The following is a 56,038-nucleotide window of genomic DNA, read 5'->3' as shown; positions in this document are numbered from 1 at the left end:
CCGCACATCGACACAGCCCCGCGCCCCTGACGGGGCGCTTCACCAAGGCCCGTTAGAGCCGCAAAGTACGCATAGCCACCCCGGCCCGGGGGTACTGCGGACGGCGCCATACGGCCCGGTCGCGGTGTTGCCGTCGGCCGGGGAACGGAGGAAAGGGCCACAGTGATGGCTGAGTTCGTGAGGGATGTCATGACGCCGGGCGTGGTCGCGGTCCGCCCGGACGCCTCGCTCGTCGAAGCGGCGCAGCTGATGCGCGCGCAGGACATCGGCGATGTGGTGGTGGCCGACGGTTCGCGGGTCGTCGGGATGCTCACCGACCGTGACATCGCGGTGCGCGCGGTCGCGGAGGGCGCCGATCCGCTGACGGTGAGCGCGCAGACCGTGTGCACTCCCGATCCGGTCATGGTCGCCCCCGACGACCCGGTGTCCGACGCGATCACCCTGATGCGTGAGCACGCGGTGCGCCGGCTGCCGGTCGTCGAGAGCGGTCTGCCGGTCGGCATCGTCACCCTCGGCGACCTGGCCGAGGAGGAGGACCCCGATTCGGCGCTGGCCGACATCAGCCGCGCCGCACCGGACCGCGAGGTATCCGGGTGAGCCGGGACCAGGCCGCCGAGATCCGCGCCACCGGCGTCTCCGTGGACGTCGGTGATGTCACCATCCGCTATCTGCTGTACGGACTCCTGCCGGGCTGGTTCGTGCCCGGTCTCGCCGACTGGGTGATGCACCGGCGCACCCGCATCGAGGACACCGCCGGCACCAAGGAGTCACTGATCCACTCCCTGATGATGGCCGAGGTCGGCATCCCCATCGCGCTGACCCTGCGCTACGAGGTCAACCCGCTGCTGCTGACCGTGCAGTCCGCCGGGGCCGCGGTGCACGAGGCGACCGCCCTGTGGGACGTACGCACGGCCGTACGCAGCGACCGTGAGGTCAAGCCGCTGGAGCAGCACATCCACAGCTTCCTGGAGTCGCTGCCGTTCGGTGCGCTGGCGTCGATGATGTGTCTGCACGCCGACCAGGTGAAGGCACTGCTGCGCGGCGGTCGCGGCGATCCGGACGCATGGCGTCTGGTGCGGCGCCGGCGGCCGCTGTCCGGCACCTATCTCGCGGGGATCGCCGCCGCCATCGGCACCTGTGTGGTGCTGCCGTACGCCGAGGAACTGCTGCGCTGCCGACGCGCGGCCCGACGGAACAAGAAGCGCGCCAAGGGTGACGAGGCCCGCTGGCGTGCCGAGAAAGGACGGTGAAGGACGATGCGCATCGCGTTTCTGACGGCGCCCGAGGGCGTGGAGCAGATCGAGCTGGCCGACCCGTGGCGGGCGGCGGTCGAGGCGGGGCACGAGCCGGTGCTGGTGTCGACGAAGCCCGGTCAGGTGCAGGCCTTCGACCACCTCGACAAGGCGGACACCTTCGCCGTGGACGAGGTGGTCGGCGAGGTGCCGGCCGAGTCGTTCGGCGCTCTGGTGCTGCCCGGTGGCGTGGCCAATCCGGACTTCCTGCGGATGGACGAGCGCGCGGTGACGTTCGTCCAGGCGTTCTTCGAGCGGGGAAAGCCGGTCGCCGCGATCTGCCACGCCCCGTGGACGCTGGTCGAGGCGGATGTCGTACGCGGCCGGACGCTCACGTCGTGGCCCAGCCTGCGGACGGACATCCGCAACGCGGGCGGCACCTGGGTCGACGAGCAGGTGCACATCGACGACCAGGGCCCGAACCCGCTGATCACCAGCCGCAAGCCGGACGACCTGAAGGCGTTCAACGAGGCCTTCCTGGAGGTGTTCGCCCGGCAGACGGTCTGACTGCGGTCTGACTGACCTGCGCGGGGGCCTACGAATCCGCGCAGCCCCGTTCCCGGGCCCCTTCGCGTGTGCGACCCGCGGCCACCGGACGCCGCGGGTTGCGGCGCAGATACTCGCCCTCCAGCTGCGCCATCCGGTCGTTATGGGCGCGCAGCGCGTCGTTCGAGCCGTGCAGCAGCGTGTCGTGGCGTGTGCGGTGGATGGTCTCCAGCTCCTTCATGAGCTGCTGATCGTCCAGCCGGTCCGGGTCGACTCCGGTCATGGTGGTGCCCCGCTCGTCGTGGTCGTCCATACGGTTCGAGTACCCGCCGGATCTCGCTTTCAGCATCCACTGTACGAACACTCCACGGGTCAGCGCGCCCGTTCCACCCGCCGTTCGTCCCACACCGGCTCCGCCGTCTCGCGGACCCGGCCGTCGCTGCCGAAGACCAGGTAGCGGTCGAAGGAGCGGGCGAACCAGCGGTCGTGGGTGACCGCGAGGACCGTGCCGTCGAAGGCCTCGAGGCCCTCCTGGAGCGCCTCGGCGGACTCCAGGTCGAGGTTGTCGGTCGGCTCGTCGAGCAGCAGGGCCGTCACACCTTCCAGTTCCAGCAGAAGGATCTGGAAGCGGGCCTGCTGGCCGCCGGAGAGCCGGTCGAAGCTCTGCTCGGCCTGGTTCGTCAGCTCGTAGCGGCGCAGCCGGGACATGGCGGCGCCGCGGTCCTGGGAGTGCTCGGTCCACAGGATGTCGAGCAGCTTGCGCCCGGTCAGCTCGGGGTGCGCGTGCGTCTGGGCGAAGTGGCCCGGGACGACCCTCGCGCCGAGCTTCCACTCCCCCGTGTGCGCGACGGTCTCCCCGGCCAGCAGCCGCAGGAAGTGCGACTTGCCGGAGCCGTTGGAGCCGAGGACGGCGACCCGTTCGCCGTAGAAGACCTCCAGGTCGAAGGGTTTCATCAGGCCGGACAGCTCAAGTTGCTTGCAGGTGACGGCCCTTACGCCGGTACGTCCGCCGTGCAGGCGCATCGTGATGTCCTGCTCGCGGGGCGGCTCCTGTGGTGGGCCGGCCTCCTCGAACTTGCGCAGTCGGGTCTGCGCGGCCTGATAACGGGAGGCCAGCCCGTCGTTGTACGCGGCCTTGTTCCTGAGCGTGTAGACGAGCTGCTTCAGCTGGACGTGCTTCTCGTCCCAGCGCCTGCGCAACTCCTCGAAGCGCGCGAAGCGTTCACGCCGCGCCTCGTGGTACGTCGCGAAACCGCCACCGTGCACCCACGCGTCCGCGCCCGCCGGTCCCGGATCCACGCTCACGATCTTCTCGGCGGCGCGGGCGAGCAGTTCCCGGTCGTGGGAGACGAAGAGGACAGTCTTGCGGGTCTCCTTCAGCCGCTCCTCCAGCCACCGCTTGCCGGGCACGTCGAGGTAGTTGTCGGGCTCGTCGAGCAGCAGCACCTCGTCCGTGCCGCGCAGCAGCGCCTCAAGGACCAGCCGCTTCTGCTCGCCGCCGGACAGGGTGCGCACCTCACGGAACTGCGCCTTGTCGTACGGCACGCCCAGCGCGGCCGTGGTGCACATGTCCCACAGCGTCTCGGCCTCGTACCCGTGGGCCTCGGCCCAGTCGGAGAGGGCCTGCGCGTACTGCATCTGCGCGGCCTCGTCGTCGACGGTCATGATCGCGTGCTCGGCCCTGTCGACGGCCTTCGCCGCCGCCTGGATACGGGGCGACGCGACCGACACCAGCAGATCCCGTACGGTCGTCTCGTCCCGTACGGAGCCCACGAACTGGCGCATCACGCCGAGGCCGCCGCTCACGGTGACCGTGCCGCCGTGCGGCTTCAGCTCGCCGGAGATCAGCCGCAGCAGGGTCGTCTTGCCCGCGCCGTTCGGGCCGACCAGGGCCACGACGGCGCCTTCGCCGACCCGGAAGGACACATCGCCGAGCAGCGCCCTCCCGTCGGGGAGGTAGTACTCGAGATGTGCGGCTTCCAGATGTCCCATGAGGACGCATTCTGCGGGCCGCCAAGGAGTCCGGGCAAACGCTTATCGGGCCGTGACCGGCCGCCTACAGGGGTTGACCGGTCGGGCCGCTCTCCGTGCCGGGTCCGGTGGCCTCCACGACGGCGCCCGCCCACGACAGCGCCTTCCAGCCGTCGGCCGGGGAGCCCTCCAGGACGACCACGCCGGTGTTGTCGAGCGGGTGGGCGGCGGCGAAGGGGACGTCGACGTTGTCCGCGCGGGCCGCGGTCCACATGCGGATCGCCGCGCCGTGGCTGACCATGGCGACGGTTCCGGCCCCGCTGTCCGCGGCCTCGGCGACCACGGCGTCGAACCGGGCGAGCGCCTCGGTGCCGCTCTCGCCGCCCGGCATCCGCAGCTCCACGTCGCCCGCCGCCCAGGCGAACACGGTCTCCATGTAGGTGCGGCCGTGCTCACCGTCGCCGGGCAGCATCTCCAGGTCGCCGGCCGTCAGCTCCCGGATGCCGTCGCGGACGATCATGTCCAGGCCGCGGGCGGCGGCGAGCGGGGCGGCGGTGAGGCGGGTGCGGATCAGGGTGGAGATGTACAGGGCCTCGATGTCCTCGTCGGCGAGTGCCTCGGGCAGCAGGGCCGCCTGCCGCTCGCCGAGCGCGGTCAGCCCCGGGCCGGGAACGGCCGTGTCCAGCAGAGTGTCCACGTTCGAGGGGGTCTGGCCGTGGCGTATGAGGAGCAGGCGCATGTACGGGGTCCTCCGGGTGTCGTTCGCGTCCCGCCGCACAAGAAACGGGCACTTCAGGGTACCCGTCACGCCATGAGCCCAGACGTCGATCTCACCGTCCCGAAACCCGGCCACCATGTGCTGCGTGACTGGCTGCTCGCGCTGGACAACCGGCTGTTCGAGTTCGCGGCCGAGCGCCACTGGCCCGGCGCCGAGCGCGTGCTGCCGAAGCTGAGCCGGAGCGCGAACCACGGTGTGCTGTGGTTCGCCACGGCGGCCGTCATCGCGGCGAGCCGGACGCCCCGGGGCCGCCGTGCCGCGGCCCGCGGTGTCGCCTCCCTGAGCCTGGCCTCGGCCACCATCAACACGTTCGGCAAGCGCAGTGTGCGCCGCCCGCGCCCCGTCCTCGACCCGGTGCCGCTGGTCCGGCAGCTGAAGCGGCAGCCGATCACCACGTCGTTCCCGTCCGGTCACTCCGCGTCCGCGGCGGCCTTCGCGACCGGTGTCGCGCTGGAGTCGCCCGCCTGGGGCGCGGCGGTGGCACCGGTGGCGTGGTCGGTCGCCCTGTCCCGCGTCTACACCGGCGTGCACTTCCCGAGCGATGTGTTCGCGGGCGCCGCCCTGGGCGTGGGTGCCGCGTACGCCGTGCAGGGTCTGGTGCCGACCCGCCCCCAGGGCACGCCGGCCCGGCCCCGTGCGGACGTCCCCGCCCTGCCGGACGGCGCGGGCCTGGTCGTCGTGGCCAACACGGCCGCGGGCACCGCCGAGCGTGTGCACGCGCTGGCCCAGACGCTGCCGCAGGCGGAGATCGTGCAGTGCTCCGCGACGGAGGTCCACGACGAGTTGGCGAAGGCGGCGGCCCGCGCCCGGGTGCTCGGCGTGTGCGGCGGTGACGGCACGGTGAACACCGCCGCCGGGATCGCGATGCGCCACGGCCTGCCGCTGGCGGTGCTGCCCGGCGGCACGCTGAACCACTTCGCCCACGACCTGGGCGTGGAGGATGTCCGCGATCTGAGCCGGGCCGTCCGCGGCGGCGAGGCCGTGCGGGTGGACGTGGGCCGGTTCGCCTGCGGCGAGCGCAACGGCATCTTCCTCAACACCTGCAGCCTGGGCGTCTACCCGGAGCTGGTGCGCGAGCGGGACCGCTGGTCGCACCGGATCGGCGACTGGCCGGCGGGCGTGCTCGCGGCCCTGCGGGTGCTGAACGCCGACCGGCATCCGCTGGAGGCCGAACTCGGTGGCCGGGCACGGCCGCTGTGGCTGCTGTTCGTCGGGAACGGCACTTACCACCGGATGGGCCTGGTGCCGGGCCGGCGCGCGGATCTGGCGGACGGACGGTTCGACGTACGGGTGGTGCACGGCGGCCGCAAACCGGCGCTGCGGCTGCTCGCGGCGGCCTTCGCGGGCCCGCTCACCCGCTCCCCGGCCCACGCGGCGGTCCAGGTGAGCCGGCTGCGGGTGGCAGGCGTCGCGCCGGGGACCCTGCTCGCCCACGACGGCGAAGTCACGGAGGTGGCGGGTGAGGTGACGGTGGAGAAGCTGCCGGAGGCGCTCACGGTGTACCGCCCGCTGAACGGGAAGCTCGTATAGCTGTCCATATAGTAAAACGCGGGTCTCAACATTCGACATGGCGACGTACGGTGTCGGCATGTCGAAACCGCAGGGGAAAGCCCGGGAAACCGCCGTCTACACCCACGGCCACCACGAGTCCGTGCTGCGCTCGCACACCTGGCGGACCGCCGCCAACTCCGCCGCCTACCTGCTCGGTTCACTCACACCGCGGATGAGGATCCTGGACATCGGCTGCGGCCCGGGCACCATCACCGCCGACCTGGCGGCGCTGGTCCCCGAGGGGCACGTCACCGGCGTCGACCGGGCGCCGGAGATCCTGGACCGGGCCCGGGACACCGCCGCCGAGCGGGGTCTGACGAACACCGACTTCGCGGCGGCCGACGTCCACGCCCTGGACTTCCCGGACGACATGTTCTGCGTGGTCCACGCCCACCAGGTGCTCCAGCACGTCGGCGATCCGGTGCGGGCGCTGCGGGAGATGGCCCGGGTGACGAAGCCGGGCGGGTTCATCGCGGTCCGCGACGCGGACTACGCGGCGATGACCTGGTACCCCGCGTCATCGGGCCTGGACGACTGGCTGGACCTGTACCGGCGGGTGGCCCGCGCCAACGGCGGCGAGCCGGACGCGGGACGCCGGCTGAAGTCCTGGGCGCTGGCGGCGGGCCTCACCGACATCACCGCCACCTCCGGCACCTGGACCTACGCGACGCCGGACGAGCGGGCCTGGTGGAGCGGCCTGTGGGCGGACCGCACCCTGGCGTCGGCGTACGCCGAGCGCGCCACGGCCGGCGGTCACGCCACCCCCGAGCGGCTGCGGGCCGTGGCGGACGCCTGGCGGGACTGGGGGGCGCGGGAGGACGGCTGGTTCAGCGTGCTGCACGGGGAGATCCTCTGCCGGAAGAAAGCCGAAGAAATCCTGAGCAGGAAAGCCTGAAATCCGGATTCTTGGAAACCCGGTCAGCAGGAGGTCGAATTATGGTTCCCATTCTGCTGGTACTACTTCTGGCGCTGGTTCTTTTCGGTGCCGGATTCGCCGTAAAGCTGCTGTGGTGGATCGCGCTGGCGGTGCTGGTGCTGTGGCTGCTGGGATTCTTCATGCGAGGCACGACGACAGCCGGGGGCAGGGGCCGCTGGTACAGGTGGTGAATCTGCTCCCCCGGTGAATTCCTGGCCCCAGGTCAGCAGGTCAGTCCCTGGGGAGCAACGGTCCGAGCGGCCCGAGGTCCAGATTGAGGTCCTCGGGCCGCAGTCCGTAGCGTTCACGGAGTTCGGTCATCCGGTCGTCGAGCAGCATCAGCGTGAGCCCGATCCGCTCCTCCTGCTCCTCGCTCAGATCGCCCTCGTCGAAGCGGCGCAGCGCCTGTCGCTCCATGAGCTGGCGCAGCAGCTCCACGACGGTCAGGACGAGCTTGACGAGGTCGCGTTCGACGGTGTCGGGCTCCAGGTCGAGCCGGTTGCGCGGGGTCATGTCAGCTCCTGAGAGTCCTGAAAGGGCGAGGGAACCTGTGCGTTCACGGAGCTGATCAGCGCGTTCAGGTCGATGCGAACGAGGTCGACGTCCGCGATGCGCAGGGTGATGTCCCCCGTGATGACGACGCCGCCGGCCAGCAGCCGGTCGAGCAGATCCACGAGGGCGACCTCACGGCGTTCGATGACGGTCACGGGCCCTCCTCCTCCCCGGCGAACCCGACGAAGGAATAGGCCGCCCAGGGCCCGGTGAGTTCGACGCGAATTCCCGCTTCCTCGTCCTTCGTGCGGTCCACGATTTCCACGAAGCTCTCGGAATGCTCACGCGGCACGAGATAGGCGGCGTTGAGCACATTCCGTCCGGAGGCCCCGGAAAGGGAGCTGTTCTGCGGGGCGTGCAGCCGGGAATCCTCGGCGCGGGCGGAAAGCGTCGCGTGCAGCCCGCTCGCGAACCTCTCCGCCTGCTGCCACCTGTCCTCGTGCGCACGGACCCGCGAACGCCGTTGCCGCAGATAGTCTCGGCCCGACGCGGCCGTCCCCGTCCCGGCGGGCGGGCCGGTCTGATCGGGCTCCACGTCGACGTACACCTTCACACCCCATTCCACCCGCCCCTCCAGCCGGTCCAGGGTGCGGCGGAACTCGTCCTCGCGCGCCTCCATCATGATCCGTACGCCGCTGTCGTCCCGGAAGACGGTGGCGAGCCGGAGCGGCAGGGGCGTGGTGACCGCGGTGAGCGCGTCGATCACGCTCTGGTGGGCGCGGGCGGTCTCGGTGAGCCAGTCCAGGTCCTCCAGATGGGCCCGGAGCGGCTCTTCGGCGAAGTCGCGCTCCGGCACCGTGCTGAGGACGGCGACCAGGCCGTGGTGCGTCAGCTGTTTCGGCGGCTCGCCCGCGACGCCCTTGAGCTGGGCCTGGAGCGCGGACCGGAAGGGACGGCACACGGCGTAGACGTAACGCAGGCCGGTCATGGGATCTCCTCCTGCCCTCGGCCGGGCTCCAGAGCGGCCAGCCGCTCCCGCAGCTCGGCGTTCTCACGGGCGAGCTCGTCGCGCCGGGCACGTGAGGACAGCGACGGGTCGTCCTCCCACCAGTCGATACCCATTTCCCGTGCCTTGTCGACGGAAGCGACGATCAGCCGGAGCTTGACGGTGAGCAGCTCGATGTCGAGCAGGTTGATCCGGATGTCGCCGGCGATCACGACACCCTTGTCGAGCACGCGCTCCAGGATGTCTGCGAGGTTGGCGCCGCCGTTCGAGCCATAGGGCTCGGGAACCCGGCTGGGCGTCGTCATCGGCGGCTCCCGCTGTCGGCGTACTCGTACTCTTCGGCCTCTGCCTCTTCGGGTTCTGCCTCGTCGGGTTCTGCCTCGTCGGCCTCTTCGTACTCGTCCTCGTACGCCTCCGGCTCGTTCTCCTCCGGCTCGTTCTCCTCCGCCAGCGCGTCCTCGTGGCCGCGGACGACCTCGCCGTCGCGGATCTCGCCGCGCCAGCCCTCCTCCGCCTCTCCCTTGAGGGTGATGTAGCGGACGTAGTTCTTGAGGTCGAGGCGGGCCCGGCGGCCCTGGGCACGCCAGAGGTTGCCGGTCTTCTCGAAGAGGCCCTTGGGGTAGTACTCGATCACCAGCAGGACGCGCGTGAGGTTGTCCGCGAGGGGGTGGAAGGAGACGACGCCCTTCGTCGTGCCCTTCGCGCCCTCCGACGTCCACGCGATGCGGTCGTCGGGGAGCTGCTCGGTCGTGTGGGCCTTCCAACTGCGGTTGGACCAGAAGACCTTGAGCTGCCAGTCGGAGTGGGTGTCGTCGGCGCGGCTCGCGTTCTTGACGCCCTTGGCGAAGGTGCTGAACTCCTGGTAGCGGGTCCACTGGTCGTAGGCGGTGCGCAGCGGTACGCCGACGTCGATGTACTCGATGATGACGGTGGGCTTCTTGCCCGCGCCGCCCTTGCGCTTGCCCTTGCTGCCGCCGAGGTTCTTCAGAGCGCCGACGACGTTGTCCTTCGCCCGGGAGGCGCCGAGCTCCAGGGCGCTGCGCAGCGGCCCCTTGCCCTCGGCGAGCTTGCGGCCACCGTCCAGGGCGAGCTTGGCGAAGCCGGGGCTCTTGCCCTCGGCGACGTCGTTCAGCTTGAGGGTGGTCTCGCCGAGTTTGCGGCCGAAGCCGACCAGCAGGCGCTGGGCCTGGGCGGCGAGGTACTCCTGCAGTTCGGCCTTGAGCCGGTCGGCGGCTTCGCTGTGGGCGACGTCGCCGAGCGGGCTCGGGGTCGCTCCGCGCGTGGCGGAACGTGCGGATCCGAGAGTCTCGGTCATCACTCACCGCCCCCCTTCGGCAGCCGGGACCGGGCACCGCGGGCGGCGCTCCTGGCTCCGGTGGTGCTCTTCCGCCCGGCGCCCGCGGTCTTCTTCGCCGCCGCCTTCTTCCCTGTCGTCTTCTTGGCCGGCGCGGTCTTCGTGCCGGCCTTCTTCCGGGCCGGGGCCTTCTCGGCCGCCGTCTTCTTCGCGGTGGCCTTCTTCGCGGGCCGCTTCTCGGCCGCCTTCTTGGCCGGTGCCTTCATCGCCGCTTCGTTCCGCCGCGGCTCCGGCTCTTCTTCGTCGTAGTCCTCAGCACCCTCGGAATCCCCGGCGCCCTCTACGTCCTCTTCATCGTCTACGTCGTCGAACTCCTCGTATCCCTCCGCCTCTTCGGCCTCCTCGGGCTCCCCACGGTCCTCGTCCTCCCCCTTCCTCCGGAAGCCGAGGTCGGGTGTGTCGGGTACCACGCCCGCGAGCTGGTCACGGACCTGTTCGGTACGTCCGTGCAGCCGGTCCGCGAAGGCGTCGAGCTGTCGCTCCACCATGGCGCCCGATGCCGCCTTGCCGACGCCTCGCAGGTCCTCGCGAAGCTGGTCCCCGATCTCCTTGAACTGCGGGTTGTCCGCCAGTTGCCGGGTCACCAGGTCCGCGAGCGCCCGCGGGCCGAGTTGCATCCGCTTGCCGGCCACCAAGGTGCCGACGGCGAACGCCAGTTTCATCTTCTTCGTACGTCCGAGGACGTATCCGGCCCCGATCGCGAGGCCCAGTCCCACTCGGTTCATCGTGCCGTCCCGTTGCCCGTGCCCGCGCTGCCGCGCATGCCTGTCTCCAGCCGGTCGAGGAGTTCGTCCTCCCGGCGGTCGAACTCCTCCTCGCTGATCTCACCTGCCTCCAACTGGTCTTCGAGGCGGGCCAGTTCGGCCCGGACGGTGGCCGGGTCGTAGTAGATCCGCTCCGCCTCGCTCAGTACCTGTCTCATGACCCACGCGCTGCCGCGCACCGGGGCGAACGGCAGCAGCAGGATCTCTCCGACCAGTCCCACGGCTCACTCCTCGGCGGCTTCGGCGCCGAGGACGCCGCCCGCCGGCTTGGCCGGGCCGGGCTCGACGAAGCTGTACGGCGGCAGCGGGCCGTTGAGCCGGAGTTCGAGGTGGGGGAAGGCCTTACGGGTCTCCTCCACCGCGGCCATGAACCTCTCGGCCGTCTCCCGCTCCACCAGGAACGACAGATTGGCCAGCCAGCCGGTGGACTCGGGGCCCACGCTCACGGCTGCCGCGACCGATTCCAGGGCGGCGCGCACCTCGGTCGCGTCCTCGGCCTCGCGGGCCTTGACCGCGGCGACCACCGACTCGCCGAGCCGCAGCCGCTCTTCGTAACTGCCGCCGCCCGCCTGCCGGTTGGCCTCGGTCATGGCCCGGATCTCCGGGTTCTCGGAGAGCAGCCGGTGCAGGACGGCCTCCTCGTCGTGCACCGCCTTGACGTTGTACTCGACCTTGCCGTCCAGCGCCGTCAGCCGCTCCTTGTAGTGATCGGCGCGCTCGGCGAGCACGCCGGTGACGGTGTCGTCGTCGGGGGCGACACTGCCGAAGCGCATGGGCAGCACACACCCGGCGGCGCCGGCCTCGGCGAGCACGGCCTGATGCGCCAGCAGGTCACGGCGCTTGGGGCGCAGCCCCTCGGGCGCGTCGCTGACGAGGGCCGCGAGGTCCCCCGCGGTCAGGACACGCACGGGGCGCGGCGGGTCGCCGACGCCGGACAGCTGCTTGGGCAGCGACGGATGGGAGGCGGCGGCGATGCCGTACACGTACGTGCTCACTCCTGTTCCTCCTTCCGGCGTGCGGCGGTCGACTTGCGGGCGCGCGGCCTGGGCTCGGCCTCTCCTTCATGGCGTTCCTGGCGTGCCTGCTTGAAGGCGTCGGAGACGGTCTCGGCGGCGCCGGACAGCGCCCCCTTTGACTTGCCGTGCGCGCCGGACTCGGTGATCTGGCCGACGACGTCGGGCAGGCCGGGGCTCTTGCGCGGCCCGGCCTCCAGGTCGAGCCGGTTGCACGCCTCGGCGAAGCGCAGATAGGTGTCGACGCTGGCGACGACCACGCGGACGTCGATCTTCAGGATCTCGATGCCGACGAGGGAGACCCGGACGAACGCGTCGATGACGAGCCCCCTGTCGAGGACGAGTTCCAGGACGTCGTAGAGGCCGCTGCTGCCGCCTCCTGAGCCGGCTTGCTGTGCCGGGACAACGGTCATGCCGACCGCTCCTCCTTGTCTGGGGATGTGGTGGGCGGGCGGCCTAGCGGCCGCCGGGCCTGTGTGCGTCGGACCGCCCGCGTTCATAACGGCGAACGCGCCGGTAGCCGGTGAGCTGTCCGTGCGGGTCGAGATCGACCTGGTAGCTCGCGAGCAGGCTCATCGTGTCGGGGACGCGGGCCAGTTCCAGGACCTCGATCTCCAACGTCCAGCCGTCCTCGGTCTGTTCGAAGGACGACACCGTCTCCGCGGTCATGCCGGTGAGTTCGGCGAGCTGGGTGCGTGCCTGGCGCAGCACTTCCATGGGGGTCGGCCGGTCGTCCGTCCCGCCCTGTTTTCTGGATGGTTTGGGTTCGTTCTGTGAATTAGTCATGGGCGCCTCGAACGGCGAGTGGCCAAAGACGCGTTCGCCAAACCCACGGCGTCGCCTCTTTCAGTTCCGCAGTGCGTCGAGCCTGCGCCGGGCCGGTCCCAGGGCGCGGCCCTTCTTCATCGCTCCGCTCCAGGGGTCGGTGCGGGCCTGCTCGATGGCGTCGGCGATCGTCCAGTGGCGGGCGTCGAGGTCCGGGTCGTCCAGCTGGGTCCAGGTGAGGGGCGTGGCGACGGGTGCGCCGGGTTTGGCGCGGACCGTGTAGGGCGCGGCGGCGGTCTGGGCGTAGGCGTTGCGCTGGACGTCCAGGTACAGCCGGTCGCCGCGGTCCTTCTTGCGGGCGGCGGTGGTGAGCCGGTCGGGGTGGGCGGCGGCGAGGGTGTCGGCGAGGTCGCGGGCGAACTCCCGTACCTCGTCGAAGTCGTGCTGTCCGTTCAGCGGCACGATCACATGGAGTCCGCGGGAGCCGGTGGTCATCAGGGCAGAGGGCAGCTTCAGTTCGTCGAGCAGTCCGCCGAGCAGCCGGGCGGCCTCCCGCACCTTCTCGAAGTCGTCCTCGGCCGGGTCGAGGTCGAAGACCATCCGGTCGGGCCGGTCGAGGCTGTCGGTGCGCGAGAGCCAGCGGTGCAGGGTGAGACAGGCCTGGTCGGCGAGGTACAGCAGGGTCGCGGTGTCGTCGCAGACGGTGTGGCGGACGGTGCCGCCTTCCTTGGGCACCTCGACCCGGGTGATCCACTCCGGGTAGTGGTCCGGGGTGTTCTTCTGCATGAACTGTGGACCGTCGAGCCCGTCCGGCTGCCGCTGGAGCATGAGCGGGCGCCCGCGCAGATGGGGCAGCATGAACGGGGCGATGTCCCGGTAGTAGTCGACGAGATCGCCCTTGGTGTACTCCTTCGCGTCCCCGCCGCCGGGGAAGAGCACCTTGCCGGGGCGGTGCACCTCGACCGTACGGCGGCCCGCGCGCACCGTCCGTACATCGCCGCCGCTCATCGCACGACCGCCTCCTCCACCAGCAGCCGCCCCGCCGCCGCGATCGACTCGGCGTCGATGCCCGCGGCGTGCAGCTGCTCCTCCGGCGACGCGGAGCCCGGCATCGACCGCACGGCGAGCCGCACCAGCCGCGGCACGGGCCGGCCGTCGAGGAACGCGGTGAGGACGGCGTCGCCGATGCCGCCCTCCTCGTGGTGGTCCTCCACGGTGAGCAGACAGCCGGTGTCCTCGGCAGCCTTGCGCAGGGTGGGCAGGTCGGCGGGCTTGACCGAGTAGAGGTCGATCACCCGGACGGCGATGCCCTCCCCCTTCAGCGCGTCGGCGGCGGCCAGCGCCTCGTGCACGGTGACACCGGCCGCGACGAGCGTCAGCCGGTCCTGGTCCGAGGAGCGCAGCACCTTGCTGCCGCCGACGGGGAACTCCTCGTCGGGACCGTAGATCACCGGGCTCTTGCCGCGTGAAGTGCGCAGATAGCGGATGCCGTCGCAGCCCGCCATGGCGGCGACGAGGTGGGCGGCCTGGTTGGCGTCGCAGGGGTACAGCACGGTCGAGTCGTGCACCGCCCGCATCATCGCCAGGTCCTCCAGGCCCATCTGCGAGGGCCCGTCCTGCCCGATCGCGACACCGGCGTGCGAGCCGACGAGGTTGATGCCGGCACCGCTGACGGAGGCCATGCGAACGAAGTCGTAGGCGCGGGTGAGGAACGCGGCGAACGTGGACGCGTACGGCACCCAGCCGCGCGCCGCGATCCCGACCGCGGCGGCGACCATCTGCTGCTCGGCGATGTAGCACTCGAAGAACCGGTCGGGGTGTTCCTTGGCGAAGAACTCGGCCCGCGTGGAGTCGCTGACCTCGCCGTCGAGGGCGACGACGTCCTCGCGCGCGGTGCCGAGCGCGGTGAGCGCCTGACCGTAGGCGTCCCGGGTCGCGACCTCGTCGCCCTTGTCCCACCGGGGCAGTTCGAGCTGCGCGGTGCCCACGGAGTGCAGCATCCGGGCGGCGGGCGGCTCCTGGACGTGGACGCGCAGGTCGCGTCGTCCGCCGAGTTCGGCGATGGCCTCGTCGGCCTCCGGCAACGGCTTGCCGTGCAGTCCCTCGCGGTCCTGGACGGCCTCGACGCCCTTGCCCTTGAGGGTGCGGGCGAGGATCACGGTCGGCTGGCCGCTGGTCGACAGTGCCTCGCCGTAGGCGCGGTCGATCGCGTCGACGTCGTGTCCGTCGATCTCCACGGTGTGCCAGTCGAAGGCCTGGAAGCGGCGGGCGTAGGCGTCGAGGTCGTGGCCGTGCCGGGTGGGGCCGCGCTGGCCCAGCCGGTTGACGTCGACGATCGCGGTGAGGTTGTCCAGATGCTCGTACGCCGCCTGCTCGGCGGCCTCCCACACGGATCCCTCGGCGAGCTCGCTGTCGCCGCACAGCACCCACACCCGGTATCCGGTGCGGTCCAGCCGCTTGCCGGCCAGCGCGATGCCGGCGCCGACGGCCAGTCCCTGACCGAGCGAGCCGGTGGCCGTCTCGACCCAGGGAAGACGCCGGGGCGTCGGGTGTCCTTCGAGCCGGCTGCCCAGCTTGCGGAAGGTGAGCAGCGCGTCGTCGTCGAGGGCGCCGGCCGCCTTGTACATGGCGTACAGCAGGGGCGAGGCGTGTCCCTTGGAGAGCACGAAGCGGTCGGCGGCGGGGTGGGCGGGGCGGTCGAAGTCGTAGCGGAAGTGGTGGGCGAGCAGGACCGCCATCAGGTCCGCGGCGGACATCGAGGACGTGGGGTGCCCGGAGCCCGCGGCGGCCGCGGCACGGACGCTGTCCACGCGCAACTGCTGGGCGAATTCCTGGAGTTCACCGGTGTTCATGAGGCTCCTTCCGCGGGGTCGTCGGAACGCTTGACGGGGCCGGGTGGTTCGGGGTGCTCGGAGCTGTGCGGTGCCTCGATCGCGCCCTCGGCCTTCTCCTGCTTCTCGGGCGGCCCCGGCACCCGCGCCAGTTCCGGTGAGGCCGTGTCCAGGGGCACCGACCAGGAGCGTACGAGCCCCAACTGGACGGCCTGGCGCGGCAGTACGGCGTCGAGCAGCCAGTCGGCGGCCACCCGGACGCGGTTGCCGGGCATCGCCGCGAGGTGGTAGCCGCGGGTGACCGCTCCGGCGAGCGGGCCGGCCAGCGGCACGCCGAGCGGGTTGGCGGCGGCCTGCGCGCCGCCCAGGTCCACGACGAACCCCAGGTCCCGGTGGCGGTAGACGCGCCGCTCGCCGATGCCGAGGGAGGCGGCGACGTTGTGGCCGACGGCCTTGCCGTGCCGCCAGGCGTGCTGTGCGGTCATCGGTGTGAAGGAGCCGGGCTTGTTCAGGTCGGGCACGGCGGCCGCGTCACCGCAGGCGAACACCTCGGGCCGGCCCGGCACTTGCAGGTACGGGTCGACGATCAGCCGCCCGCGCTCCAGGGGCTGTCCGATGCCCTCGACGAGCGGATCGGGCCGCACGCCCACGCACCACACCAGCGTCCGCGTCTCGACGAACTCCCCGTCGGTCAGCAGGACTCCGTCATGCGTGGCCTCCTTCACCGAGGTGCCCATGCGGACGTCGACGCCCCGCCGGCGCAGCACCCGGTCGGCGGTGCGCGACAGATGCTCGTCCAGCTCGGGCAGGACCCGCGGCGCGATGTCGAGCAGCAGCCAGCGCGGGCGCATTCCGCCCCGCAGCGGATGCCCGCGCACCTGGGCGTCCGTGTACCGCTGCCCCTGCGCGGCGACCTCGGTGCCGGTGTATCCGGCGCCCACGACGACGAAGGTGCACCGGGCAGCGCAGCTCTTGGGGTCGTCCGCGCCGGCCGCGAGCTCCACCTGCCGGGTCACGTGGTCCCGCAGATACAGCGCCTCGGGCAGCCCGCGGAAGCCGTGCGCGTGCTCGGCGACACCGGGGATCGGCAGCAGCTTGTTCACGCTGCCGACGGCCAGCACCAGCCGGTCGTACTCCAGCGTGCCGGCGCCGCCCTCCGGGTCGGAGTAGTGCACGGTGCGCGCGTCCAGGTCGACGCCGTCCGCCTCGCCGAGCACCAGCCGCACCCGGGGCAGGGTGCCCGAGAGGGAGACGGTGACCCGGCGCGGTTCCAGGATGCCGGCGGCGACCTGGGGCAGCAGGGGCAGATACAGGAAGTAGTCGGTCGGGTTCAGCAGGGTGATCTCGGCGCGGTGCCGGGTCAGCCGGGACAGCGTGCGGGCCGCCTGATACCCAGCGAAACCGGCACCGACGATCACGATGCGGGGTCGACTCACGGTTCGCCTCCGGCGCTTTCGCTCGTACGAGGTTTTCCGCGTCCCCCTGGTCAGTGGCCCCAAACGCGGCCCGCGCGGGCGTTTCGCCCCCATGGCCAGGGATACCCGGCCGGTGACCGGACCCGCCCCCGCCCCGGAGGTGTCCCCCCATGCCCGAGTACGGCTACTTCCTCGCGACCGAGGAGTTCGGTCCCGCGGACCTCGTCGAGCAGGCGAGGATGGCGGAGCAGGCCGGATTCCAGTCGCTGTGGATCTCGGACCACTACCACCCGTGGAACGACGCCCAGGGCCAGAGCCCGTTCGTCTGGTCGGTGATCGGCGCGATCTCCGAGGCCGTGTCGCTGCCCATCGAGACGGCCGTCACCTGCCCGACCGTGCGGATCCACCCGGCGGTGGTGGCCCAGGCCGCGGCGACCAGCGCGGTGATGACGAACGGCCGCTTCCGGCTCGGCGTCGGCACCGGTGAGGCCCTGAACGAGCACATCGTCGGCCACACCTGGCCGCCGGCCGGTGTCCGGATGGAGATGCTGGAAGAGGCGATCCAGGTGATGCGCCGGCTGTTCACGGGCGAGGAGGTCAGCCACTACGGCACCCACTACAAGGTCGAGAACGCCCGCCTGTACACCGTCCCCGACGAGCCCATACCCATCGACATCTCCGGCTTCGGACCGGCGGCGACCGCGCTCGCGGCCCGCGTCGGCGACGGCTACATCACGATGATGCCGGACGAGGCACTCGTCGAGAACTTCCGCAAGGGCGGCGGCGGCACCAAGCCGGTGAGCGGCGGCGTGAAGGTCTGCTACGGCACCGACCGCGACGAGGCCGTACGCACCGTCCACCGGCTGTGGGCCAACCAGCTGCTGCCCGGCGAGATGGGCCAGATCCTGCCCTCGCCCAAGCACTTCGAGCAGCTGGAGCCGTTGATCACCGAGGAGATGGTGAGCGAGAAGTCGGTGTGCGGGGACGACGTCGACGAACACGTCGCCGCGCTCGCCGCGTTCGACGAGGCCGGCTTCGACCGGATCTACGTCAACCAGATCGGGCCCGACCAGCGCGGCTTCTTCGACTTCTACCGCACCAAGGTGCTGCCGCAGCTCCAGCAGGCCGGCCACTGATCCGTACGGGGGCGAGTCAGTGATGAAACTCCACCGGCCCGTGGTGTCGGTGTACACGGTGCCGACGGACGGACCCGAGGCCGACGGCACGCTGGCGTGGGACTCGACGACCGTGGTGATCGCCGAGGTGACGACCGACGACGCGACCGGCACGGGCTGGACCTACGGACCGGCGGCCGTCGGCTCCTTCCTGACCAGGCACCTCGCTCCGCTGGTCGAGGGCCGCAGCGCCCTGGACATCCCCGCCGTGCACACCGCGATGTGCTGCTCCGTGCGCAACGCCGGACGCCCCGGCATCGCCGCGTGCGCGATCTCCGCGGTCGACATCGCCCTGTGGGACCTCAAGGCCCGGCTCCTGGAACTCCCGCTGGCCCGGCTCCTCGGCGTCGCCCGTGAGCGAGTTCCGGTCTACGGCAGCGGCGGCTTCACGACGTACCACGACACCCATCTGGCCGCCCAGTTGAACGGCTGGGTGCATGGGCAGCACATCCCGCGGGTCAAGATCAAGATCGGCGAGAGCTGGGGCCGGGCGGTCACCCGCGACCTGGCCCGCGTCCACGCCGCCCGCCAAGTGATCGGCCCGGAAGCCGAGTTGTACGTCGACGCGAACGGCGCCTACACCCGCAAGCAGGCGATCCGGGTCGGCCACGCGCTCGCCGAGCACGGCGTCGGCTGGTTCGAGGAACCCGTCTCCTCCGACGACCTGACCGGTCTGCGCCTGGTCCGCGACGCGCTGGTGAGTGACGTGACCGCCGGCGAATACGGTTACGACCTACCGTACTTCGCCCGCATGATCGCGGCCGGCGCGGTCGACTGCCTCCAGGTCGACGCGACCCGCTGCGGCGGCCTCACGGAATTCCTTCGCGCCGCCGCCCTGGCCCACGCCCACGGTCTGGAGGTCTCCACCCACTGCGCCCCGCACGCCCACGCCGCCGCGGCCGCCGCGATCCCCAACCTCCGCCACATCGAGTGGTTCCACGACCACGTCCGCATCGAGGACATGTTCTTCGACGGCGCGCTGGACCCGACGGGCGGCTCCGTACGACCGCTGCGCGGGGTGGGTCACGGCTTGACGCTGCGGACGGACGAGGTGGCGGAGTTCAGGGTCGCCTGACGGCGACAAGGCGGGCCACTTTGCGGGCCGCCAGGATCCCGGCGCCAGCGGTGAGCGCCGTACCGATACGGCCGCGACGCCTGGAGAGCCATTCCTGCGGGCTGTCCCCGTGGGACTCCGCGTCGAACCGCCCGTGCGCCCCGAAGTCCCGCCCGTGCGGCCCGTCGGCCGGGGTCCACAGGTTGCCGGGGTCGCGGTGCTCGCCCTCGTCCCGCTGCGCCTCGAACCCGCTCCGCGCCAGATACCGGTCCAGCAGCCCCGGCGCCACCGCGTTGGCGACCAGCGTGGCCACCGTGGAGCCCCCCACCCAGTACTCCCGCCGACGCCCGTGCCCCGCCGCGTGCACGATCGCCCGCGCCGCCACCTCCGGCTGATACACGGGCGGCACGGGCCGCGCCCGCCCCGGCATCCGGCTCAACACCCAGTCGAACTGCGGGGTGTTGACGGCGGGCAGCTGCACCATCGTGGTACGGACCCGGCTCCGCTCGTGCAGCAGCTCGCACCGCAGCGACTCGTTGAACCCCTGAATCGCGTGCTTCGCGCCGCAGTACGCGGACTGCAGCGGAATCCCCCGGTAGGCGAGCGCGGAACCGACCTGCACGATGGTCCCCCGGTTTTGCGGCAGCATGTGCCGCAGCGCCGCCCGTGTGCCGAACACACAGCCCAGATACGTCACTTCGGTCACCCGCCGGAACTCGTCCGCGGTGATCTCCGTGAACGGCGCGAAGACGCCGGCGAAGGCGTTGTTGACCCATACGTCGATGCGCCCGAAGGCGTCGACGACCTGCTGGGCGGCGTCCTCCACGGCCTTGGGGTCGGCCATGTCGACGGGGACGACGAGGGCCTGGCCCCCGGCGCGCTGCACCTCATCGGCCGCCGCGGCCAGGCCCTCGCGTCCCCGGGCCAGCAGGGCGACCCGGTCGCCCCGCGCGGCGAAGGCCAGAGCCGTGGCCCGGCCCACGCCGCCGCTGGCCCCGGTGACCACGACGGCCCTGCCGCCCTTCGACAGCGGCATCCGCGACGGCGTACGCACCGCGCATCACGCCCGGTGGTGCGGCTGCTCGGGGTCGATGTCCTCGGGGCGCGGCGCGGCGGGCGGTATGCCGGCCCCCGGCACGCCGGTCGCCGGTGCGCCGACCGCCCCGCCGAGCCCGCCCGGCGTGGTGGGCGGCACCGGCGGATAGGGCGGCGCGCCCGCGGTGCCCGGCGGCACGCCGCCGAGGGCGCGTTCACGTTCCGCGACGAGTTCGGCCTCGCGCTCCGGCGTCGGCCGGGTCGCGGACGGCCGGGCGGAGCCACGCAGCACATAGGCCACGACGCCCAGGATCACCGCGGTGATCAGCGCGGCGGCCCAGTCGGGCAGTCCGATGGCGAGGGCCAGGCCCACCGCGAGCGCGAGGGCCGCGCCCGCGTAGAGGGCGACGGCGCCGGACGCGGCGTACAGGACGGCCGTGCGGCGCTGCTTGCGGGTCTGCTGACGCAGTTCGTCGCGTACGGTCTCGCGCGCCACCTGCGCCAGTTCGTCGACCAGCGCCTTGTCCAAATGCTCCAGATGATCCAAGCGGTCCATGGCCGCCGGGTACCCGCGGGCCCGTGCGCGTAACGCCCGGGGGGCCGTACGCAAGGCCATGGGCTGACTTGGTGGCCGGGGCGGGGAGATCGAGCGAAACGATCTCCCTGCCCCGGCCGTGCCAACTAGGCTCGTACGCATGGACATTCTGGGAGCCACGCTGCGCGTCTGCGTCGACGACCTGGAGACCGCGGTCCCCTTCTACGAACGCCTCGCGGGCGGCAGAGCCCTCCGTTTCGAGCGCGCCGGCGTCCAGGTGGCCGCCGTCGGCTGCTTCCTGCTGATGAGCGGGCCTGAGTCGGAGCTGGAGGTGCTGCGCAAGGTCGCCGCGACGATCGCCGTCACGGACGTCGACGAGGCCCACAAGGTCCTCACCGACCTGGGCGCCCACATCGTCGCCGGCCCGGTGACGACACCGGTGGGCCGCAACATGATCGTCATGCATCCGGACGGCGCGATCTACGAGTACGTGGACCGCCGCGCCTGATACCGCACGCTGCCGATGGTCAGCCGGATGCCCGCATCTCGGCGGTGATGGCCCAGCGCTCGTGGTCCCGCCAGGCGCCGTCGATGTAGAGGAAGTCCGGCGAGAAGCCCTCCCGGCGGAAGCCGCAGGCGCGGGCCAGCGCGATGGACGCGGTGTTGGCGGGCTGGACGTTGATCTCGAGCCGGTGCAGCCGCATCGGGCCGAAGGCGTGGCCGACGACGAGGTCGAGGCCTTCGCGCATGAGCCCGCGCCCGGCCGCGTGCGCGAAGGCGCCGTAGCCGAGGTCGCCGCTCAGGAAGGCGCCCTGGACGATGTTGTTGATGTTGATGAATCCGGCGATGGCTCCGCCGTCCCTCTCGCAGACCAGGAAGCCCGCCTTGGTGGGGTCCTCGATCAGCCGGCCCGCGTAGGCGGTGTACGCCTGTGGGCTGTCCGGCGGGAAGAGCCACGGATGGTGCAGGTCCTTGCTCTCCCGCGCGCGGGCGCTGAACTCGGCGGCGTCGTCGTAGGTGAAGTGGCGTATGCCCACACGAGGGCCTTCGGCGAGATAGCGGGATGCGGTGTGCGGCATCCCGCCACCCTATGACGGGCCCCGCATCCGCTCAGCCGCTCGCCACCGGCAGCTCCAGCACCCCCGTGTCGTGAGGCGCGCTGACCACGGTCACCGGCTTGATCCCCCGGTTCCCGAAGTACGCGTCGTCGCTCGCCGCGATCACGAACCGCAGCCGGTGCCCCTTCTCGTACCGGTGCACGATCCCCGGCAGCGTCACGGTGAAACTCTTGGTGACGTCGGGAACACGGACCGGCGCGACCAGCCGGTGCACCAGCGTCTTGGTGCCGTCGGGCGCGACGTCGTACAGCTTGGCGAACAGGACGAGCTTGTCGGCGGCGTTGCCCGAATCCTGCGTCCGCTCGGCCTTCGGGGAGACCACCTTGAGCGTGGCCCTCGGCGCGCCCACGACATCGACCGTCCGGGTCAGCGGCTCGCTGGTCCACCCCAGGTAGGTGCCCGGTGTGTCGTACGGCGCCGGATCGGGCAGCCCGATGATCCCGGTCAGCGAGCTCTCCGAATGGCTCGTGGAGATCAGCCAGTTGGTGTACGTACGGCTGCCGCGCGCCACCTTCTTCCGGTTGTCGACGAGCTTGCCGTCGCCGGAGAGGTACATCTTCCGGCCCAGCGCGGGCACTTGGGCCGCCGTGGCGTACGTACGGCCGGGGTCGGTGATCCAGTCGCGGTAGTAGGCGAACGCCGGGCCCGTGTCGACGTCGCGCCGCTTGTGGAGGTAGCGGTCGAACCAGGCGAGGATCCGCTTGCCGACGTAGGAGGAGTCCAGGTTGCCCTGGCTCAGGTTGAGTTCGCCGGACGCCGGATCGGTGAGGCCGCCGCTGTGCCCCCAGGACTGCCAGATCATCTTGGTGGACGTGCCCTGCGCTTTGAGCGTCTTGTACGTCGCCGTCGCCTCGTTGAGGTTGAAGAGGCTGTCGGCCTGCCCCTGGACCAACAGCGTGGGCGCCTCGACGCGGCTGAGGTACGACACCGGGGACACGCTGCGCGCGTAGGCGAGCATGTCGGCGGTCTTGTCGGCCGGGTAGCTGCCGGAGTTGAGGGTGCGGACGGTGTCGCAGGCCTTGGTGACGAAGTGCAGACAGGCGAGGGAGTTGATCCGGGACGGGTCGAGGCTGGGCTCCAGCAGGGGCTGGCCCTCTCCTATGAGGTAGAAGCCGTTGGTCCACTGCCATTTGAAGACGCCGGGGACGCTGCCGCTGCCGACGGCGTTGTTCGGGTCGAGGGAGTAGGCGAGGTCGTTCCAGGTGATCATCGGGACGAGTGCGTCGACCCGGTGGTCCACGGCGGCCGTCGCCAGCTGGATGGCGCCGCCGTAGGAGCCGCCGATCATGCCGACCCGGGGATCGCCGGGGCCGTCCTGGGTCACGAAGTCGGCGTTCGTGCCGTCGTCGGCGGCCCGCTTCCCGGCCAGGAAGTCGACGAGCTGCGAGGCCGCCTCGCCGTCGATGGCCGGGTCGTCCAGCGAGATGAGGCAGCCGCTCCGGCCGAAGCCGAGCCCCGAGTAGACCAGGGAGACATAGCCGCGCTCGGCGAACGCCTTGCCGATGGCGTCGGTCGAGCCGTCGTTCTTGCTGCCGCCGAAGCCGTTGGTGGCGAGCACGGCGGGTGCGGGGTGGGCGGCGTCCACGCCGGCGGGACGGTAGAGATCGGCGTCGACGGTGCAGGCGCGGCCACCGGCCTGGACGGTGAACTTCAGTGCGGTGACGGTGTACTGGCCGTATCGGCCGGTCGCGGTGGCGGGTGAGGTGAGTGCAAGGGGTGCGGTGAGGGCGGCGCCGAGAGCGAGGACGAGCGGGACGCGGGATCTGGGCACACGTCGGGACACGGAGACCTCCACACTGAGGACAACCCGGGATACCGACCAGTAGGTACTGGTCGGTAATCATGGTGTGACACGTGTCAGGCGCAGGTCAATCGCTGTGAAGGGTGATTCTTGACGGAGATTCAGTAGCGGCGGCTCAGCGCAGCGCGGGTTCGTCGAGCGTCAACGTGCCGGTGTCGGCATCGAGTTCGGCCTCCAGTCCGAAGGGGATGGTCAACGCCCCGTCACAGTGGCCGAACCCGAACTCCTCCATGACCGGGATGCCCAGTCCGCCGAGCCGGTCGGCGAACACGGCGCGCAGTGCGTCGTAGGCACCGCATTCGTTCCACGAGCCGAGCGCGATCCCGGTGACGCCGTCGAGCCGTTCCGCGCGCAGGAGTTGGGTCAGCATCCGGTCGATCCGGTACGGCTGCTCGCCGACGTCCTCGATCATCAGCAGTCCGCCGCGAGCGTCGGTGCGGGCGTGGGGTGAGCCGAGGTCGGACACGAGGAGGCAGAGACAGCCTCCGTAGGTGACGCCACGCGCCCGCCCGGGGACCAGAGCGCTGCCCCGCGACTCGATGATGCGGACCGTCTCGGGGGCGAGGAGGGTCGCCCTCAGGTGCTCCTGGGCCCGGGCGTTCTTGGTGAAGTCGGCGCCCGCGGCCGTCGGCCCGTACAGCGTGACCAGCCCCAGCCGCACGGCGAACGCCTCGTGCAGCGCGGTGATGTCGCTGAAGCCCACGAACACCTTCGGCCCGGCCGCGCGCATCGCGTCCCAGTCCAGCAGGTTGACCATCCGCAGCGCGCCGTAGCCGCCGCGGGCGCACAGCACGGCGTCGACGGACGGATCGCACCAGGCGTTCTGCAGATCGGCGGCCCGCTGCGCGTCGGTGCCCGCGAGGTAGTCCAACTCGCCGTGCCGGCCGAGGACATGGGGTGCGACGACCGGTTCGAGGTCCCAGCCGCGCAACACGTCGAGTCCGGCCTGCAGTCGTTCCTCGGCCACGGGTCCGCTGGGCGCGACGACGGCCACGCGGGCGCCGGGTGCCAGCCGGGACGGACGTACCAACTGCTTCACTTGGTCAGCTCCAGGGTGTCGAGGCCGGGCGGGTGCAGTCCGAAGACCTGTGCGTACAAGGAGAGTTCGGCCTCCAGGGCGCGGATCATGGTGTCGGCCCGGCGGAATCCGTGTCCCTCCCCTTCGAAGGTGATGTACGCGTGCGGCACGCGTCGGCCTTTCATGCGGGCCAGGAAGCGTTCGCACTGTGCGGGCGGGCAGATCACGTCGTCCAGGCCCTGCAACAGCAGGAAGGGAGCGGTGATCCGGTCGGCGTGCTCGGCGGGCGAGCGCTCCACGTACCGCGCGGGCACCTCGGCGAGCGGCCCGACCAGCGACTCCAGGTACTGGGACTCGAAGTCGTGGGTCTCCCCCGATCCCCAGCCGGTCAGGTCGAGGATCGGGTAGATGATCGTGCCGCAGGCGTAGACATCGGTCGTGGCCAGCGACGCCGCCGCCGTCCACCCGCCCGCGCTGCCGCCCCGCACGGCGAGCCGGTCCCGGTCCGCGGTGCCCTCGTCGGCGAGGGCCAGCGCGACGGCCGCGCAGTCCTCGACGTCGACCACGCCCCACTGCTCACGCAGCCGGTCCCGGTACGCCCGTCCGTATCCGGTCGAGCCGCCGTAGTTGACCTCGGCGACTCCGATGCCGCGCGAGGTGAAGTAGGCGATCGCCAGGTCGAGCACGAGCGGTGCCCTGCTGGTGGGCCCGCCGTGCGCCCAGACGATGTACGGCGGCAGCTCGTCGCCGGGCGCGACGCAGCGGGGGTGGTGGGGCGGGTAGATGTGCGCGTGGATCTCGCGTCCGGCCGGGCCGGTGAAGGTGCGGATGTGCGGTTCGGGGTAGTGGGCGGGGTCGACCGCGTCCTGGTGCGCTGCGCCGATCACCCGGGCGCGGCCCGTACGGGCGTCCAGTTCCACCACCTCGTACGCGGTGCGCGGGCTCGCCCCGACGGCGACGATGCGCTCGCCGTGCGCCGCGAGCGTGGGCGCGAACTCGGTCCAGGGACCCGCCGCGTCGACGACCTCGCCCGTCTCCGGGTCGAGGATGCCGAGCGCGGTGGCGCCGCGGCCGTGCACGACGGCGATCAGTCCGCTCTCCAACGGGGCGAACCAGCGGTGGCCGAGCTTCCACAGGGGCCCGCCGAACTCCTCCTCGCGCGGACAGAGGGGCACGCCGTCGCGGTAGAGGTTCCACCAGCCGGAGCGGTCGCTCGCGTACAGCAGGGAGCCGTCGGGCGCCCAGTCCACCTGCGCGATGGACTCCCCGGGCCCGCCGGCGACGGTGCGCGCCGCACGGAAGACACCGTCCACGTCGGCGACGACGAGTTCCGTGCCGTCCCACGGCATCCGCGGATGGTCCCAGGCGAGCCAGGCCGCACGCCGCCCGTCGGGCGAGATCCGTGGCCCGGTCACGAACCGGTGCCGGTCGTCGGTCAGTTCGCGTACGGCGTCCCGGTCCTCGGCCGCCGAGCCGTCCAGCGGCACCGCGGCGAGCACCCGGCGTACGTCGGTGGGCGCGTCGCCGGTGAACTCCTCCATCACGCACCACACTTCACCGACGTCCAGGCGCACCTGCGGCTCGGCCCAGCGCGGTCCGGCCGGCGTCAGCGGACGCGGTTCGCTGCCCGGCTCGTACCGGTACAGCCGCTGGTCGGCGAAGTTCACGAACACGACGAGCGGTCCGGCGACACCGGCCCAGGGCTGTCCGCCGTACTCGATGACGCGACTGCGCACGTTCCACGGCGCGGGCAGCATCGACTCCTCGATGCCGTCGGTACGACGCCTCACGAGCGTGCGCCGACCGCCCTCCGTGGGCCGGGGCTCGATCCACCAGGCCTCGTCGCCGACGAAACCGACGTACTCGGGATGCCCGTCGTGCGCGGCGGCGAGGGCCGCGTCGATCGGGGACGGCCACGAGCCGAAGGCCAGCTCCATGGCGCTAGGCCGTCCGCAGGAAGCGGTCCAGGACCTGGACGCCGAAGTGCAGCGCCTCGACGGGGACCCGCTCGTCGACTCCGTGGAAGAGGGCCTGGTAGTCGAAGCCCTCGGGGAGCTTCAGCGGGGTGAAGCCGTAGCCGGTGATGCCGAGCCGGGAGAACTGCTTGGCGTCCGTGCCGCCGGACATGCAGTACGGCACCACATGCCCCTCGGGCGCGAACTCCTCGACCGCGGCACGCATCCGCGCGTACGTCGGCGAGTCCACCGGCGCCTGGAGGCCCACCTCGCGATGGTGGAACTCCCAGTCCACGTCAGGCCCGGTGAGCCGGTCCAGCGTCGCGCGGAACTCGTCCTCGGCGCCGAAGAGATACCGCCCGTCCACGTATGCGACGGCCTCCCCCGGGATGACATTGACCTTGTAACCGGCGTCCAGCATCGTCGGGTTGGCGCTGTTGCGTACGGTGGCCTCGACCAGCTTGGCCGTCGGGCCGAGCTTCTGCAGCAGACCGTCCACGTCGTCGAGGTCGGCCTCGATGCCGTAGAGCGCGGCGAGTTCGGTGAGGGCGGCGCTGACCGTCGGCGTCAGCCTCAGCGGCCACTCGTGGTCGCCGATCCGGGCGATGGCGGCGGCGAGGCGGGTCACCGCGTTCTCCCGGTTCACCTTGGAGCCGTGTCCGGCCCGCCCGCGCGCGGTGAGCTTCAGCCAGCCGGTACCGCGCTCGCCCGCGGCGATGGGGTAGATCTGGCGTCCGCCGCCGTCGTGGAAGGTGAACGCCCCCGACTCGCTGACGCCCTCGGTGCAGCCCTCGAAGAGCCCCGGGTGCTGGTCGGCGAGGAACCCGGACCCGTCCTCCGCGCTCGCCTCCTCGTCGGCGGTGAACGCGATGACGAGGTCCCGTCGGGGCCGTACGCCCTCCCGCGCCCAGGCGCGCACGACCGCGAGGATCATCGCGTCCATGTTCTTCATGTCGACCGCGCCGCGCCCCCAGACGACGCCGTCGCGGATCTCCCCGGAGAACGGGTGCACGCTCCAGTCGGCGGCTTCGGCGGGTACGACGTCCAGATGGCCGTGGACGAGGAGCGCGTCCGCGGACGGGTCCGTGCCCTCGATCCGGGCGACCACGTTCGTACGGCCCCGGGTGCGCTCCAGCAGCGTCGGCTCCAGGCCCGCCCCGGCCAGTTGCTCCGCCGCGTACTCGGCGGCGGGCCGCTCCCGGCAGTCGCCGCCCCCGCGGTTGGTGGTGTCGACGCGGATGAGGTCGGACGTGAACCGGACGACCTCGTCCAGCGCCTGCTGGTCAGCCATACTGCTCCTCCACCGCGGCCGAGACGATCGTGGTGACCGCCTTGAAGGTACGGATCCCCTGATACATGGTGTCGCTGGTGTACGCCACCTTCCGCTCCCCGGTCCGCTCCACCCCCGGCACAACGGTGGCGGCCAGCGCCAGATGCTCGGCGTCAAACTCCAGGGCGACGGTGAACGGTCCCCCGGCGACGGGCTCGTGCCGCACCGCCAGCGCCGCCGCCTCCTTGGCCGCGGCCCGGATGTCGGAGGCGGTCCTGACCGGCGTACGGCACACGGCCGCGTACCGCGACACATGGTCCTTGACGGCGACCTTCAGCGCCTCGGGCGCGTACCCGAGCGCGTCCTCGCAGGCCACGTCGTCACCGGTGACGAGGACGACGGGCACCCCGTACTCGGCGACCACGTGGGCGTTGAGCAGCCCCTCGCTCGCCCGTACGTCGTCGACCCACACCCCGGTGATGGAGTTGGCGAGGTAGGTGTGGGCGAGGACGCCCTCCATGCCGGCGCCCGCGTGATAGCCGACGAACGCGATGCCGTCCACGTCGCCGTGCTGCACGCCCTCCACCATGGAGAGGGACTTGTGCCGCCCGGTGAGCATCTGGGCCCGCTCGTCGAGCTGTTCGAGGAGCAGATTGCGCATCGTCCAGTGCGCTTCGTTGATGAGCACGTCGTCCGCGCCGCCGTCGAGGAAGCCCAGCACGGCGGCGTTCACATCCGAGGTGAACATCGACCGGCAGCGCTCCCACTGCGGCGTCCCCGGCAGCACGTCGGCCGGCCAGGTGACGCCCGTCGCGCCCTCCATGTCGGCGCTGATGAGGATCTTCATACCGCCTCACGTTACGCGTCGGCGAGGCGACTTCCTACGAGGCCTGCCTCGCACCGGAGGCGGCGACCGGGGTTTCACCGGATGCGGTGCTTCTTCCAGAAGGGGTCCAGGTCGGTGTCCGTCACGGACTGTGCGGCCTTCTTGAAGTCCTCGGTGGTGGAGACGCCGTACCAGTGGTCGCGGGCGTATCGCTCGAGCAGTCTCGCCATCGTGTCGGCGCCGAGGGTGCGCTCCAGGTTCGCCAGGGCGCAGGAGCCGGCCGTGTAGATGACGTGGTACTCGTCGCGGTGCTCGGCCCAGTAGGCCATCGAGTTCGTGAGCGCGGTCTCGTCGCTCGGCCAGTCCTCGTCCGACCAGCAGTCGCGGGTGTCCCAGCCGTAGAAGCGCGCGTTGGCGTACTGGGCGAAGCTCTCGTCCAGCCAGGGGGCGCCGTATTCGTCGTTGCCCACGATGCCGTACCACCACTGGTGGGCCACCTCGTGGACGACGGCGCTGCCGTCCTCGGCGGTGCCGAGGATGACCAGGCCGGGGTACTCCATACCGCCGCCGAAGTCCTTGGTCATCACCAGGTCGATCTCGCCGTACGGATAACGGCCGAACTCCTTGCCGAACCGGTCGACGGCGGCGACGCCGTCCTCGCGGTTGAGGCGCACACCCGCCGCGGGCGTGTTCGGCGCCCAGTACGACTTCACCCGCACACCACCGGGCGAGGTCTCGCTCGCCACGCGGAACGGGCCCGCCGCCCACGCGAAGTCCCGCACCCGGTGCGCGACGCTGTGCGTGACCGTGCGCCCGGACGTGCCGTGCCGGGTCCACGTGCGGCCGGTCGCGGGGACCTTGAGGGTCGACGGGTGGTCGATGCGCACCCGGAAGTCGCTCGCCAGGCTGTAGAAGCTCTCGCCGGTCGACACATACGGATCGAGGTGCCAGCCCTTCGCGTCGTGCACGGCGAGCACCGGCAGCGCGTTGCCCAGGAAGCGGAACGCGCCCTCGCGGCCGAAGCGGTTGTTGCGCTGGGGCACGGTGATGGACACGTCGAAGGAGACGGCCGTCCGCTCGCCGCGCGCGAGGGGCTTCGGCAGGGTGATGCGCAGCGCGGTGCAGTTCACGGTGAGGCGGCCCGGGGTGCCACCGCGCACCTTGGACATCTTCACGGGGGACGGCTTGCCCGGCGTTCCGCACTTGTCCTCGCCGTTGCCCCACAGACGTACGTACACCTCACGCAAGGGTCGCGCGGAGGCATTGCGGAACGACACCCACTGCCGGCCCGTCCAGTGGGAGCCGTCGGCGTCACTGCGCAGGGACACGTCGTAGCGAAGCCGATCGGGCGTCGCCTCCTTGGGTGCCGGTGCCGCGACGGCACCGGCCCCGGTGGCGCCCGCTGCCACGATCAAGGCAAGCGGGGCAACTAGCAGACGGCGAGCGGCACTTGACCACCACGCATGTGCGCGTATCGACGACATGGCAGCGGATCATGCCACATCGGGCGCTTCCGGTGCCGATTCCTGGAGCTCTGCCAGGGTCAGGACGTGGCCGCCGATGCCCCAGCCGCCGTCGGGGACCTCCTCGACCAGGACCAGGGTGGCGGCGCGGGCACGCTCACCGTAGATCTCGACGTACAACTCGGTGACGCGGGTGACGATCTGCTCCTTCTGCTTCTCGTCGAGAGTGCCGGCGGGGACCTTGAAGTTGGCGAACGGCATGGTGATTCACGCTCCGGTCGGTCGTGTGACGGGGTGCTGTCCCCTCCACCCTGGGCCGGAACGGCGACGACACCCAGGGCTGCGCCCACCCTGGGGTCGGCGCCCCCTGGATACGGACGTGCGCACGGGTGAGGATGGGAGCGTGCCCCGTCCCGAACTCTCCGCGTTCCTGAAGTCCCGCCGTGATCGCGTCCGGCCTGCCGATGTGGGCCTGACCGCCGGGCCCCGGCGGCGGGTGCCCGGTCTGCGCCGGGAGGAGGTCGCGCAGCTCGCGGGCCTGTCGGCCGACTACTACACGGAGTTGGAGCGGGGCCGGGGTGCCCAGCCCTCGGCCCAGGTCGTGGCCGCCCTCGCCCGCGCCCTCAGGCTGAACGACGACGAGCGCGACCACCTGTTCCACCTCGCCGACCGCCCGGTGCCCCCGGCGGCGCACGGCCCGACCGCGCACGTCCAGCCCGCCCTGCTCGGTCTGCTGGACCGGCTCACCACCACACCGGCCCAGATCATCACCGACCTGCACGAGACCCTCGTACAGAACGACCTGGCCGTCGCCCTGGTCGGTCGGGCCGCCGAGGTGCGCGGTCCGCGGGCGAGTCTCGTGTACCGCTGGTTCACCGACCCGGACACCCGCAAGATCTATCCGGTCGAGGACCACGCGCACCACTCCCGCGTCTTCGTGGCCGACCTCCAGGCGGTGGCGGCCCGGCGGGGCCGGGACGGCGAGGTGCAGCGGATGGTGGCCGCGCTGCGGCGGCACAGCGCGGAGTTCGCCGCCTTGTGGGACACCCATGACGTCGCCCTGCGCAGGGGCGACCACAAGCGCATCGTCCACCCCGCCCTCGGCGTCATCGAGCTGGACTGCCACAGCCTGTTCAGCGAGGACGGCCACCAGCGTCTGCTGTGGTTCTCGGCCCCGCCCGGCACCGAGGGCGCCGCCCGGCTTGAGCTGCTGTCCGTCATCGGCGCCCAGGACATGGCCGCCGGCTCAAGCGGCTGAGCCGGCCGCACGTCACTCCGCCCGCAACGCCCCCGCCACCCGCGTCCGCGCCGCCCACCCCGCCGGCAGCAGTGCCCCGGCGACGGCGATCAGCACGCCGGAGAGCGCCAGCAGGGTCAGATCGGGGACGTCGTACACATCGATGAGTTCCGACGGGAAGCGCACCCCCACGGCCCGCCCCATCTCCGGCATGACGTACCCGTGCAGCGCCACCCCGAGCGGGACGCCGATCGCCCCGGCGGCCAGACCGATGCCGGCCACGGCGGTGAGGACCTGGGCGACGGTCTGGCGCGGTGTCATGCCGAGGGCCTTGAAGATGCCGAGGTCGCGGGTCCGGTCGCGGGTGTCGAGCACGACCGTGTTGAGGACGCCGAGGCAGGCGACCGTCACCAGCATGGCGGTGAGCATCGCGATCAGCGCCTGCATGGCCCGGATCACGGTCGACTCGCCCTGCTCGGTGAGGGCCGCCTCCCCGCCGGTCGCCTCCAGATCCGCGTTCAAGGAGTCGACGTAACTCCGCGCATCGGCACCGGACTTGAGCCGCACGCTGAACTCGCTCGGCAGGTAGCCGATGTCGAGCGGCGCCAGTGCCGAGAACGAGGTGCGGACGGTCATCCCCTCCTCGTTCAGGTCGAAGACCTCCCCCACGATCCGCAACCGGACGGTCCGGCCCTGCTCGCTCAATGTCACCGTGTCCCCGACCTTCACACCCGTCACCGTCAGGAAGCGCGAGCCGGCGACAGCCTCGCCGCTCGTGTCGAACCAGCGGCCGGACACCATGCTGTGCCGGCTGTGCGCCGCGTCCCCGTCGTACGCCACCACCGGCACCCCGCCCTTCAGGCCCGCCACACGCACCTCGGACCGGGCGGTGCGGTAGGACGAGGCCGTCTCCGGACGGGACTTGATCGCGGCGGCCACCACGTCCGGATCCACCGGGCCGCCGGGCGCCGCCCCGGGTTGCGGCGGCGACATCGTGCGTACGGTCACCTCGCCCGCCGCCTGGTCGGGTTCGCCGTCCCGCTGGATCGCGAAGAGCGTGCTGCCCAGCCCGACCGCGAACGTCACCGCCAGCGCCCCGAACGCCACCGCCGCGGCCATCGTGCCCGAGCGGGCGGGCCGGGCGAACGGACCCGCGAGGCCCAGGGTCACCGGGCGCGGCAGCGGCAGCCGGCCCAGCAGCTGCCGAACTCCGCGTCCCCGGGCGTCGGTTGCGGCGCGACCGACCCCGAGCACCGAGGCGGTGCGCAGCCGGGCCGCCCGCAGTGCCGGGCCGAACGCGGTGAGGGCGACCACCGCGAGGACGCCGGCCGGCACCACCAGGTTCACCCACAGCGGGATCAGCAGCGTGCCCGTCCCGTAGGCCGCCGCCAGCTCCGCCATCAGCGGCACGGCGAGCAGACCGCCCAGTGCCACACCCAGCGCGGCGCCCACCACCGCCGGGATCAACGCCTGCGCCACATAGGCCCGCCCCACCTGGAGCGGGGTGAGCCCGAGGGACTTCAGGATGCCGATGCGCCGGGTCGCGGCACTCACCGCGCCGCTCACCACGATGCCGATCACCAGCACCGACATGGCCAGGCCCAGCAGGGCGAAGGCGGTCACGAAGGGGATGTACGCGGCCGTGGTGGCCTCGGCGGCCTGCCTGACGTCCAGATAGGACTGCGTGCCGGTGAGCGTGCGGGCGGGCGCGGCGGCGGCGATCGCGTCCCGTCCGGCGGCGATGTCGGCGCGGCTGTCCGCGTCGGTGAAGCGGTAGAGCATCTGGTACGACGGCTGCGCGTCCAATGCCGTCAACTGCGCCGGTACGACCCACGCGTCGGCGCTCTCGCCCACGGACTCGGCGATGCCGACCACGGTCAGCTCCGCGTCCCCAGCGTAGATCTTGCTGTCGGGCTGCATGCCGGGGTTGCCGGATCCCGCCTCCAGCACGATCTCGCCGGGCTTCCTCGCCCATCGGCCCGAGACCAGGCCGAGGTCGTCCACGGCGGCGTCGGCCGAGGCCCGTCCGGCCACGGTGAGGGGCGGCGGGGTGAAGCCGGGCGGGCCCCCGTGGGCGGGGCTGACACGGACGGAGGTCACGGCGAACGGGCCCGCGGCGGCCTCGACGCCGTCGGCGGAAGCGGTCGCTGCGAGTTTCCCCGGCGCCACTGAGGCGAACTCCGCCGTCAGATGCGCCCCGTGCTGCCGCGCGAAGGCCCGGTCGAACGGTGCCTGCGACGCCACCAGCAGCCCCACCGCCAGCACGGACGCGGCCACCGACAGCAGCGTCGTCAGCACGATCACCGCGGTCTGCACCCGGCGCCTGCCGACACCGGCCCGCACGACTCTCCCCATCGCCCCGCTCATGACGCCACCGCCGGCACATCGCTCGCGATCCTGCCGTCGACCAGCTCGATCGTCCGCGTCGCGCACGACTCGGCCAGCGCCAGGTCGTGGGTGACGAGGACGATCGTCTGCCCGTCCCCGTTGAGTTCACGCAGCAGCTCCCGCACCTCGGCGCCCGAGGCGGTGTCCAGCGCGCCGGTCGGCTCGTCGGCGAGCAGCAGCGGCGGGCGGTTCATCAACGCCCGGGCCACGGCGACCCGTTGCCGTTCGCCGCCGGAGAGCCGCCCGGGGTAGGCGCGGGCGTGCCGGTCGATGCCGAGGTAGGTGAGGAGTTCGGCGGCCCGGGCGGCGGCCTTCGCGCGGGGCACGCCGGAGAGCTGGGCCGGCAGCAGCACGTTGTCGGCGACCGTCAGATCGTCGAGGAGATTGAAGAACTGGAACACCATGCCGATGCGTGCGCGCCGGTAGCGGGCGGACGCGCTCTCGCTCAACTTGTCGATCCTGAGCCCGTCGACGGTGACACCGCCCGCGCTCGGCCGGTCGAGCCCGGCGATCAGATTGAGCAGCGTGGACTTGCCGCTGCCGGACGGCCCCAGCACCGCGAGCGCCTCCCCGGCCCGCACCTGAAGCGTCAGCCCGGCCAGCGCGGGCGGGCCCTGGTCGTACTCCTTGCGCACGTCACGCACGTCGATCAGCGGATCGGTCATGGCTCGCCCCTTCATGGATCGGTGTGGTCCGGCCCGAAGCTAGGTGCGAACTTCAGGCGGGCACGTCGGCCGCGATGGGGAAGGCCCGTACCGTGCTCGGTGGAGCCGGGGCCGGGTCATCCCCGCGATGTACACCCCAGGCGTACGCACCTGAGTCGTACGACGGATCCCGCCGGCCCGGCCGGCTTGACACACTTGCCCGGTGGACGGTGCCGCGGCGATACCGCTGAGAAAACCGGCCTCGTGGCTGCGTGCGGCGGCCCGGGGTGTCGCCGGTGTGCCCCCGCGGCTGTCCCGTTGGGCGTGGGCGGCGGACGCGGTGCTCGCCCTGGTGCTGGCGGTGGGGACCGTCAGTGCCGATCTGGACCGGTCCTATGTGGAGGACGCGTCCGGGGAGATGCTCAGGCACGAAGGGCCCTTGCCGGACCGGGGACTGGCGCCCGTCCCGCCGACCCCACCGGGCACCATCTTCCCGGTCGTCGAGCACACTCTGGGTCCCCTCCCCTGGTGGGCGGTGGTGCTGGCGGTCCTCACCGCCGTCCCGCTGGCCTGGCGCAGGCACCGTCCGCTGGCCGCGTTCTGGGCGGTGCTCGCGGCCACGGCGCTGTTCCATCTGAGCGAGGTCAACCGGGACGCCACGGTGGCCACGTTCGCGTCCGTGCTGATCGCGGCGTACAGCGCGGCCATGTACAGCCCGCACCGCAAGGCGGCCGGGGCGAGCCTGGCGGCGGGCGCGGTGCTGCTCGCGGTCGGAAATCTGGTCCCGGACGTCGACCGCACGCTGATCCCGCTGCTGGTGCTGGCGCCGGTCGCGCTGGCCGCCAACGGCCTGCACGCCTGGCGGCACCGGGTCCGGACCCTGCGGGCCGAGCAGGAGGCGGCGACCCGCCGCGCGGTGGACGAGGAGCGGCGACGCATCGCGCGCGAGTTGCACGACGTGGTCACCCACAACGTGAGCATGATGACGATCCAGGCCGGCGCTGCCCGCAAGGTGCTGGACGTCTCCGCGGACCAGGCCCGCGAGGCGATGCTGGCGGTGGAGGCGGCCGGCCGCACCGCGATGTCGGAGCTGCGTCAGGTGATGGGCCTGCTCACGATGGCCGCGGACGGCTCACCGGAGAACCTGGACCTGGCACCGCAGCCCGGCCTGGACCGGCTGGCGGAGCTGGTGGACCGGGTCCGCGGTACGGGAGTTCCGGTCGAGCTGACCGTCACGGGCACCCCGCGCGAGCTGCCCGCCGGCGTGGACCTGGCCGCCTACCGTGTCGTGCAGGAGGGGCTGACGAACGCCGTGAAGCACGCCTCGGGGGCGAGCGTGACCGTCACCGTCGCATACGCGCCCGGCGAACTGCGGGTGGACGTCCAGGACTCCGGCGGTGTGCCGACGCCCGCCGAGGGCAACGGCCGCGGCCTCATCGGGCTGCGGGAACGGCTCGCCGTGTACGGCGGTACGCTCCACAACGGCAGGCGCCCGCGCGGGGGTTACCGGATCCGGGCCGTGATCCCGGTGGAGGCGATGTGACCGAGGCGCCGCGGGTGGTGATCGTCGACGATCAGGCCCTGGTCCGCACCGGCTTCCGGATGATCCTCGCCGCCGACGGCATCGACGTGGTCGGGGAGGCCGCCGACGGTGACGAGGCGGTCGCGGCGGTACGGCGCACCCTCCCGGACGTCGTCCTGATGGACGTCCGGATGCCGGGCACCGACGGCCTGGAGGCGACGCGCCGGATCCTCGACGGCGCCCAGAGCCCGCCGCCCCGCGTCATCATCCTCACCACCTACGACCTCGACCAGTACGTCTACGCCGCACTGACCGCGGGCGCGAGCGGCTTCCTGCTCAAGGACGTCACCCCGGAGCATCTCGCCGCCGCCGTACGCCTGGTCCGCTCCGGCGACGCCCTGCTGGCCCCCGCCATCACCCGCCGCCTGGTGGAGCGCTTCGCGACCGCCGACACCCGTACGGCGTCCCTGCACCGGGATCTGTCCGCGCTCACGCCGCGCGAGCTCCAGGTGCTCGAAGCGCTGGCCCGCGGACACAGCAACGCGGAACTGGCCGGACGCTTCCAGCTGAGCGAGGCCACGGTGAAGACACACGTGGCCCGCATCCTCTCCAAACTCCGGCTCCGCGACCGCGCCCAGGCGGTGATCGCCGCCTATGAGACGGGACTGATCAGTCCGGGTGCCGGGCAGGACGGCTGACCATCCGTCAGGCGGTGCGCCCCGCCAGCAGCCACCTCGACGGCAGTTCGATCCGGGTGCCGTCGGAGGCGAACTCCGTGGTGATCAGCGGCAGTTCACCACTGGCCAGGACCGTGAGCCCGGCCGCGTTCAGATACACGGGCACCGCTTCGTCGGCGACCTCGCCGGGCGCGATGCCGTGCCGGAAGACCGGGGCCAGCTTGGGCGGCGGGCCCGCGGGGCTCTGGGCGAGGCCCATCAGGACGGGCCGCGCGGTCTCGGAGAGTTCGACGAGGAAGGCCCGGCCGCGCTCCCCGACGAGCGCGGCGATACCGTCGACGAGCGTCTGCCGGTCCTCGGGTTCGGCCTGGTGGAGCACGCCGCGCAGGTAGACGTTGGTGTCGCCGAGTTCCGCGTGCAGCGCCTGAGCCTCGGTCTTCTCGCACGCGTCCAGCACCCGGTAGGTCGCCTGCCCGGCGGGGTCGGCCCGGCGGGCGTGGTCGATGGCCGCCTCGGACAGGTCGGCGCCGATGACGTGCGGGAAGCGGTCGGCGAGGAAACGGGTCTGGCTGCCGTTGCCACAACCGAGGTCCACCATCGGCAGGTTGGGGTCGGGCAACTGCGGCTCGAAGATCGCCAGATGCACCCCCACCGTCAGCGTGGGCTCCGCATCCCAGAACACAGCGCCCTGCTCCTCAGAAGCTTCCCGCCAGAAGCCCTCCCAGGCCTCCCGATACCGACTCGTCACGCTCATGCCCAACTCCCCAGGTGCGACGGCCACCCATCGCGAGTGACGGGCGACTACGGTCTATCGTGCACCGGCGCGCACCGGCGCGCCCCAAAGGGGCGCGGGGAACTGCGCGACCAGCCCCCACCGGCCCGCAGGTGAATTACCGCGCCCCCAGCGGAGCGCGCGGCAACGTCAGTTCGAACCAGACCGTCTTGCCCGCCTTCGTCCGACTCGTGCCCCACTCCCGGGCCAGCATGCTGACCACCCGCAGACCGCGCCCGAACTCGTCGCCGGGACCCGTGCTCAGCAGCGTCGGCAGTTCGTGGTCGTCGTCGTCCACCTCGCACAGCAGCGTGTCCCCGCGCACCAGCCGCAGCTCGATCGGGCGGCTGTGGGAGTGCCGTACGGCATTGGTGACCAGCTCACTGACCATCAGCGCCGCACCGTCGGCGAGCTTGGCGAGCCCCCAGTCGTGGAGCTGTTCGCGGACCGCGGCACGCGCCCGGCGGACCTCGAGCGAGTCGAGGGGGAGCCGCCATTCGGCCACGTCGTCGGGCTCGATGCCGTTCAGACGGGCCATCAGCAGGGCCACGTCGTCCTTGCGGCCACCGCGCGTGTTGAGGGCGCGGATGATGGTGTCGCAGGCGTCGTCCATGGACGCGGCCGGGTGGGCGGCCGACTCGCACAGGGTCGCGAGTCCCACGCCGATGTCCTCGCCGCGCACCTCGACCAGGCCGTCGGTGCACATCACCAGCCGGTCGCCGGGCTCCACGCGCACGCGTACCGCCTCGAAGGGCACCCCGCCGACGCCGATCGGCGCACCGGTCGGCAGGTCGAGCAGTTCGCTGTGGCCGCCCTCGGCGCGCACGATCACCGGCGGGATGTGCCCGGCGTTGGCGATGTGAAGCTCGCTCGCGATCGGATCGTAGACCGCGTAAAGACACGTCGCGAGGTAGGTGTCACCCAGCCGCTGGGCGAGGTCGTCCAAGTTGCGCAACAGCTGGGCCGGCGGCAGGTCCAACGCGGCCATGGTCTGGACGGCCGTACGCAACTGGCCCATCATCGCGGCCGAGTTGAGGCCGTGGCCCATGACGTCGCCGACGACGAGGGCGGTGCGGGCGCCGGGCAGTTTCACGGAGTCGAACCAGTCGCCGCCGACTCTGCCGAGCAGGGTGCCCGGCAGATAGCGGGTGGCGATGTCGCAGCCCGCCATGCGCGGCGGGATGTGCGGCAGCATGCTGTCCTGGAGGGTCTCGGCGACGCTCTCCTGGTACGTGTACATGCGCGCGTTGTCGAGCACGAGGCCCGCGCGGGCGGCGAGTTCGGCGCCGGTGACCCGGTCCATGTCGTTGAACTCGACGCGCTCGGGGTGGCGCAGCAGGATCATGAAGCCGAGGACCACATTGCGTGCCTTCAGCGGCACGACCAGCATGGAGCGGCCGGTGATCAGCGGCCTGATGTCGCGCTTCTCGAACTGCGAGGCGATGGCGTGCCCCATCTGCTCGCTGATGCGCGGCACGAGGACGGGCTCACCCGTGGTCATGCACTGGAAGAACGGCGTGTGCGCCGGGAACGGCATCGCCTCGCCGACCGGCACGACGTCGTCCCAGCGGCCGGGTTCGTCGGTGTGCTCGACGGCGACCCGGTGCCACATGGTCGTCGTGTCGGGCACGCCGTCCGGGAACCCCTCGCCTGCGACGACCTGTTCGCGCAGATAGGTGCCGGCGACGTCGGTGAAGCGCGGCACCACGGCCCGGCTGACCTCGACGATGGTCTTCGCCAGGTCGAGCGAGGTGCCGATGCGGCCGCTGACCTCGTTGAGGAACTCCAGCCGCTCGCGTACGGCGGTGTACTCGAGATCCTCGCCCTCGTCGGCGAACTCCTGCGCCACCGGCAGCCCTTCGGCCCGCGCCCGTGCCGCCCGCTCGCGACGCGCCTTGCGCTCGGCCCGCCGGGGCACACCCCAGTCGGGGGTGACGGGAACGCGGTCGTTCTGGCTGAACTCCAGGACGGGATAGCCCAGTTCGAGGATCTGCGCGACGATCCGGGCGCCCTCGCCGACGCTCATGCTCGGCAGGATCTCGGGGAGGCGGCGGGCGAGTTCCTCGGCGCCGGGGAAGTCGGTGTGCAGGGCGAAGCCGGGGGCTATCCGCTCGAAGACCGCGTCCTCGTCGTCGTGGCGCAATCCCGCCGCGTCGGCCGCCAGCACCAGCAGCTTCTCCCGTCCCGGGCCCACCAGCGGGTACGCCCACCACAGGACGTCCGCCCGCTCGTCCGTGGCCACCGCGAGGCGGGCGCGGCCCGCGGCGGGGTAGGACAACCGCCCGCCGAGGGAGGATTCGAGGTCGGGTCCGAGTCCGTCGTAGGCCGCCGCATAAGTCCCGTACAAGGTGACGTCGTCCTCCTCGGGGAGGGCGCCGGAGACGGGGAGCAGGTCGAGGGCGGGACGGCCGATCGCGTCCTCCTTGGCGGCGCCGAACAGCCGCCGTGCGCCCGTGCTCCAGTGCGACACCAGACCGTCGCGGTCCACGACGACCACGGCCAGGGGGATACGTCCGACAGCGGCGGGCTCCGCCGTGCCGTCCTCAGCTCCGCGGCTGGGAGGTACGTCCCTCTCGGTGCCACGGTCCATGTCCCCGGCCCTCTCTCCCCACGGCTCCGCAAGATCTGTGCCGCCGTCACCACGGTACGGCGGTGACCGCTCACGATGTGCCGCAACACGGGAATTGACGCAACCGGAGCGCCCCGGCGCACGGGCCCGCGCCCGTGGGGCGTTTCAGTCCTCGTGCCCCAGCTGGAGGTCCCGCTCCGTCCGTCCCCCGCCCGCCACTTGGAGCACGGTGGCCACGGGCGGATAACCGGCGGCGATGACGGTGTACTCGCCGCTCGACAGATCCACGAACCGGAACGTTCCGTCCGTTCCGGTCGTCAGCGTGTCCACGACGTTGCCCGCCGCGTCGAGCAGCGTCACGCGCGCGTCGTCGACGGGACGTCCACCGCTCGCGCGCACGGTGCCGCGCAGCACCGCACCGCCGGCGAGTTCGATGTCCTGCCGGGTCTCGCGGGCGGCCTGGACGGTGACGGGCAGCGCGGTGGGCCGGAAGGCGGGCGCGCTGGCGGCGAGGGTGTACTCCCCGGCGACCAGTTCGCCGATGACGTAGCCGCCCTCGCGTCCGCTGCGGGTGCTGGCGACCACCTCGCCGTGCACGTTGGTGAGCGTGACGGTGGCCTCCCGCACCGGTGTGCCGTCGGCGGTGAGCACGCTCCCGGCGAGCCGTCCGGCGCCGCCGAGGACTACGTCCAGGTCGACGGGGCGTTCGCCGACGGTCACGGAGACGGCCTGCGGCTGATGCCCGCCCGCCGCCGCGATCAGGACGTACGACCCCGGCCCGGGCGTGGACAGCGCGTACCGCCCGTCCTCCCCGCTCGCGCCCCGCCCGATCTGCTGTCCGCCGACATCGATGAGCGTGAGCGCCGCGCGCGGGACGACGGTCCCGTCGGGGTGCTGCACCGTGCCGCAGACCGGGATTCCGGCGGCGTACGGGGATCGGGCCTGCGGGATGGGGGCGTGCACGTACGGGGGCTCCGTCTCGGTGGCGGGTGCGTTGTGGGACACCAGGGGTTTCTCCTTGAGAAAGAGGGCGATGAGCAGGCCCAGAACGAGCACCGGCACCAGATGGAGGAAGATCCGCGGCATGGCGTCGGCGTAGGCCCGGATGTACGCGTCACGCAGCTCCGGCGGCAGCGCGTGGACGAGCTGCGGGGTGATCGACTCGGGGTCGGGCAGACCGGCGCCCGCGGGTGCGGGGAGGCGGTCGGCGAGGGCGTCGGTGAGCCGGTCGGCGAAGAGCGTGCCGAAGACGGCGGCGCCGACGCTGCCGCCGATCTGCCGGAAGTAGTTGTGGGCGCTGGTGGCGGTGCCCAGGTCGGCGGGGCGCACGGAGTTCTGCACGGCGAGGATCAGCACGGGCATCACCATGCCGATGCCGGCGCCGAGGACGGCCATCCAGATGCTGTAGTGCAGTCGGGGTGTGTCGATGTCGAGCCGGGACAGCAGCCACATGCCGACGACGGAGAGGGCGCCGCCGAGGATCGGGTGGATCTTGTAGCGGCCGGTGTGGCTGATGAGTTGTCCGGAGACGATCGAGGCGATGACGATGCCGCCCATCATGGGCAGCATCAGCAGCCCGGACTCGGTGGCGCTCGCTCCGTCGACCATCTGCAGGAAGGTCGGCAGATAGCTGGCGGCGCCGAACAGCGCGACTCCGATCACGAGGCCTACCAGGCCGGTGATGTTGAAGACGGAGTCCTTGAACAACCGCAGCGGGATGAGGGGTTCGGGCGTGAAGTGCTCGGCGACCAGGAAGAGCAGGGAGGCGACCGCGGCGCCCGCACCCAGGCCGAGGATGACCCGGGAGTCCCAGGCGTACTCGGTGCCGCCCCAACTGGTCAGCAGCACAAGGCAGGTGGAGGCGGCGGCGAGCAGCAGCGAACCGAGGATGTCGAGCCGGGGCTTGGCCTGGGGCTTCGGCAGTTTCAGTACGACCGCGACGACGGCCAGCGTGACCAGTCCGAAGGGCACGTTGATGTAGAAGCACCAGCGCCAGGAGAGATGGTCGGTGAAGTAGCCGCCCAGCAGCGGCCCGGCGACGGAGGCGAGGCCGAACGCGGCGCCGATCAGGCCCATGAAGCGGCCGCGCTGCCGGGGCGGCACGATGTCGGCGATGATCGCCTGGACGCCGATCATGAGCCCGCCCGCGCCGACGCCCTGGACGGCGCGGTAGGCGATCAGCTGGTCCATGGTCTGGGCCCGGCCAGCGAGCGCGGAGCCGACGACGAAGACGACGATCGCGAACTGGAAGACGCTCTTGCGGCCGAGCAGGTCGCCGAGCTTGCCGTAGATCGGCAGTCCGATGGTGGAGGTGAGCAGATAGGCGGTGATCGCCCAGGACATCCTGTCCAGGCCGTGCAGCTCACCGACGATCTTCGGGAGCGCGGTGGCGACGATCATCTGCTCCAGGGCGGCCAGCAGCAGGGCCAGCAGCAGCGCGAGGAAGACCAACCGCACCCGGCGGGGGCTGAGTTCGACCGGCTGGGGCGGTGGCGGTGCGGGGGTTCGCGGGGGTGCCAGTGCCGGTTCGTCCTGCACCGGAGTCGTCCCACCCACGTACCGCTCCCCTCGTCGCGCTGCCGCACAATTCCCGCGTAAAAGCGACAACTACGAGCAAGCGCGACGAGTTACGGCATCATGCCGGTCGGCCAGGAGTTCCACTCGAACCGGTGAGACGCCAACGGCCTTGAGAAACAGGCACCTTGAGCTACTTCTCGACCTCGGCGGCGAGCTTGGCGAGCACCGCGTCGTAGATCCGGCCGAGCCCCTTGGGCGCGAAGGTCTTCTCGAAGAAGCCGCCGATACCGCCGGCACCCTTCCAGGTGGTGTGCACGACGACCCGCGAGTTGCCCTCGCCGGCCGGGGTGACCCGCCAGGTGGTGACCATGGTGGAGTTGCGGTCCTTCTCGACGAGTTCGCCGTCGGTGGGCTCGCTGACCTCCAGGAGGCAGTCGCGCACGCGCTTGCTGGTGGCCTGGAGCTTCCAGTGCACGAGGGTGCCCTCGCCGTCGCCGCCCTCGCGCACCTCGTACTCGCTGAAGTGCTCGGGCAGCAGCTTCGCGCGGGTGCCGCTGTAGTCGGCGAGGGCGTCGAACACCTTCTCCGCGTCCGCCGCGACGACCCGCTCCGTAGTGGCCTCGACCTGCGCCATTGACTTCCTCCAGGACCTGGTTTTTCGGGGGCGGGGGCAAGCCAACCACCCCGCTCCCCGGCGGCCCAAATCGGGGTGCCCCCGGGCGTCCGAAGCGATCAGAAACTGCCCTTGCCCGATAATTCGAACACGTGTTTCAATCGGGACGCACCGCTACCGAGGAGGCGTCATGCGCTGGGAGAACCTCACAGTGAAGTCCGGCGGCAGCCAGACCGATGCCGCGCTGTTCGGCGCGGACTCTGTGGTCACCCGCACCTTCGACACGCCCGAGTTCCGCGGGATCACCTTCCACGAGGTGCGAGCCCGCTCGATCATCAACCGGGTGCCGGGGGTCTCCCGCATGTCCTTCGACTGGACGGTCAACCCCTATCGGGGCTGCACGCACGCGTGCGTCTACTGCTTCGCCCGCAAGACGCACACCTATCTCGACCTCGACACCGGGATCGACTTCGACTCCCAGATCGTGGTCAAGGTGAACGCCCCGGAGCTGCTGCGCCGTCAGCTCGGCTCACGCCGCTGGCAGGGCGAGCACATCGCGATGGGCACGAACGTCGACTGCTATCAGCGTGCCGAGGGACGGTATGCCCTGATGCCGGGCATCCTCACCGCCCTGCGCGACCACGCGAACCCCTTCTCGATCCTGACCAAGGGCACACTGATCCTGCGCGACCTCGAACTGCTCAAGCAGGCCTCCCGGATGACGGACGTCGGCATCTCCGTCTCGGTCGGCTTCACCGACCCCGAGCTGTGGCGCACCGTCGAGCCGGGCACGCCCGCGCCGGAGCGCCGGCTGGACGTCGTACGGACCCTGGGCGAGCACGGCATCGGGTGCGGGGTTCTGATGGCGCCGGTGCTGCCGTTCCTGAGCGACCATCCGGACCGGCTCCGGGCGACCGTGCGGGCGATCGCGGCCGCCGGGGCCACCTCGGTCACGCCGCTGGTGCTGCATCTGCGCCCCGGCGCACGCGAGTGGTTCATGGCCTGGCTGGGCCAGCACCACCCGTATCTGGTGCGTCGTTACGAGCGGCTGTACGCGGCCGGTGCGTACGCGCCGAAGTGGTACCAGCGCCGGATCACCCGTCAGGTCCATGAACTGGCCCAGGAGTACGGCATCGGCCCCGCGGACGGGGGCATGCCGCGACGGGTCCGGGAACCTGACCCCGTAGGACCGGATCTGACCGAACCGACCCAACTTTCGCTCATTTAGGAGCGTTCTGGCGCATCTCGCGACCCGATTGGGTCAAGTCTTGCCAGAACATGCTCTTCCGGGGGCGCTTTCCGGGACGATGCGGCGTGGACCGTGACCCTCGCGGTCCGAAACCCCTCCGTCCTGGGAGGACTCCATGAGAAAACGCGCAGCCTTGCTCTGCGGCGCCGCCGTCGTGCTGGCCGGGACCGTCACGGCCGTCCCCGCCGACGCCAGCGCCCCGCAGGCCACGGACACCGCACTCGCCGCGAAACTCAGCTGGAAGAAATGCGGCACCACCGACTATCCGACGCTCCAGTGCGCGTCCCTCAAGGTGCCGCTCGACCATGCGAAGCCGCACGGGCGGCAGATCACCCTCGCTCTGTCCCGCGTCCCGCACACCGCGAAGACGTACCAGGGCCCGCTGCTGGTCAACCCCGGCGGCCCCGGCGGCAGCGGTCTGGGGCTCGCCGGATTCGTCGCCTCCACACTGCCCAAGGCGGTCGCGGCCCAGTACGACGTCATAGGCTTCGACCCGCGCGGGGTGGGCGCGAGCAAGCCCGCCCTCGACTGCTCGCCCGGCTACTTCAACCCGGTGCGACCGGACTCCGTACCCAGCACACCGGCGATCGAGAAGGCCAACCTCGTCCGCGCCAAGTCCTTCGCCAAGGCCTGCGGCCAGAAGTACGCGGATGTGCTGCCGTACATCAACACGGTCAGCGCCGTGCGAGACATGGACGCGATCCGGAAGGCCCTGGGCGCGAAGAAGATCAACTACTTCGGCTACTCGTACGGGACTTATCTGGGCGCGGTCTACGGGAAGCTCTACCCGGAGCGCGTACGACGTCTGGTCCTGGACTCGATCGTCGACCCCACGGGGGTCTGGTACGAGAACAACCTCGACCAGGACTACGCCTTCAACGACCGTCACCGCGCCTTCATGGCGTGGGTCGCCAAGCACGACTCGACGTACCAGCTCGGCACCGACCCGGCCAGGATCGAGGCCAAGTGGTACGCGATGCGGGCGGCGCTGGCCAAGAAGCCGGCCGGCGGGAAGGTGGGCGCCACCGAGCTGGAGGACACCTTCCTCCCGGGCGGTTACTACAACGGCTACTGGCCCTACCTCGCCGAGGCGTTCGCGGCCTATGTGAACGACAAGAACGCCGACCCGTTGGTCGAGTCGTACGAGAACTTCGCGGCCATCGACCCCGCGGGCGACAACGGGTACAGCATCTACGCGTCGGTGCAGTGCCGTGACGCGGACTGGCCACGCGACTGGCACCAGTGGCGCAAGGACAACTGGGCGGTGTACGCGAAGGCACCGTTCATGACCTGGAACAACGCCTGGTACAACGCGCCGTGCGCGTTCTGGCCGACGGACTCGCTGGACCCGGTGAACGTCGCCAACGGCAAGCTGCCGCCGGCGCTGCTGTTCCAGGCGACCGACGACGCGGCCACTCCGTACGAAGGCGGCGTGACGCTCCACCGGTTGCTGCGCGGCTCCAGCCTGGTGGTCGAGCAGGGCGGCGGAAACCACGGCATCTCGCTGAGCGGCAACGCCTGTCTGGACAAGCACCTGGCGGCGTATCTGACCGACGGCACGGTGCCGCGCGGAGGCGGTGAGGCCGACGCGGTGTGCGCCGCGCTGCCCGATCCTCAACCGCTGAACTCGGAGTCGACCGCGTCCCGCGGCGCGACACTGCACGGCATGCTCGGCTTCCGCGGCTGAGCGGACCGTCGGGGGCGGGCGTTGTCAGACCCATGGCCCACCATGGGCACAAGGGCAACGCCCGCGCGCGGCGCTTCTACGAGCGGGCGGCTATATGAAGGAGCTCGCGGGCTGACGGCTCACCCCTCCTCCGGAATCCGTGCCAGAGCGCGTACCGCTGCCTCCGCGAGGGCGGGGTGGGCGAGGGCTTCTTTGAGGACGGGTCTTGCACGGGGGTCGCCCAGGGTGCCGAGGCCGTCCACGCAGGCGAGGGCGACTTTGCGGTAGGGGTCGTGGGGGCGGAGGCGGCGTTCCAGGGTGGTGATGAGGGCGGGGACGGATTCGGGGGCGGCGAGGTGGGTGAGGAGGCGTACCGGGTGGAGGGCGTAGGCGACGCGGAGTTCGTTGGTGGCGAGGGCGGCTGCCGCCCGGGCGGTGCGGGGGTCGCCGAGGCGGGCCAGGGCGTGGGCGGCGGAGGCGCAGCGCTGCGGGTCGCGGTGGTTGAGGAGGAGGACGAGAGCCTCGAAGGCGCGGCGGTCGCCGGCCAGGCCCAGCCGGAAGGCGGCCAACTCCCTGGCCCACAGCGGCTGTCCGGGCGCGGTGAGCACATCGGCCAGTTCGTCGTGGTCGTCGGTGGCGACGAGGTGCTCGTACGTCGCCGATGCCGCCGACTCCTGACGTAAACGCTCCGTGACTGATCGCAACTCTTCGTCCATGAGGGCGAGCGTAGACGCGCCGCCGTCGCGTCGGGACCTACATCACAAACTCGGGGGCTGGCGCGCTCGTTACCCGCGGGTTAAGCTCAGACGAGCGAGTTACCCACTCGCGGATTTGCTTATGACGGCCTGGTGACGCAGCCGTCGTGAGTGCTGGTCGGTTCGGTACATCGCGTACCTCAGCAGGACCCGGCTCCGGGACAGGGCCGGTCGATCCGCCGCTCCCCGGGCGTGTGCACGCCCGCGGTGCCGGCACCGGGCGTGTGCGCTCGCAGCCCGGCAACACCCGCACTCCTCAACAGGCAACCGGCGTGCGCCTCTTGGCGCACCCGGTCGCGCTCCCAGTCGTCACCCTCACCAGGAGTCCCGCGATGGCCACTCCCCAGTCCCACACCCCTCTGTCCCCGCTCAAGACCATTGCCGTCGTCGGCCTCGGCACGATGGGCACCGGCATCGCCGAGGTCCTCGCCAAAGCCGGCCGCGAGGTCGTCGGCATCGACATCAGCGAGGCCGCGGCCGCCCGGTCCGTCGCCGCCCTGGAGTCCTCGACCGCCCGCGCGGTTGAGCGCGGCCGGCTGACCGAGCAGGAGCGCGCGGACATCCTCGCCCGCGTCCGCACTTCCACCGACCTGCGGTCCGCGGCCGACGCGGAGCTGGTCATCGAGGTGGCTCCGGAGTCGTACGAGATCAAGCAGCAGATCTTCCGTGAGCTCGACGGGATCGTCCGGCCCGAGACGATCCTGGCGACCGGCACCAACGCCCTCTCCGTCACCCGGCTGGCCGCCGACTCGGCCCACCCGGAGCGCGTGCTGGGCCTGCACTTCTTCAACCCGGCCCCGGCGATGCGCCTGGTCGAGGTCGTCTCGTCCGTGCTGACCGCGCCCACCGCCGTCGACGCGGTCACCAACCTCGCCCTGGACCTCGGCAAGGAGCCCGTCGCGGTCGGCGACCGTCCCGGATTCGTCGCGGACGGGCTGCTGTTCGGCTATCTCAACCAGGCCGCCGCGATGTACGAGGCCAAGTACGCCTCCCGCGAGGACATCGACGCCGCGATGAAGCTCGGCTGCGGACTGCCGATGGGCCCGCTCGCGCTGCTGGACCTGATCGGCGTCGACACGGCCCGTACGGTCCTGGAGGCCATGTACGCCGCCTCCCACGACCGCCTGCACGCCCCCGCCCCGATCCTCAGGCAGCTCAGCGAGGCGGGCCTGACCGGCCGCAAGTCGGGCCGCGGCTTCTACACCTACGAGGCTCCGGGCAGCGCGACCGTCGTGCGGGACGCGCTCACCCCGCTGGCCGGCGGCCTGGACACCCCCGGCCGCCCCGTCCGCTCCGTCGGTGTCGCCGGTTCCGGCACCATGGCATCCGGTATCGCCGAGGTCTTCGCCAAGGCCGGGTACGAGGTCGTCCTCGCCGCGCGCAGCGAGGAGAAGGCGCAGGCCGCCAAGGCCCGTATCGGCAAGTCTCTTTCGCGCTCTGTCGACAAGGGCCGGATGACCGCGGAGGCCGCCGCACAGACCCTGGACCGGATCGCCCCGGCGGGCTCGTACGACTCCTTCGCCGAGGTCGATCTGGCCGTGGAGGCGGTCGCCGAGGACCTGGAGATCAAGCAGCAGCTGTTCGCGACGCTGGACAAGGTCTGCAAGCCGGGCGCGGTCCTCGCGACGACGACCTCCTCGCTGCCGGTCGTCGCCTGCGCCCGCGCGACCTCGCGCCCGCAGGACGTGATCGGCATGCATTTCTTCAACCCGGCACCGGCGATGAAGCTGGTCGAGGTGGTCCGTACGGTGCTCACGGCCGAGGACGTCCACTCGACGGTTCACGAGGTCTGCGTCAAGATCAAGAAGCACGCGGTGGACTGCGGCGACCGGGCCGGGTTCATCGTCAACGCGTTGCTTTTCCCGTACCTCAACAACGCGATCAAGATGGTGCAGGAGCACTACGCGTCGCTGGACGACATCGACGCGGCGATGAAGCTGGGCGGCGGCTACCCGATGGGCCCCTTCGAGCTGCTGGACGTCGTCGGCCTCGATGTCTCGCTGGCCATCGAGAAGGTCCTGCACCGCGAGTTCCGCGACCCGGGCCTCGCTCCGGCGCCGCTCCTGGAGCACCTGGTGGCCGCGGGCTGCCTCGGCCGCAAGACGGGCCGCGGCTTCCGCGAATATGCCCGGCGCTGATCGTCCCGGCGACTGGTTCAGGGACGCCGAGGACTGGGGCGGCCTGCTCGATCCGACCGCGGTTCCCCCGCTCCTCCAGGGCGGGGGGCCGCAGGGCCGGGCGGGCGGGAGAAACCCGGACGGGGCGGGCGGGAGAAGCCAGGGACATGCGCATCAAGCTGCGCACATGCAGTACGTTCGGGTCATGCCCCAGCCCGCCAAGTCCTCACGTACACCAGCCACGCCGTCCGACGCGCCGGAGAGTGCCGCGGGCAGCCGTGCCGCGGCCCAGCGGCTCAAGATGCGCCGGGAACTGGCGGCCGCGGCGATGGAGTTGTTCGCGACCAAGGGGTACGAGGCGACCACCGTCGACGAGATCGCGGCCCGGGCCGGGGTCGCCCGCCGTACGTTCTTCCGGCACTTCCGCTCCAAGGAAGAGGCGATCTTCCCGGACCACGACGACACGCTGATCCGTGCCGAGGCGGTCCTCAATGCCGCGCCGGCGCACGAGCACCCGCTGGACACGGTGTGCAACGGCATCAAGGAAGTCATGCGGATGTACGCGGCCCGGCCGGAGATCTCGGTCGCCCGCTACAAGCTCACGCGCGAGGTGCCCACCCTGCGTGAGGCGGAGATCGCCTCGGTGGCCCGCTACGAGCGTCTGTTCACCCGCTATCTCCTGGGCCACTTCGACGAGCACGCCCACGACGACGACGCCAACGATGATCCGCTGCTCGCGGAGGTCGCCGCGTCCGCCGTCGTCACCGCCCACAACCATGTGCTGCGGCGCTGGCTGCGGGCCGGGGGCCAGGGCGACGTCGAGGCACAGCTGGACCACGCCTTCGCGATCGTACGCAGGACGTTCGGCACGGGCATCGGCGCCGGACGCACCGCCACCCCGAAGCCCGCCGCCGCGACGGTGTCCACACAGGGCGAGGTGCTGGTGACGGTAGCCCGCACGGACGCACCGCTGGACGAGGTCATGCGCACCATCGAGCAGGCCCTCAAGGAGCGCTGAGCCTCTTCGCAAGCGTGACGACGGCCACCCCACGGGGTGGCCGTTTTGGCATGTCAGAGCCCCTTTTCGAGCAGATTTCAGGGGCCGTTCGATCGATCATCGCTCATTTGTTACGTAAAGATTTCACCTGAGAGCAACTTCTGGCACTCAGTGCCTTGCGGGGTGACACGCGGTGTCATACGTTGAAGTTGTCCGGGCGGCCGGCGTGCAGAGACCATTCGTACGTCGGCTGTCCCCGCAAGCCCCTCCGGCCTGCGCGCCCGGACGCCTGCGTCACAGGCAACCTCCCGCGCCACAAAGCGCTGCCGAAGCACCACCGCCGAACCGACGGCACCGAACAAAACCCTCAGCAGCACCGACGTAACCCTCAGCGTCCCTCCCTCAGGACGCGTACCGCCGGAGGCAAACCGTGACCGTGAAGGACATCCTGGAAGCGATCCAGTCGCCGGACTCGACCCCCGCCGACTTCGCCGCCCTGCCGCTCCCCGAGTCGTACCGCGCGATCACCGTGCACAAGGACGAGACGGAGATGTTCGCCGGGCTCACCACCCGCGACAAGGACCCCCGCAAGTCGATCCACCTGGACGACGTCCCGGTGCCGGAACTCGGCCCGGGTGAGGCCCTGGTGGCCGTGATGGCCTCCTCGGTCAACTACAACTCGGTGTGGACCTCGATCTTCGAGCCCCTGTCGACCTTCGGGTTCCTGGAGCGCTACGGCCGGCTCAGCGAGCTCACCAAGCGCCACGACCTGCCGTACCACATCATCGGCTCCGACCTCGCGGGCGTCGTCCTGCGCACCGGCCCCGGCGTCAACGCCTGGCAGCCCGGTGACGAGGTCGTCGCGCACTGCCTGTCCGTCGAACTGGAGTCGTCCGACGGCCACAACGACACGATGCTCGACCCCGAGCAGCGCATCTGGGGCTTCGAGACCAACTTCGGCGGCCTCGCCGAGATCGCGCTGGTCAAGTCCAACCAGCTCATGCCGAAGCCTGACCACCTGAGCTGGGAGGAGGCGGCGGCCCCCGGCCTGGTCAACTCCACCGCCTACCGGCAGCTCGTCTCCCGCAACGGCGCCGGCATGAAGCAGGGCGACAACGTCCTGATCTGGGGTGCGAGCGGCGGACTCGGCTCGTACGCCACGCAGTTCGCGCTGGCTGGCGGCGCCAACCCCATCTGTGTCGTCAGCAGCGAACAGAAGGCGGACATCTGCCGGGCCATGGGAGCCGAGGCGATCATCGACCGCACCGCCGAGGACTACAAGTTCTGGAAGGACGAGCACAACCAGGACCCGCGCGAGTGGAAGCGCTTCGGCAAGCGCATCCGTGAACTCACCGGCGGCGAGGACGTCGACATCGTCTTCGAGCACCCGGGCCGCGAGACCTTCGGTGCGAGCGTGTACGTGACCCGCAAGGGCGGCACGATCGTCACCTGCGCCTCGACCTCCGGCTACAACCACGAGTACGACAACCGCTACCTGTGGATGTCGCTGAAGCGCATCATCGGCTCGCACTTCGCCAACTACCGCGAGGCCTGGGAGGCCAACCGGCTCATCGCGAAGGGCAAGATCCACCCGACGCTGTCCAAGGTGTACTCCCTGGAGGACACCGGGCAGGCCGCCTACGACGTGCACCGCAACCTCCACCAGGGCAAGGTCGGTGTGCTGTGCCTGGCGCCCGAGGAGGGTCTCGGCGTGCGCGACGCGGAGAAGCGCGCGAAGCACGTCGACGCCATCAACCGCTTCCGCAACATCTGAGGTCGGCACATGACTGAGCGTCAGAAGGACCGGCCGTGGCTCATGCGCACGTACGCCGGTCACTCCACGGCCGAGGCGTCCAACGAGCTGTACCGGCGCAACCTCGCCAAGGGCCAGACGGGGCTGTCGGTGGCGTTCGACCTGCCGACGCAGACCGGCTACGACCCGGACCACATCCTCGCCCGCGGCGAGGTCGGCCGGGTCGGCGTCCCGGTGTCGCACGTCGGTGACATGCGCCGGCTGTTCCAGGACATCCCCCTGGAGCAGATGAACACCTCGATGACGATCAACGCCACGGCCATGTGGCTGCTGGCGCTCTATCAGGTCGTCGCGGAGGAGCACGGCGCCGACATCACCCAGCTCCAGGGGACGACCCAGAACGACATCGTCAAGGAGTACCTGTCGCGGGGGACGCATGTGTTCCCGCCGGGGCCGTCGCTCCGCCTGACGACGGACATGATCGCGTACACGGTCTCCCACATGCCCAAGTGGAACCCGATCAACATCTGCAGCTACCACCTGCAGGAGGCGGGCGCCACGCCGGTGCAGGAGATCGCGTACGCGATGTCCACCGCCATCGCCGTGCTCGACGCCGTGCGCGACAGCGGCCAGGTGCCGCAGGAACGCATGGGCGATGTCGTCGCCCGTATCTCCTTCTTCGTGAACGCGGGCGTCCGCTTCATCGAGGAGATGTGCAAGATGCGGGCGTTCGGCCGGATCTGGGACGAGATCACGCGCGAGCGGTACGGCATCGAGAACCCCAAGCAGCGCCGTTTCCGGTACGGCGTCCAGGTCAACTCCCTCGGCCTGACCGAGGCGCAGCCGGAGAACAACGTCCAGCGGATCGTGCTGGAGATGCTGGCGGTGACCCTCTCGAAGGACGCACGCGCGCGTGCCGTCCAACTTCCCGCCTGGAACGAGGCGTTGGGGCTCCCCCGCCCCTGGGACCAGCAGTGGTCGCTGCGCATCCAGCAGGTGCTCGCCCATGAGAGCGACCTGCTGGAGTACGCGGACATCTTCGAGGGCTCGCACGTCATCGAGGCGAAGGTCGCGCAGCTCGTCGAGGAGTCCCTCGCGGAGATCGAGCGGATCCAGGAGATGGGCGGCGCGATGGCCGCTGTCGAGTCGGGCTATCTCAAGTCGCAGCTCGTGGCGTCCCACGCCGAGCGCCGCGCGCGGATCGAGTCCGGCCAGGAGAAGATCGTCGGCGTCAACATCTACGAGTCGACCGAGCCGAACCCGCTCACGGCCGACCTGGACGCCGCGATCCAGACGGTCGACCCCGCGGTCGAGGCGCGCGTCGTGCACGCCCTGGAGCGCTGGCGTGAGACGCGCTACCAGCCGCCGTTCAACCACCCGCGCCCCTGCAAGGCGCTGGAGAGGCTGAAGGAGGCCGCGAAGGGCACCGCCAACCTCATGGAGGCCACCCTGGAGTGCGCCCGCGCCGGGGTCACGACCGGCGAGTGGGCCGGGGCCCTGCGGGAGGTGTTCGGCGAGTTCCGGGCGCCGACGGGCGTGTCCTCGGCGCCGGTCGCGGTGACCGCCGAGGAGGGCACCGCGATGGCGCTCGTCCGCCGCCGGGTGGACGAGACCGCCCGTGACCTCGGCGTCGGCAAGCTCCGCTTCCTGGTGGGCAAGCCGGGCCTGGACGGGCACTCCAACGGGGCCGAGCAGATCGCCGTACGCGCGCGTGACGCCGGCTTCGAGGTGGTCTACCAGGGCATCCGGCTCACCCCGGAGCAGATCGTGGACGCGGCCATCGCCGAGGACGTGCACGCGGTGGGCCTGTCGATCCTCTCCGGGTCGCACGCACAGCTGGTGCCGGACGTGCTGGAACGCCTCCATGTGGCCGGTGCCACAGAGATACCTGTCATCGCCGGTGGGATCATCCCCAATGGCGACGCCGAGCAGCTGAGGGCCGCGGGTGTGGCCGCCGTCTTCACCCCGAAGGACTTCGACATCACCGGAATCATCGGCCGCATCGTCGACGAGATCCGGAAAGCGAACAAGCTCGACCCCCTGGAGGTCCCCGCATGACGACCGTCAACCGCCTTCGCCCGCGGCGCTCCTGCCTGGCCGTACCGGGCTCGAACCCGCGCTTCCTGGAGAAGGCGCAGGGCCTCCCCGCCGACCAGGTCTTCCTCGACCTCGAGGACGCGTGCGCGCCGCTGGCCAAGCCCGAGGCGCGGCACACCATCGTCAAGTTCCTCAACGAGGGCGACTGGACGGGCAAGACGAGGGTCGTGCGTGTCAACGACTGGACGACCGAGTGGACGTACCGCGATGTCGTGACGGTGGTCGAGGGCGCCGGCCCGAATCTGGACTGCATCATGCTGCCGAAGGTCCAGGACGCCCAGCAGGTGGTGGCCCTGGACCTCCTCCTCACCCAGATCGAGAAGACGATGGGCTTCGAGGTCGGCAAGATCGGTATCGAGGCGCAGATCGAGAACGCCCAGGGTCTGAACAACGTCAACGAGATCGCCCAGGCCTCCCCGCGCGTCGAGACGATCATCTTCGGCCCGGCCGACTTCATGGCGTCGATCAACATGAAGTCGCTGGTCGTGGGCGAGCAGCCGCCCGGCTACCCGGCGGACGCCTACCACTACATCCTGATGAAGATCCTGATGGCCGCCCGCGCCAACAACCTCCAGGCGATCGACGGCCCCTACCTCCAGATCCGCAACATCGACGGCTACCGCGAGGTCGCCCAGCGCGCCGCAGCCCTCGGCTTCGACGGCAAGTGGGTGCTGCACCCGGGCCAGGTCGAGGCGTCCAACGAGATCTTCTCGCCCTCACAGGAGGACTACGACCACGCCGAGCTGATCCTGGACGCGTACGACTACTACACGTCCGAGGCGGGCGGCAAGAAGGGCTCCGCGATGCTCGGCGACGAGATGATCGACGAGGCCAGCCGCAAGATGGCGCTGGTCATCTCCGGCAAGGGCCGTGCGGCCGGCATGCAGCGCACGTCGAAGTTCGAGACCCCCGACAACTAAGGAGGCCTGAGCGCGATGCAGTTCGGACGCACCTACGAGGAGTTCGAGGTCGGGGCGACGTACAAGCACTGGCCGGGCAAGACGGTCACGGAGTACGACGACCACCTGTTCTGTCTCCTCACCATGAACCACCACCCGCTCCACATGGACGCCAACTACGCCGAGAACACGACGGACTTCGGCAAGAACGTGGTGGTCGGGAACTACATCTACTCCCTCCTGCTGGGCATGTCCGTGCCGGACATCTCCGGCAAGGCGATCGCCAACCTGGAGATCGAGTCGCTCAAGCACGTGGCGCCGACCTTCCACGGCGACACGATCTACGGCCAGACGACCGTGCTCGACAAGTGGCCGTCCAAGTCGAAGAACGACCGCGGCATCGTCCACGTCGAGACCAAGGGCTACAAGCAGGACGGCACGCTGGTCTGCGTGTTCCGCCGCAAGGTCATGGTGCCGACCGAGACGTACATCAAGGAGCGCGGCGGCGAGCAGCCCGGCCGGCCCCAGCTCAAGGAGCAGGAGAAGTAGCCATGGCGCGACTCGCCCAGACCGCCGGTCTGACGGACATCCAGCAGGAGATCCTGTCCACGGTCCGCGACTTCGTGGACAAGGAGATCATCCCGGTCGCGACCGAGCTGGAGCACCGCGACGAGTACCCGCAGCAGATCGTCGACGGCCTCAAGGAGTTGGGCCTGTTCGGCCTGATGATTCCGGAGGAGTACGGCGGCCTGGGCGAGTCCCTTCTGACGTACGCCCTGTGTGTCGAGGAGATCGCCCGCGGCTGGATGTCGGTGTCCGGCATCATCAACACGCACTTCATCGTGGCGTACATGCTCAAGCAGCACGGCACCGAGGAGCAGAGGGACTACTTCCTGCCGAAGATGGCGGCCGGTGACATCCGGGGCGCCTTCTCGATGTCGGAGCCGGCGCTGGGTTCCGATGTGTCGGCCATCACGTCGAAGGCGGTCAAGGACGGCGACGAGTACGTCCTGAACGGCCAGAAGATGTGGCTGACGAACGGCGGTACGTCGACTCTGGTCGCCGTCCTTGTGAAGAGTGACGAAGGACACCCCGAGGGCACCGCCCCCCACAAGTCGATGACGACCTTCCTCGTCGAGAAGGAGCCCGGCTTCGGAGAGGTCCGTCCGGGCCTCACCATCCCCGGGAAGATCGACAAAATGGGGTACAAGGGCGTCGACACCACCGAGCTCATCATGGATGGCCTGCGCATTCCGGCCGACCGCGTGCTCGGCGGCCGGACCGGCCGGGGTTTCTACCAGATGATGGACGGCGTGGAAGTCGGCCGCGTCAACGTGGCGGCGCGTGGTTGCGGTGTCGCGCAGCGTGCCTTCGAGCTCGGCGTCCAGTACGCCCAGCAGCGTCACACGTTCGGCAAACCGATCGCCCAGCACCAGGCGATCCAGTTCAAGCTGGCCGAGATGGCTACCAAGGTCGAAGCCGCGCATGCGATGATGGTGAACGCGGCACGCAAAAAGGACTCCGGAGAACGAAACGACCTTGAGGCTGGGATGGCGAAGTACCTCGCCTCCGAGTACTGCAAGGAGGTCGTCGAGGACTCTTTCCGGATCCACGGCGGCTACGGCTTCTCCAAGGAGTACGAGATCGAGCGCCTCTACCGAGAGGCTCCGATGCTGCTGATC

54 protein-coding genes (1 of these 54 running past the window's edge) are annotated in these 56,038 nt (G+C 71.1%); 21 read left to right on the top strand and 33 right to left on the bottom strand.

What is annotated here, in order from left to right:
• The first annotated feature begins 165 nt into the window (after positions 1-165).
• Genes KCH48_RS10030 through KCH48_RS10020 form a run of 3 tightly spaced genes read left to right on the top strand, consistent with a single transcriptional unit; the run spans position 166 to position 1,799 of the window.
• Complete coding sequence (locus KCH48_RS10030; RefSeq protein WP_210572169.1) at positions 166-597, top strand: CBS domain-containing protein; 432 nt, start codon at positions 166-168, stop codon at positions 595-597.
• Positions 594-1,250 (top strand): diguanylate cyclase, encoded by a 657-nt coding sequence (locus KCH48_RS10025; RefSeq protein ID WP_210572167.1) that lies wholly within the window; start codon positions 594-596, stop codon positions 1,248-1,250. Before KCH48_RS10030 ends, KCH48_RS10025 begins: the two co-directional genes overlap by 4 nt.
• A gap of 6 nt (positions 1,251-1,256) precedes the next feature.
• Complete coding sequence (locus KCH48_RS10020; protein ID WP_210572165.1) at positions 1,257-1,799, top strand: type 1 glutamine amidotransferase domain-containing protein; 543 nt, start codon at positions 1,257-1,259, stop codon at positions 1,797-1,799.
• A 28-nt stretch (positions 1,800-1,827) separates the two neighbouring features.
• Here the strand turns inward: KCH48_RS10020 and KCH48_RS10015 are convergent, their stop codons facing one another.
• The 3 genes from KCH48_RS10015 to KCH48_RS10005 form a co-directional block, all read right to left on the bottom strand.
• The gene (locus KCH48_RS10015; RefSeq protein WP_210572163.1) at positions 1,828-2,091 is read right to left on the bottom strand and encodes a DUF6158 family protein; all 264 of its coding nucleotides are present in this window, start codon (positions 2,089-2,091) and stop codon (positions 1,828-1,830) included.
• 59 nt (positions 2,092-2,150) lie between these two features.
• Positions 2,151-3,770: an ABC-F family ATP-binding cassette domain-containing protein gene (locus KCH48_RS10010; protein WP_210572161.1), complete on the bottom strand. Its 1,620-nt coding sequence runs from the start codon at positions 3,768-3,770 to the stop codon at positions 2,151-2,153.
• Positions 3,771-3,834: 64 nt separating this feature from the next.
• The gene (locus tag KCH48_RS10005; protein WP_210572160.1) at positions 3,835-4,488 is read right to left on the bottom strand and encodes a histidine phosphatase family protein; all 654 of its coding nucleotides are present in this window, start codon (positions 4,486-4,488) and stop codon (positions 3,835-3,837) included.
• Positions 4,489-4,560: 72 nt separating this feature from the next.
• On the opposite strand from KCH48_RS10005, the gene KCH48_RS10000 reads away from it, so the two are divergent.
• The 3 genes from KCH48_RS10000 to KCH48_RS09990 are packed head-to-tail and all read left to right on the top strand — an operon-like array spanning position 4,561 to position 7,185.
• Positions 4,561-6,057: a bifunctional phosphatase PAP2/diacylglycerol kinase family protein gene (locus tag KCH48_RS10000; protein WP_210572159.1), complete on the top strand. Its 1,497-nt coding sequence runs from the start codon at positions 4,561-4,563 to the stop codon at positions 6,055-6,057.
• Positions 6,058-6,115: 58 nt separating this feature from the next.
• Positions 6,116-6,973, top strand: coding sequence for a methyltransferase domain-containing protein (locus tag KCH48_RS09995; protein WP_210572155.1), 858 nt, complete (start codon positions 6,116-6,118; stop codon positions 6,971-6,973).
• Positions 6,974-7,014: 41 nt separating this feature from the next.
• On the top strand, positions 7,015-7,185 hold the full coding sequence (locus KCH48_RS09990; protein ID WP_210572154.1) for a hydrophobic protein: 171 nt from the start codon (positions 7,015-7,017) through the stop codon (positions 7,183-7,185).
• A gap of 40 nt (positions 7,186-7,225) precedes the next feature.
• Here the strand turns inward: KCH48_RS09990 and KCH48_RS09985 are convergent, their stop codons facing one another.
• The 13 genes from KCH48_RS09985 to KCH48_RS09925 are packed head-to-tail and all read right to left on the bottom strand — an operon-like array spanning position 7,226 to position 16,655.
• Positions 7,226-7,507 carry a gas vesicle protein K gene (locus KCH48_RS09985; RefSeq protein WP_210572152.1) on the bottom strand — a complete coding sequence of 94 codons (282 nt, stop codon included), beginning with the start codon at positions 7,505-7,507 and terminating at the stop codon, positions 7,226-7,228.
• The gene (locus KCH48_RS09980; protein ID WP_210572150.1) at positions 7,504-7,701 is read right to left on the bottom strand and encodes a gas vesicle protein; all 198 of its coding nucleotides are present in this window, start codon (positions 7,699-7,701) and stop codon (positions 7,504-7,506) included. Before KCH48_RS09980 ends, KCH48_RS09985 begins: the two co-directional genes overlap by 4 nt.
• Entirely contained in the window at positions 7,698-8,474 is a 777-nt protein-coding gene (locus tag KCH48_RS09975) for a GvpL/GvpF family gas vesicle protein (RefSeq protein ID WP_210572141.1), read from the bottom strand. The genes KCH48_RS09980 and KCH48_RS09975 overlap by 4 nt, the downstream gene beginning before the upstream one ends.
• Positions 8,471-8,797: a gas vesicle protein gene (locus tag KCH48_RS09970; RefSeq protein WP_210572139.1), complete on the bottom strand. Its 327-nt coding sequence runs from the start codon at positions 8,795-8,797 to the stop codon at positions 8,471-8,473. The genes KCH48_RS09975 and KCH48_RS09970 overlap by 4 nt, the downstream gene beginning before the upstream one ends.
• On the bottom strand, positions 8,794-9,807 hold the full coding sequence (locus KCH48_RS09965) for an SRPBCC family protein (protein ID WP_210572138.1): 1,014 nt from the start codon (positions 9,805-9,807) through the stop codon (positions 8,794-8,796). The genes KCH48_RS09970 and KCH48_RS09965 overlap by 4 nt, the downstream gene beginning before the upstream one ends.
• Positions 9,807-10,571 (bottom strand): DNA primase, encoded by a 765-nt coding sequence (locus KCH48_RS09960; RefSeq protein ID WP_210572137.1) that lies wholly within the window; start codon positions 10,569-10,571, stop codon positions 9,807-9,809. The genes KCH48_RS09965 and KCH48_RS09960 overlap by 1 nt, the downstream gene beginning before the upstream one ends.
• The gene (locus KCH48_RS09955) at positions 10,568-10,831 is read right to left on the bottom strand and encodes a gas vesicle protein GvpG (RefSeq protein WP_210572136.1); all 264 of its coding nucleotides are present in this window, start codon (positions 10,829-10,831) and stop codon (positions 10,568-10,570) included. Before KCH48_RS09955 ends, KCH48_RS09960 begins: the two co-directional genes overlap by 4 nt.
• 3 nt (positions 10,832-10,834) lie before the next feature.
• Positions 10,835-11,605, bottom strand: a complete 771-nt coding sequence (locus KCH48_RS09950) for a GvpL/GvpF family gas vesicle protein (protein ID WP_210572135.1) — start codon at positions 11,603-11,605, stop codon at positions 10,835-10,837.
• Positions 11,602-12,036: a gas vesicle structural protein GvpA gene (locus KCH48_RS09945; RefSeq protein ID WP_210572134.1), complete on the bottom strand. Its 435-nt coding sequence runs from the start codon at positions 12,034-12,036 to the stop codon at positions 11,602-11,604. Before KCH48_RS09945 ends, KCH48_RS09950 begins: the two co-directional genes overlap by 4 nt.
• 43 nt (positions 12,037-12,079) lie before the next feature.
• Entirely contained in the window at positions 12,080-12,409 is a 330-nt protein-coding gene (locus KCH48_RS09940; protein WP_210572133.1) for a gas vesicle protein, read from the bottom strand.
• A gap of 60 nt (positions 12,410-12,469) precedes the next feature.
• Entirely contained in the window at positions 12,470-13,396 is a 927-nt protein-coding gene (gene ligD / locus KCH48_RS09935) for a non-homologous end-joining DNA ligase (RefSeq protein ID WP_210572132.1), read from the bottom strand.
• Positions 13,393-15,240 (bottom strand): transketolase, encoded by a 1,848-nt coding sequence (locus KCH48_RS09930; protein ID WP_210572131.1) that lies wholly within the window; start codon positions 15,238-15,240, stop codon positions 13,393-13,395. The genes ligD and KCH48_RS09930 overlap by 4 nt, the downstream gene beginning before the upstream one ends.
• Entirely contained in the window at positions 15,237-16,655 is a 1,419-nt protein-coding gene (locus KCH48_RS09925) for an NAD(P)/FAD-dependent oxidoreductase (RefSeq protein WP_210572130.1), read from the bottom strand. The genes KCH48_RS09930 and KCH48_RS09925 overlap by 4 nt, the downstream gene beginning before the upstream one ends.
• 149 nt (positions 16,656-16,804) lie before the next feature.
• On the opposite strand from KCH48_RS09925, the gene KCH48_RS09920 reads away from it, so the two are divergent.
• Positions 16,805-17,770 carry an LLM class F420-dependent oxidoreductase gene (locus KCH48_RS09920; protein ID WP_210572129.1) on the top strand — a complete coding sequence of 322 codons (966 nt, stop codon included), beginning with the start codon at positions 16,805-16,807 and terminating at the stop codon, positions 17,768-17,770.
• A 22-nt stretch (positions 17,771-17,792) separates the two neighbouring features.
• Entirely contained in the window at positions 17,793-18,884 is a 1,092-nt protein-coding gene (locus tag KCH48_RS09915; protein ID WP_210572128.1) for an enolase C-terminal domain-like protein, read from the top strand.
• On the opposite strand, the gene KCH48_RS09910 is transcribed toward KCH48_RS09915, so the two are convergent.
• Positions 18,871-19,899, bottom strand: a complete 1,029-nt coding sequence (locus KCH48_RS09910) for an SDR family oxidoreductase (protein ID WP_210572127.1) — start codon at positions 19,897-19,899, stop codon at positions 18,871-18,873. The genes KCH48_RS09915 and KCH48_RS09910 overlap by 14 nt on opposite strands.
• 24 nt (positions 19,900-19,923) lie before the next feature.
• Positions 19,924-20,454, bottom strand: a complete 531-nt coding sequence (locus KCH48_RS09905; RefSeq protein WP_210572126.1) for a phage holin family protein — start codon at positions 20,452-20,454, stop codon at positions 19,924-19,926.
• A gap of 139 nt (positions 20,455-20,593) precedes the next feature.
• On the opposite strand from KCH48_RS09905, the gene KCH48_RS09900 reads away from it, so the two are divergent.
• On the top strand, positions 20,594-20,941 hold the full coding sequence (locus tag KCH48_RS09900) for a VOC family protein (protein WP_210572124.1): 348 nt from the start codon (positions 20,594-20,596) through the stop codon (positions 20,939-20,941).
• 19 nt (positions 20,942-20,960) lie between these two features.
• Here the strand turns inward: KCH48_RS09900 and KCH48_RS09895 are convergent, their stop codons facing one another.
• The 8 genes from KCH48_RS09895 to KCH48_RS09860 all read right to left on the bottom strand — a co-directional run bounded on the left by KCH48_RS09895 (position 20,961) and on the right by KCH48_RS09860 (position 30,145).
• Positions 20,961-21,512, bottom strand: coding sequence for a GNAT family N-acetyltransferase (locus tag KCH48_RS09895; RefSeq protein ID WP_210572122.1), 552 nt, complete (start codon positions 21,510-21,512; stop codon positions 20,961-20,963).
• A gap of 31 nt (positions 21,513-21,543) precedes the next feature.
• Positions 21,544-23,334 (bottom strand): CocE/NonD family hydrolase, encoded by a 1,791-nt coding sequence (locus KCH48_RS09890; protein ID WP_210572120.1) that lies wholly within the window; start codon positions 23,332-23,334, stop codon positions 21,544-21,546.
• A 133-nt stretch (positions 23,335-23,467) separates the two neighbouring features.
• Positions 23,468-24,391 (bottom strand): LD-carboxypeptidase, encoded by a 924-nt coding sequence (locus KCH48_RS09885; RefSeq protein WP_210572109.1) that lies wholly within the window; start codon positions 24,389-24,391, stop codon positions 23,468-23,470.
• Entirely contained in the window at positions 24,388-26,307 is a 1,920-nt protein-coding gene (locus tag KCH48_RS09880; protein WP_210572107.1) for a prolyl oligopeptidase family serine peptidase, read from the bottom strand. Before KCH48_RS09880 ends, KCH48_RS09885 begins: the two co-directional genes overlap by 4 nt.
• Before the next feature lie 4 nt (positions 26,308-26,311).
• Positions 26,312-27,616, bottom strand: coding sequence for a M20/M25/M40 family metallo-hydrolase (locus KCH48_RS09875; RefSeq protein WP_210572105.1), 1,305 nt, complete (start codon positions 27,614-27,616; stop codon positions 26,312-26,314).
• Positions 27,609-28,442 (bottom strand): M55 family metallopeptidase, encoded by an 834-nt coding sequence (locus tag KCH48_RS09870; RefSeq protein WP_210572103.1) that lies wholly within the window; start codon positions 28,440-28,442, stop codon positions 27,609-27,611. Before KCH48_RS09870 ends, KCH48_RS09875 begins: the two co-directional genes overlap by 8 nt.
• A 74-nt stretch (positions 28,443-28,516) precedes the next feature.
• Positions 28,517-29,905 carry a M1 family metallopeptidase gene (locus KCH48_RS09865; protein WP_210572101.1) on the bottom strand — a complete coding sequence of 463 codons (1,389 nt, stop codon included), beginning with the start codon at positions 29,903-29,905 and terminating at the stop codon, positions 28,517-28,519.
• 9 nt (positions 29,906-29,914) lie between these two features.
• Positions 29,915-30,145 carry a tautomerase family protein gene (locus KCH48_RS09860; protein WP_210572099.1) on the bottom strand — a complete coding sequence of 77 codons (231 nt, stop codon included), beginning with the start codon at positions 30,143-30,145 and terminating at the stop codon, positions 29,915-29,917.
• 142 nt (positions 30,146-30,287) lie between these two features.
• Here KCH48_RS09860 and KCH48_RS09855 point away from each other — a divergent pair, with 142 nt between their 5' ends.
• On the top strand, positions 30,288-31,142 hold the full coding sequence (locus KCH48_RS09855) for a helix-turn-helix transcriptional regulator (protein ID WP_210572097.1): 855 nt from the start codon (positions 30,288-30,290) through the stop codon (positions 31,140-31,142).
• Positions 31,143-31,154: 12 nt separating this feature from the next.
• On the opposite strand, the gene KCH48_RS09850 is transcribed toward KCH48_RS09855, so the two are convergent.
• Both KCH48_RS09850 and KCH48_RS09845 read right to left on the bottom strand, forming a co-directional pair.
• A complete protein-coding gene (locus tag KCH48_RS09850) occupies positions 31,155-33,476 on the bottom strand; it encodes an FtsX-like permease family protein (RefSeq protein ID WP_246885048.1) in 2,322 nt (773 codons plus the stop codon).
• An 8-nt stretch (positions 33,477-33,484) separates the two neighbouring features.
• Positions 33,485-34,174, bottom strand: a complete 690-nt coding sequence (locus tag KCH48_RS09845) for an ABC transporter ATP-binding protein (RefSeq protein ID WP_210572093.1) — start codon at positions 34,172-34,174, stop codon at positions 33,485-33,487.
• Positions 34,175-34,376: 202 nt separating this feature from the next.
• Between KCH48_RS09845 and KCH48_RS09840 the strand changes: the two genes are divergently transcribed.
• On the top strand, positions 34,377-35,696 hold the full coding sequence (locus tag KCH48_RS09840) for a sensor histidine kinase (RefSeq protein ID WP_307840850.1): 1,320 nt from the start codon (positions 34,377-34,379) through the stop codon (positions 35,694-35,696).
• Positions 35,693-36,373 (top strand): response regulator transcription factor, encoded by a 681-nt coding sequence (locus KCH48_RS09835; protein ID WP_210572091.1) that lies wholly within the window; start codon positions 35,693-35,695, stop codon positions 36,371-36,373. The genes KCH48_RS09840 and KCH48_RS09835 overlap by 4 nt, the downstream gene beginning before the upstream one ends.
• 7 nt (positions 36,374-36,380) lie before the next feature.
• Here the strand turns inward: KCH48_RS09835 and KCH48_RS09830 are convergent, their stop codons facing one another.
• The 4 genes from KCH48_RS09830 to KCH48_RS09815 form a co-directional block, all read right to left on the bottom strand.
• Positions 36,381-37,106, bottom strand: a complete 726-nt coding sequence (locus tag KCH48_RS09830; protein ID WP_210572089.1) for a class I SAM-dependent methyltransferase — start codon at positions 37,104-37,106, stop codon at positions 36,381-36,383.
• Positions 37,107-37,242: 136 nt separating this feature from the next.
• Entirely contained in the window at positions 37,243-39,714 is a 2,472-nt protein-coding gene (locus KCH48_RS09825) for a SpoIIE family protein phosphatase (protein ID WP_210572087.1), read from the bottom strand.
• Between the two features lie 144 nt (positions 39,715-39,858).
• Complete coding sequence (locus tag KCH48_RS09820) at positions 39,859-42,249, bottom strand: MFS transporter (RefSeq protein ID WP_210572085.1); 2,391 nt, start codon at positions 42,247-42,249, stop codon at positions 39,859-39,861.
• A gap of 151 nt (positions 42,250-42,400) precedes the next feature.
• Positions 42,401-42,844 carry an SRPBCC family protein gene (locus KCH48_RS09815; RefSeq protein ID WP_210572083.1) on the bottom strand — a complete coding sequence of 148 codons (444 nt, stop codon included), beginning with the start codon at positions 42,842-42,844 and terminating at the stop codon, positions 42,401-42,403.
• Positions 42,845-43,013: 169 nt separating this feature from the next.
• Between KCH48_RS09815 and KCH48_RS09810 the strand changes: the two genes are divergently transcribed.
• Both KCH48_RS09810 and KCH48_RS09805 read left to right on the top strand, forming a co-directional pair.
• Positions 43,014-44,051, top strand: a complete 1,038-nt coding sequence (locus KCH48_RS09810; RefSeq protein WP_210572082.1) for an Rv2578c family radical SAM protein — start codon at positions 43,014-43,016, stop codon at positions 44,049-44,051.
• Between the two features lie 136 nt (positions 44,052-44,187).
• Positions 44,188-45,759, top strand: a complete 1,572-nt coding sequence (locus tag KCH48_RS09805; protein ID WP_210572080.1) for an alpha/beta hydrolase — start codon at positions 44,188-44,190, stop codon at positions 45,757-45,759.
• A 119-nt stretch (positions 45,760-45,878) separates the two neighbouring features.
• On the opposite strand, the gene KCH48_RS09800 is transcribed toward KCH48_RS09805, so the two are convergent.
• On the bottom strand, positions 45,879-46,454 hold the full coding sequence (locus KCH48_RS09800) for an adenylosuccinate lyase (RefSeq protein WP_210572079.1): 576 nt from the start codon (positions 46,452-46,454) through the stop codon (positions 45,879-45,881).
• A gap of 371 nt (positions 46,455-46,825) precedes the next feature.
• On the opposite strand from KCH48_RS09800, the gene KCH48_RS09795 reads away from it, so the two are divergent.
• From KCH48_RS09795 to KCH48_RS09765, 7 genes are all read left to right on the top strand, one after another.
• Positions 46,826-48,631, top strand: coding sequence for a 3-hydroxyacyl-CoA dehydrogenase family protein (locus KCH48_RS09795; RefSeq protein ID WP_210572078.1), 1,806 nt, complete (start codon positions 46,826-46,828; stop codon positions 48,629-48,631).
• A gap of 184 nt (positions 48,632-48,815) precedes the next feature.
• On the top strand, positions 48,816-49,628 hold the full coding sequence (locus KCH48_RS09790) for a TetR family transcriptional regulator (protein ID WP_210572077.1): 813 nt from the start codon (positions 48,816-48,818) through the stop codon (positions 49,626-49,628).
• Positions 49,629-50,043: 415 nt separating this feature from the next.
• Positions 50,044-51,381 (top strand): crotonyl-CoA carboxylase/reductase, encoded by a 1,338-nt coding sequence (gene ccrA, locus KCH48_RS09785; RefSeq protein ID WP_210572269.1) that lies wholly within the window; start codon positions 50,044-50,046, stop codon positions 51,379-51,381.
• A 9-nt stretch (positions 51,382-51,390) separates the two neighbouring features.
• Positions 51,391-53,418 carry a protein meaA gene (locus KCH48_RS09780; RefSeq protein ID WP_210572076.1) on the top strand — a complete coding sequence of 676 codons (2,028 nt, stop codon included), beginning with the start codon at positions 51,391-51,393 and terminating at the stop codon, positions 53,416-53,418.
• Positions 53,415-54,377, top strand: a complete 963-nt coding sequence (locus KCH48_RS09775; RefSeq protein WP_210572075.1) for a CoA ester lyase — start codon at positions 53,415-53,417, stop codon at positions 54,375-54,377. The genes KCH48_RS09780 and KCH48_RS09775 overlap by 4 nt, the downstream gene beginning before the upstream one ends.
• Positions 54,378-54,392: 15 nt before the next feature.
• Entirely contained in the window at positions 54,393-54,905 is a 513-nt protein-coding gene (locus KCH48_RS09770; protein ID WP_210572074.1) for a MaoC family dehydratase, read from the top strand.
• Between the two features lie 2 nt (positions 54,906-54,907).
• Positions 54,908-56,038: the 5' portion of an acyl-CoA dehydrogenase family protein gene (locus KCH48_RS09765; protein ID WP_210572072.1), read on the top strand. It continues 75 nt past the right edge of the window; 1,131 of the gene's 1,206 nt are visible here — the first part of the coding sequence; it begins with the start codon at positions 54,908-54,910; the stop codon falls past the right edge of the window.

The organism is Streptomyces sp. GESEQ-4 (assembly GCF_017948455.1).
In the GTDB taxonomy this organism is placed as follows: domain Bacteria; phylum Actinomycetota; class Actinomycetes; order Streptomycetales; family Streptomycetaceae; genus Streptomyces.
The sequence above is the reverse complement of the archived record's forward strand: the minus strand, read 5'-3'. Positions and strand labels throughout refer to the sequence as shown.

Coding starts and splice junctions, on each gene's coding strand:
- KCH48_RS10030 (WP_210572169.1), top strand. CDS start 166: ATGGCTGAGTTCGTGAGGGATGTCATGACGCCGGGCGTGGTCGCGGTC.
- KCH48_RS10020 (WP_210572165.1), top strand. CDS start 1,257: ATGCGCATCGCGTTTCTGACGGCGCCCGAGGGCGTGGAGCAGATCGAG.
- KCH48_RS10015 (WP_210572163.1), bottom strand. CDS start 2,091: ATGGACGACCACGACGAGCGGGGCACCACCATGACCGGAGTCGACCCG.
- KCH48_RS10010 (WP_210572161.1), bottom strand. CDS start 3,770: ATGGGACATCTGGAAGCCGCACATCTCGAGTACTACCTCCCCGACGGG.
- KCH48_RS10005 (WP_210572160.1), bottom strand. CDS start 4,488: ATGCGCCTGCTCCTCATACGCCACGGCCAGACCCCCTCGAACGTGGAC.
- KCH48_RS10000 (WP_210572159.1), top strand. CDS start 4,561: ATGAGCCCAGACGTCGATCTCACCGTCCCGAAACCCGGCCACCATGTG.
- KCH48_RS09995 (WP_210572155.1), top strand. CDS start 6,116: ATGTCGAAACCGCAGGGGAAAGCCCGGGAAACCGCCGTCTACACCCAC.
- KCH48_RS09990 (WP_210572154.1), top strand. CDS start 7,015: ATGGTTCCCATTCTGCTGGTACTACTTCTGGCGCTGGTTCTTTTCGGT.
- KCH48_RS09985 (WP_210572152.1), bottom strand. CDS start 7,507: ATGACCCCGCGCAACCGGCTCGACCTGGAGCCCGACACCGTCGAACGC.
- KCH48_RS09975 (WP_210572141.1), bottom strand. CDS start 8,474: ATGACCGGCCTGCGTTACGTCTACGCCGTGTGCCGTCCCTTCCGGTCC.
- KCH48_RS09970 (WP_210572139.1), bottom strand. CDS start 8,797: ATGACGACGCCCAGCCGGGTTCCCGAGCCCTATGGCTCGAACGGCGGC.
- KCH48_RS09965 (WP_210572138.1), bottom strand. CDS start 9,807: ATGACCGAGACTCTCGGATCCGCACGTTCCGCCACGCGCGGAGCGACC.
- KCH48_RS09960 (WP_210572137.1), bottom strand. CDS start 10,571: ATGAACCGAGTGGGACTGGGCCTCGCGATCGGGGCCGGATACGTCCTC.
- KCH48_RS09945 (WP_210572134.1), bottom strand. CDS start 12,036: ATGACCGTTGTCCCGGCACAGCAAGCCGGCTCAGGAGGCGGCAGCAGC.
- KCH48_RS09940 (WP_210572133.1), bottom strand. CDS start 12,409: ATGACTAATTCACAGAACGAACCCAAACCATCCAGAAAACAGGGCGGG.
- ligD (WP_210572132.1), bottom strand. CDS start 13,396: ATGAGCGGCGGCGATGTACGGACGGTGCGCGCGGGCCGCCGTACGGTC.
- KCH48_RS09930 (WP_210572131.1), bottom strand. CDS start 15,240: ATGAACACCGGTGAACTCCAGGAATTCGCCCAGCAGTTGCGCGTGGAC.
- KCH48_RS09920 (WP_210572129.1), top strand. CDS start 16,805: ATGCCCGAGTACGGCTACTTCCTCGCGACCGAGGAGTTCGGTCCCGCG.
- KCH48_RS09915 (WP_210572128.1), top strand. CDS start 17,793: ATGAAACTCCACCGGCCCGTGGTGTCGGTGTACACGGTGCCGACGGAC.
- KCH48_RS09910 (WP_210572127.1), bottom strand. CDS start 19,899: ATGCCGCTGTCGAAGGGCGGCAGGGCCGTCGTGGTCACCGGGGCCAGC.
- KCH48_RS09905 (WP_210572126.1), bottom strand. CDS start 20,454: ATGGACCGCTTGGATCATCTGGAGCATTTGGACAAGGCGCTGGTCGAC.
- KCH48_RS09900 (WP_210572124.1), top strand. CDS start 20,594: ATGGACATTCTGGGAGCCACGCTGCGCGTCTGCGTCGACGACCTGGAG.
- KCH48_RS09895 (WP_210572122.1), bottom strand. CDS start 21,512: ATGCCGCACACCGCATCCCGCTATCTCGCCGAAGGCCCTCGTGTGGGC.
- KCH48_RS09880 (WP_210572107.1), bottom strand. CDS start 26,307: ATGGAGCTGGCCTTCGGCTCGTGGCCGTCCCCGATCGACGCGGCCCTC.
- KCH48_RS09875 (WP_210572105.1), bottom strand. CDS start 27,616: ATGGCTGACCAGCAGGCGCTGGACGAGGTCGTCCGGTTCACGTCCGAC.
- KCH48_RS09870 (WP_210572103.1), bottom strand. CDS start 28,442: ATGAAGATCCTCATCAGCGCCGACATGGAGGGCGCGACGGGCGTCACC.
- KCH48_RS09865 (WP_210572101.1), bottom strand. CDS start 29,905: ATGTCGTCGATACGCGCACATGCGTGGTGGTCAAGTGCCGCTCGCCGT.
- KCH48_RS09860 (WP_210572099.1), bottom strand. CDS start 30,145: ATGCCGTTCGCCAACTTCAAGGTCCCCGCCGGCACTCTCGACGAGAAG.
- KCH48_RS09850 (WP_246885048.1), bottom strand. CDS start 33,476: ATGGGGAGAGTCGTGCGGGCCGGTGTCGGCAGGCGCCGGGTGCAGACC.
- KCH48_RS09845 (WP_210572093.1), bottom strand. CDS start 34,174: ATGACCGATCCGCTGATCGACGTGCGTGACGTGCGCAAGGAGTACGAC.
- KCH48_RS09830 (WP_210572089.1), bottom strand. CDS start 37,106: ATGAGCGTGACGAGTCGGTATCGGGAGGCCTGGGAGGGCTTCTGGCGG.
- KCH48_RS09825 (WP_210572087.1), bottom strand. CDS start 39,714: ATGGACCGTGGCACCGAGAGGGACGTACCTCCCAGCCGCGGAGCTGAG.
- KCH48_RS09815 (WP_210572083.1), bottom strand. CDS start 42,844: ATGGCGCAGGTCGAGGCCACTACGGAGCGGGTCGTCGCGGCGGACGCG.
- KCH48_RS09810 (WP_210572082.1), top strand. CDS start 43,014: ATGCGCTGGGAGAACCTCACAGTGAAGTCCGGCGGCAGCCAGACCGAT.
- KCH48_RS09805 (WP_210572080.1), top strand. CDS start 44,188: ATGAGAAAACGCGCAGCCTTGCTCTGCGGCGCCGCCGTCGTGCTGGCC.
- KCH48_RS09800 (WP_210572079.1), bottom strand. CDS start 46,454: ATGGACGAAGAGTTGCGATCAGTCACGGAGCGTTTACGTCAGGAGTCG.
- KCH48_RS09795 (WP_210572078.1), top strand. CDS start 46,826: ATGGCCACTCCCCAGTCCCACACCCCTCTGTCCCCGCTCAAGACCATT.
- KCH48_RS09790 (WP_210572077.1), top strand. CDS start 48,816: ATGCCCCAGCCCGCCAAGTCCTCACGTACACCAGCCACGCCGTCCGAC.
- KCH48_RS09780 (WP_210572076.1), top strand. CDS start 51,391: ATGACTGAGCGTCAGAAGGACCGGCCGTGGCTCATGCGCACGTACGCC.
- KCH48_RS09775 (WP_210572075.1), top strand. CDS start 53,415: ATGACGACCGTCAACCGCCTTCGCCCGCGGCGCTCCTGCCTGGCCGTA.
- KCH48_RS09770 (WP_210572074.1), top strand. CDS start 54,393: ATGCAGTTCGGACGCACCTACGAGGAGTTCGAGGTCGGGGCGACGTAC.